General features: G+C 53.3%; 54 protein-coding genes. 24 read left to right on the top strand and 30 right to left on the bottom strand.

Annotation, left to right across the window (positions count from 1 at the left end; genetic code table 11):
* Positions 1–495: 495 nt before the first annotated feature.
* The gene (gene chiP / locus HVZ52_RS16065) at positions 496–1,902 is read left to right on the top strand and encodes a chitoporin (protein ID WP_016152254.1); all 1,407 of its coding nucleotides are present in this window, start codon (positions 496–498) and stop codon (positions 1,900–1,902) included.
* 49 nt (positions 1,903–1,951) lie between these two features.
* The gene (gene chiQ, locus HVZ52_RS16060) at positions 1,952–2,284 is read left to right on the top strand and encodes a ChiQ/YbfN family lipoprotein (RefSeq protein ID WP_016155980.1); all 333 of its coding nucleotides are present in this window, start codon (positions 1,952–1,954) and stop codon (positions 2,282–2,284) included.
* A gap of 51 nt (positions 2,285–2,335) precedes the next feature.
* Here the strand turns inward: chiQ and HVZ52_RS16055 are convergent, their stop codons facing one another.
* From HVZ52_RS16055 to ybfF, 9 genes are all read right to left on the bottom strand, one after another.
* Positions 2,336–3,631 carry an MFS transporter gene (locus HVZ52_RS16055; RefSeq protein ID WP_016152256.1) on the bottom strand — a complete coding sequence of 432 codons (1,296 nt, stop codon included), beginning with the start codon at positions 3,629–3,631 and terminating at the stop codon, positions 2,336–2,338.
* 53 nt (positions 3,632–3,684) lie between these two features.
* A complete protein-coding gene (gene tcuB, locus HVZ52_RS16050; RefSeq protein ID WP_016155982.1) occupies positions 3,685–4,824 on the bottom strand; it encodes a tricarballylate utilization 4Fe-4S protein TcuB in 1,140 nt (379 codons plus the stop codon).
* The gene (gene tcuA, locus HVZ52_RS16045; protein WP_049269237.1) at positions 4,811–6,214 is read right to left on the bottom strand and encodes an FAD-dependent tricarballylate dehydrogenase TcuA; all 1,404 of its coding nucleotides are present in this window, start codon (positions 6,212–6,214) and stop codon (positions 4,811–4,813) included. Before tcuA ends, tcuB begins: the two co-directional genes overlap by 14 nt.
* A gap of 97 nt (positions 6,215–6,311) precedes the next feature.
* A complete protein-coding gene (gene tcuR, locus HVZ52_RS16040) occupies positions 6,312–7,238 on the bottom strand; it encodes a tricarballylate utilization LysR family transcriptional regulator TcuR (protein ID WP_016155984.1) in 927 nt (308 codons plus the stop codon).
* A gap of 129 nt (positions 7,239–7,367) precedes the next feature.
* Positions 7,368–7,814, bottom strand: a complete 447-nt coding sequence (gene fur, locus HVZ52_RS16035) for a ferric iron uptake transcriptional regulator (protein ID WP_003022836.1) — start codon at positions 7,812–7,814, stop codon at positions 7,368–7,370.
* Positions 7,807–7,893, bottom strand: a complete 87-nt coding sequence (locus tag HVZ52_RS16030) for a ryhB-regulated fur leader peptide (RefSeq protein ID WP_049259739.1) — start codon at positions 7,891–7,893, stop codon at positions 7,807–7,809. The genes fur and HVZ52_RS16030 overlap by 8 nt, the downstream gene beginning before the upstream one ends.
* A gap of 210 nt (positions 7,894–8,103) precedes the next feature.
* Entirely contained in the window at positions 8,104–8,634 is a 531-nt protein-coding gene (gene fldA / locus HVZ52_RS16025) for a flavodoxin FldA (RefSeq protein WP_003022839.1), read from the bottom strand.
* Between the two features lie 155 nt (positions 8,635–8,789).
* The gene (ybfE, locus tag HVZ52_RS16020; protein WP_003022842.1) at positions 8,790–9,077 is read right to left on the bottom strand and encodes a LexA regulated protein; all 288 of its coding nucleotides are present in this window, start codon (positions 9,075–9,077) and stop codon (positions 8,790–8,792) included.
* A 128-nt stretch (positions 9,078–9,205) separates the two neighbouring features.
* Positions 9,206–9,979, bottom strand: a complete 774-nt coding sequence (ybfF, locus tag HVZ52_RS16015) for an esterase (protein ID WP_181598454.1) — start codon at positions 9,977–9,979, stop codon at positions 9,206–9,208.
* 194 nt (positions 9,980–10,173) lie between these two features.
* Between ybfF and seqA the strand changes: the two genes are divergently transcribed.
* Together seqA and pgm are read left to right on the top strand one after the other, a co-directional pair.
* Positions 10,174–10,716, top strand: a complete 543-nt coding sequence (gene seqA / locus HVZ52_RS16010; RefSeq protein ID WP_016152261.1) for a replication initiation negative regulator SeqA — start codon at positions 10,174–10,176, stop codon at positions 10,714–10,716.
* A gap of 24 nt (positions 10,717–10,740) precedes the next feature.
* A complete protein-coding gene (gene pgm / locus HVZ52_RS16005) occupies positions 10,741–12,381 on the top strand; it encodes a phosphoglucomutase (alpha-D-glucose-1,6-bisphosphate-dependent) (RefSeq protein WP_016152262.1) in 1,641 nt (546 codons plus the stop codon).
* A 71-nt stretch (positions 12,382–12,452) separates the two neighbouring features.
* Here pgm and potE read toward each other — a convergent pair whose 3' ends face one another.
* From potE to kdpF, 9 genes are all read right to left on the bottom strand, one after another.
* Positions 12,453–13,772, bottom strand: coding sequence for a putrescine-ornithine antiporter (gene potE / locus HVZ52_RS16000; protein ID WP_016155987.1), 1,320 nt, complete (start codon positions 13,770–13,772; stop codon positions 12,453–12,455).
* The gene (gene speF, locus HVZ52_RS15995) at positions 13,769–15,967 is read right to left on the bottom strand and encodes an ornithine decarboxylase SpeF (protein WP_047501716.1); all 2,199 of its coding nucleotides are present in this window, start codon (positions 15,965–15,967) and stop codon (positions 13,769–13,771) included. The genes potE and speF overlap by 4 nt, the downstream gene beginning before the upstream one ends.
* Positions 15,968–16,224: 257 nt before the next feature.
* Positions 16,225–16,329 carry a leader peptide SpeFL gene (gene speFL, locus HVZ52_RS15990; protein ID WP_114149115.1) on the bottom strand — a complete coding sequence of 35 codons (105 nt, stop codon included), beginning with the start codon at positions 16,327–16,329 and terminating at the stop codon, positions 16,225–16,227.
* Positions 16,330–16,607: 278 nt separating this feature from the next.
* Positions 16,608–17,285, bottom strand: a complete 678-nt coding sequence (gene kdpE, locus HVZ52_RS15985; protein ID WP_016152265.1) for a two-component system response regulator KdpE — start codon at positions 17,283–17,285, stop codon at positions 16,608–16,610.
* Positions 17,282–19,966, bottom strand: coding sequence for a two-component system sensor histidine kinase KdpD (kdpD, locus tag HVZ52_RS15980; protein ID WP_047415167.1), 2,685 nt, complete (start codon positions 19,964–19,966; stop codon positions 17,282–17,284). The genes kdpE and kdpD overlap by 4 nt, the downstream gene beginning before the upstream one ends.
* Before the next feature lie 10 nt (positions 19,967–19,976).
* Entirely contained in the window at positions 19,977–20,543 is a 567-nt protein-coding gene (gene kdpC / locus HVZ52_RS15975) for a potassium-transporting ATPase subunit KdpC (protein WP_047359484.1), read from the bottom strand.
* Positions 20,544–20,551: 8 nt separating this feature from the next.
* Positions 20,552–22,600 (bottom strand): potassium-transporting ATPase subunit KdpB, encoded by a 2,049-nt coding sequence (gene kdpB / locus HVZ52_RS15970; protein WP_181598453.1) that lies wholly within the window; start codon positions 22,598–22,600, stop codon positions 20,552–20,554.
* Between the two features lie 20 nt (positions 22,601–22,620).
* On the bottom strand, positions 22,621–24,300 hold the full coding sequence (kdpA, locus tag HVZ52_RS15965) for a potassium-transporting ATPase subunit KdpA (RefSeq protein ID WP_181598452.1): 1,680 nt from the start codon (positions 24,298–24,300) through the stop codon (positions 22,621–22,623).
* Entirely contained in the window at positions 24,300–24,389 is a 90-nt protein-coding gene (gene kdpF / locus HVZ52_RS15960) for a K(+)-transporting ATPase subunit F (RefSeq protein ID WP_001670793.1), read from the bottom strand. The genes kdpA and kdpF overlap by 1 nt, the downstream gene beginning before the upstream one ends.
* A gap of 308 nt (positions 24,390–24,697) precedes the next feature.
* Between kdpF and HVZ52_RS15955 the strand changes: the two genes are divergently transcribed.
* The 3 genes from HVZ52_RS15955 (at position 24,698) to HVZ52_RS15945 (ending at position 27,563) form a co-directional block, all read left to right on the top strand.
* The gene (locus HVZ52_RS15955; protein ID WP_003022870.1) at positions 24,698–24,904 is read left to right on the top strand and encodes a YbfA family protein; all 207 of its coding nucleotides are present in this window, start codon (positions 24,698–24,700) and stop codon (positions 24,902–24,904) included.
* Between the two features lie 124 nt (positions 24,905–25,028).
* Entirely contained in the window at positions 25,029–26,447 is a 1,419-nt protein-coding gene (phrB, locus tag HVZ52_RS15950; protein WP_181598451.1) for a deoxyribodipyrimidine photo-lyase, read from the top strand.
* 159 nt (positions 26,448–26,606) lie between these two features.
* Positions 26,607–27,563 (top strand): Rpn family recombination-promoting nuclease/putative transposase, encoded by a 957-nt coding sequence (locus tag HVZ52_RS15945; protein ID WP_181598450.1) that lies wholly within the window; start codon positions 26,607–26,609, stop codon positions 27,561–27,563.
* 49 nt (positions 27,564–27,612) lie between these two features.
* Here the strand turns inward: HVZ52_RS15945 and dtpD are convergent, their stop codons facing one another.
* Positions 27,613–29,094 (bottom strand): dipeptide permease DtpD, encoded by a 1,482-nt coding sequence (dtpD, locus tag HVZ52_RS15940; protein WP_047497726.1) that lies wholly within the window; start codon positions 29,092–29,094, stop codon positions 27,613–27,615.
* Between the two features lie 289 nt (positions 29,095–29,383).
* Between dtpD and ybgI the strand changes: the two genes are divergently transcribed.
* Genes ybgI through nei form a run of 8 tightly spaced genes read left to right on the top strand, consistent with a single transcriptional unit; the run spans position 29,384 to position 35,679 of the window.
* Positions 29,384–30,127, top strand: coding sequence for a radiation resistance protein YbgI (gene ybgI, locus HVZ52_RS15935; RefSeq protein ID WP_016152273.1), 744 nt, complete (start codon positions 29,384–29,386; stop codon positions 30,125–30,127).
* Positions 30,128–30,142: 15 nt separating this feature from the next.
* The gene (pxpB, locus tag HVZ52_RS15930; RefSeq protein ID WP_181598449.1) at positions 30,143–30,799 is read left to right on the top strand and encodes a 5-oxoprolinase subunit PxpB; all 657 of its coding nucleotides are present in this window, start codon (positions 30,143–30,145) and stop codon (positions 30,797–30,799) included.
* Positions 30,793–31,725, top strand: coding sequence for a 5-oxoprolinase subunit PxpC (gene pxpC / locus HVZ52_RS15925; RefSeq protein WP_016152275.1), 933 nt, complete (start codon positions 30,793–30,795; stop codon positions 31,723–31,725). Before pxpB ends, pxpC begins: the two co-directional genes overlap by 7 nt.
* Positions 31,715–32,449: a 5-oxoprolinase subunit PxpA gene (gene pxpA / locus HVZ52_RS15920; RefSeq protein WP_181598448.1), complete on the top strand. Its 735-nt coding sequence runs from the start codon at positions 31,715–31,717 to the stop codon at positions 32,447–32,449. The genes pxpC and pxpA overlap by 11 nt, the downstream gene beginning before the upstream one ends.
* A 55-nt stretch (positions 32,450–32,504) precedes the next feature.
* Complete coding sequence (locus tag HVZ52_RS15915; protein WP_003831395.1) at positions 32,505–33,227, top strand: DUF969 domain-containing protein; 723 nt, start codon at positions 32,505–32,507, stop codon at positions 33,225–33,227.
* Positions 33,224–34,219: a DUF979 domain-containing protein gene (locus HVZ52_RS15910; protein ID WP_016152277.1), complete on the top strand. Its 996-nt coding sequence runs from the start codon at positions 33,224–33,226 to the stop codon at positions 34,217–34,219. The genes HVZ52_RS15915 and HVZ52_RS15910 overlap by 4 nt, the downstream gene beginning before the upstream one ends.
* Positions 34,220–34,228: 9 nt before the next feature.
* A complete protein-coding gene (pcp, locus tag HVZ52_RS15905; RefSeq protein ID WP_181598447.1) occupies positions 34,229–34,873 on the top strand; it encodes a pyroglutamyl-peptidase I in 645 nt (214 codons plus the stop codon).
* Positions 34,874–34,887: 14 nt separating this feature from the next.
* Positions 34,888–35,679: an endonuclease VIII gene (nei, locus tag HVZ52_RS15900; RefSeq protein WP_181598446.1), complete on the top strand. Its 792-nt coding sequence runs from the start codon at positions 34,888–34,890 to the stop codon at positions 35,677–35,679.
* On the opposite strand, the gene HVZ52_RS15895 is transcribed toward nei, so the two are convergent.
* Both HVZ52_RS15895 and HVZ52_RS15890 read right to left on the bottom strand, forming a co-directional pair.
* Complete coding sequence (locus HVZ52_RS15895) at positions 35,676–36,722, bottom strand: AbrB family transcriptional regulator (RefSeq protein ID WP_047359477.1); 1,047 nt, start codon at positions 36,720–36,722, stop codon at positions 35,676–35,678. The genes nei and HVZ52_RS15895 overlap by 4 nt on opposite strands.
* A 174-nt stretch (positions 36,723–36,896) precedes the next feature.
* Positions 36,897–38,180: a citrate synthase gene (locus tag HVZ52_RS15890; protein WP_016152281.1), complete on the bottom strand. Its 1,284-nt coding sequence runs from the start codon at positions 38,178–38,180 to the stop codon at positions 36,897–36,899.
* A gap of 697 nt (positions 38,181–38,877) precedes the next feature.
* Between HVZ52_RS15890 and sdhC the strand changes: the two genes are divergently transcribed.
* From sdhC to sucD, 8 genes are all read left to right on the top strand, one after another.
* Positions 38,878–39,282, top strand: coding sequence for a succinate dehydrogenase cytochrome b556 subunit (sdhC, locus tag HVZ52_RS15885; protein ID WP_016152282.1), 405 nt, complete (start codon positions 38,878–38,880; stop codon positions 39,280–39,282).
* Positions 39,276–39,623 (top strand): succinate dehydrogenase membrane anchor subunit, encoded by a 348-nt coding sequence (gene sdhD, locus HVZ52_RS15880; protein ID WP_005122550.1) that lies wholly within the window; start codon positions 39,276–39,278, stop codon positions 39,621–39,623. The genes sdhC and sdhD overlap by 7 nt, the downstream gene beginning before the upstream one ends.
* Positions 39,623–41,389, top strand: a complete 1,767-nt coding sequence (sdhA, locus tag HVZ52_RS15875) for a succinate dehydrogenase flavoprotein subunit (RefSeq protein WP_003022919.1) — start codon at positions 39,623–39,625, stop codon at positions 41,387–41,389. The genes sdhD and sdhA overlap by 1 nt, the downstream gene beginning before the upstream one ends.
* A 15-nt stretch (positions 41,390–41,404) precedes the next feature.
* On the top strand, positions 41,405–42,121 hold the full coding sequence (gene sdhB / locus HVZ52_RS15870; protein WP_003022921.1) for a succinate dehydrogenase iron-sulfur subunit SdhB: 717 nt from the start codon (positions 41,405–41,407) through the stop codon (positions 42,119–42,121).
* Positions 42,122–42,356: 235 nt separating this feature from the next.
* The gene (gene sucA, locus HVZ52_RS15865; RefSeq protein ID WP_181598445.1) at positions 42,357–45,158 is read left to right on the top strand and encodes a 2-oxoglutarate dehydrogenase E1 component; all 2,802 of its coding nucleotides are present in this window, start codon (positions 42,357–42,359) and stop codon (positions 45,156–45,158) included.
* A 14-nt stretch (positions 45,159–45,172) separates the two neighbouring features.
* On the top strand, positions 45,173–46,396 hold the full coding sequence (odhB, locus tag HVZ52_RS15860; RefSeq protein WP_016156001.1) for a 2-oxoglutarate dehydrogenase complex dihydrolipoyllysine-residue succinyltransferase: 1,224 nt from the start codon (positions 45,173–45,175) through the stop codon (positions 46,394–46,396).
* A 90-nt stretch (positions 46,397–46,486) separates the two neighbouring features.
* Entirely contained in the window at positions 46,487–47,653 is a 1,167-nt protein-coding gene (sucC, locus tag HVZ52_RS15855) for an ADP-forming succinate--CoA ligase subunit beta (RefSeq protein WP_003022927.1), read from the top strand.
* Complete coding sequence (sucD, locus tag HVZ52_RS15850; protein WP_003022929.1) at positions 47,653–48,522, top strand: succinate--CoA ligase subunit alpha; 870 nt, start codon at positions 47,653–47,655, stop codon at positions 48,520–48,522. Before sucC ends, sucD begins: the two co-directional genes overlap by 1 nt.
* Before the next feature lie 95 nt (positions 48,523–48,617).
* On the opposite strand, the gene HVZ52_RS15845 is transcribed toward sucD, so the two are convergent.
* From HVZ52_RS15845 to otnK, 8 genes are read right to left on the bottom strand one after another with little or no spacing between them, the layout of a single operon-like run.
* The gene (locus HVZ52_RS15845) at positions 48,618–49,271 is read right to left on the bottom strand and encodes an aspartate/glutamate racemase family protein (protein WP_046274716.1); all 654 of its coding nucleotides are present in this window, start codon (positions 49,269–49,271) and stop codon (positions 48,618–48,620) included.
* The gene (locus HVZ52_RS15840) at positions 49,268–49,687 is read right to left on the bottom strand and encodes a heme-binding protein (RefSeq protein WP_016152289.1); all 420 of its coding nucleotides are present in this window, start codon (positions 49,685–49,687) and stop codon (positions 49,268–49,270) included. The genes HVZ52_RS15845 and HVZ52_RS15840 overlap by 4 nt, the downstream gene beginning before the upstream one ends.
* 5 nt (positions 49,688–49,692) lie before the next feature.
* Positions 49,693–51,039 carry a bile acid:sodium symporter family protein gene (locus tag HVZ52_RS15835; protein WP_049281826.1) on the bottom strand — a complete coding sequence of 449 codons (1,347 nt, stop codon included), beginning with the start codon at positions 51,037–51,039 and terminating at the stop codon, positions 49,693–49,695.
* A 21-nt stretch (positions 51,040–51,060) separates the two neighbouring features.
* On the bottom strand, positions 51,061–51,873 hold the full coding sequence (locus HVZ52_RS15830; protein WP_181598444.1) for a 3-keto-5-aminohexanoate cleavage protein: 813 nt from the start codon (positions 51,871–51,873) through the stop codon (positions 51,061–51,063).
* 28 nt (positions 51,874–51,901) lie between these two features.
* Positions 51,902–52,678, bottom strand: coding sequence for a TIM barrel protein (locus HVZ52_RS15825; protein WP_131405733.1), 777 nt, complete (start codon positions 52,676–52,678; stop codon positions 51,902–51,904).
* Positions 52,659–53,465: a DeoR/GlpR family DNA-binding transcription regulator gene (locus HVZ52_RS15820; RefSeq protein WP_046274719.1), complete on the bottom strand. Its 807-nt coding sequence runs from the start codon at positions 53,463–53,465 to the stop codon at positions 52,659–52,661. The genes HVZ52_RS15825 and HVZ52_RS15820 overlap by 20 nt, the downstream gene beginning before the upstream one ends.
* 9 nt (positions 53,466–53,474) lie before the next feature.
* Complete coding sequence (locus HVZ52_RS15815; protein WP_016152294.1) at positions 53,475–54,119, bottom strand: aldolase; 645 nt, start codon at positions 54,117–54,119, stop codon at positions 53,475–53,477.
* Positions 54,116–55,372, bottom strand: a complete 1,257-nt coding sequence (otnK, locus tag HVZ52_RS15810; protein ID WP_131405734.1) for a 3-oxo-tetronate kinase — start codon at positions 55,370–55,372, stop codon at positions 54,116–54,118. Before otnK ends, HVZ52_RS15815 begins: the two co-directional genes overlap by 4 nt.
* Positions 55,373–55,744: 372 nt before the next feature.
* Here otnK and HVZ52_RS15805 point away from each other — a divergent pair, with 372 nt between their 5' ends.
* Positions 55,745–56,638: a PocR ligand-binding domain-containing protein gene (locus HVZ52_RS15805; protein ID WP_181598443.1), complete on the top strand. Its 894-nt coding sequence runs from the start codon at positions 55,745–55,747 to the stop codon at positions 56,636–56,638.
* Here the strand turns inward: HVZ52_RS15805 and cobA are convergent.
* The gene (cobA, locus tag HVZ52_RS15800; protein ID WP_019076302.1) at positions 56,617–57,405 is read right to left on the bottom strand and encodes a uroporphyrinogen-III C-methyltransferase; all 789 of its coding nucleotides are present in this window, start codon (positions 57,403–57,405) and stop codon (positions 56,617–56,619) included. The two genes, HVZ52_RS15805 and cobA, sit on opposite strands and share 22 nt — an antisense overlap.
* Positions 57,406–57,671: the final 266 nt, after the last annotated feature.

Here is a 57,671-nt window from a genome sequence, read left to right as displayed (position 1 = left end):
GTTCAAACGTTCTGTTTGCAGAGCGAATTAATGACGTTCGAGAATTAATTTGTTTTGCGAATGCAAAGACAATTATTAGGGGTGGAATTATATATATAATAATAAAATTGAAGATATCTATGTGTATATAAAGTGTTTTTTCTTGTTTTTGTGACTTTTTTTACTCCCAAAGCAAAATGTAACAGAAAACAAGAAAATATGTGCGGTTGCTCATACTATTACATACTCGTTACAGAAAGAGATTGATAATTCGCGTCGCGAAAAATAGTCTATTCATTGTAGTCACTGAGGTTTTCTCAGCGCTACTTTTTTAATTTTTGTTTTTTCGCTGTCCGCTTTTGTCGGCAGCATTTTATACCCAATGGATTTCGAGTTGTATCAAGGCGGAGACGCAGCGCGTGCGCTGTCCCCGAAGGGGCGAGGCCAAAGGCCGAGTAAAGCCAACACTGATGCAGCTTGAAAAACGAAGGGTTATACGTCAAAGAGGATTAACATATGCGTACGTTTAGTGGCAAACGTAGTACGCTGGCGCTGGCTATCGCCGGTATCACAGCAATGTCGGGTTTCGTTGTCGCTCCCCAGGTACACGCCGAAGGATTTATTGATGACTCAACCTTAACCGGCGGCATCTATTACTGGCAGCGTGAGCGTGACCGTAAAGATGTGACCGATCACGACAAATACAAAACCAACCTTTCTCACTCCACCTGGAACGCTAACCTCGACTTCCAGTCCGGTTATGCGGCTGATATGTTTGGTATTGATATCGCAGCATTTACCGCTATTGAAATGAACGAAAGTAGCGAAAGCGGCCATCCAAACGAAATTGCATTCTCGTCAAAAAATAAAGGCTATGATGAAGATTACTCCGGCGATAAGAGCGGAATTAGCCTTTATAAAGCAGCAGCCAAATTTAAATTCGGCCCAACCTGGGCGCGCGCCGGTTACATTCAACCAACCGGACAGACTCTGTTGGCTCCGCACTGGAGCTTTATGCCAGGTACCTATCAGGGTGCTGAAGCCGGAGCCAACTTCGACTATGGTGATGCTGGTGCACTGAGCTTCTCCTATATGTGGGCCAACGAATATAAAGCACCATGGCACACTGAAGTCGATAAATTCTATCAGGCTGATAAAAAGACCAGCGTAGATTATCTGCACTCAATCGGCGCGAAATATGACTTCAAAAATAACCTGTTGCTGGAAGCCGCATTTGGTCAGTCTGAAGGCTACGTCGATCAGTACTTTGCAAAAGCCAGCTATAAATTCGATTTAGGCGGTAACCCGTTTACCACCAGCTACCAGTTCTACGGCGCGCGCGACAAAGTTGATGATCGCACCGTGAACGATATTTATGACGGTACGGCCTGGTTGCAGGCGCTGACCTTTGGCTACAAAGTGGCGGAAGTGGTTGACCTGCGTCTGGAAGGGACCTGGGTTAAAGCGGACGGGCAGCAGGGGTACTTCCTGCAGCGTATGACCCCGACCTACGCCTCATCAAACGGTCGCCTGGATATCTGGTGGGATAACCGTTCCGACTTCAACGCCAACGGCGAAAAGGCTGTCTTCTTCGGCGCAATGTATGACCTGAAGAACTGGAATTTGCCGGGCTGGGCAGTTGGCGCGTCCTACGTTTACGCATGGGATGCCAAGCCATCAACCTGGCAGATCAATCCGGATGCGTACTACGACAAAAACCGGACTATCGAAGAATCTTCTTACAGCCTGGATGCGGTCTATACCCTGCAAGAGGGGCGTGCGAAGGGCACAATGTTTAAACTGCACTTCACCCAGTACGACAACCATTCAGACATTCCGAGCTGGGGCGGTGGTTACGGCAACATCTTCCAGGATGAGCGCGACGTGAAATTCATCGTTATTGCTCCGTTCACCATCTTCTAATGCCAACAGCGGCAGGCCGGGCGCCTGCCGTATCGTTGAGGAAAGTGCTATGAAAAAACTGATACTCATCGCTGTTATGGCATCCGGGCTGGTGGCTTGCGCGCAATCCCCGGCACCAAAAGAAGACAGTCGTCTGAAAGAAGCCTACAGCGCGTGCATTACTACCGCGCAAGGATCGCCGGAGAAAATCGAAGCCTGCCAAAGCGTGTTGAATGTGCTGAAGAAAGAAAAGCAGCATCAGCAGTTTGCCAATGAAGAAAGCGTACGCGTACTGGATTATCAGCAATGCATCCAGGCTACGCGCACGGGTAATGGTCAGTCCGTTAATGCTGATTGTGACAAGGTCTGGCAGGAAATTCGTAGCAAGAATACTGCGCAGTAAATTGAAAAATGAAACAGACAACGGGCGGAGAGTTTTCCGCCCGTTTGCATTTCAGGGTTTATATTCCACCGGTTGATAACTCCGACTCAGCCGGACAAACAGCATTGCCGTGGCGGCGAGCCCGCAAAGTGCCGCACACATCAGCCACCACCCCGGTGAGCTTTTATCCCCGGTTAGCTGGACCAGCGCTGTGGATATGACTGGCGTAAGGCCGCCAAAAATCGCCGTGGCAAGACTGAATGCCAGTGAAAAACCCACCGTACGCACATAGACAGGCATCACCTCGGTGAGTGCAGCGACCATTGCCCCGTTGTACATACCAAAAAAGAACGAGAACCAAAGCAGGACCAGCGTCATGCGCGTGAAATCTGGCGCGGCGGTGAGCCAGTGCATAACCGGCCAGGTGGTGATCAGTGCAAGGATGGTAATCCCCATCAACACCGGACGACGACCAATTCGGTCAGAAATCGCCCCGCCAATCGGCAGCCAGATAAAATTAGAAATACCGACCAGCATGGTGACGATCAGGCTGTCGCGAGCGCTCAGGTGAAGTACAGCTCTACCATAGGTCGGTGTGTAAACGGTAATAAAGTAAAACGTCGTTGTGGTCATCGCCACCAGCAGCGTACCCGCAGCGATGAGACGCCAGTTTTTGATGATGGTAGTAAAAATTTCCCTGGTGTCGGGACGGTGCGTACGTTGTAAAAAGGCGTCTGTTTCCTGAAGCGAGCGGCGGAGCACGAAGATCAAAGGAATAATCATGCAACCAATAAAGAATGGAATACGCCAGCCCCATTCAGAGATCTCATCGTGTCCCAGGGTGGCGTTCAGGCCGTAACCAATCAGAGCCGCCACCACAATGGCGACCTGTTGACTGGCGGACTGCCAACTGGTGTAGAAGCCTTTATTGCCAGGGGTGGCGATTTCAGAAAGATAAACCGAGACGCCGCCCAGCTCCACCCCTGCAGAAAAGCCCTGTAATAATCGGCCGAGTAATACCAGGACAGGGGCCAGCAGACCAATACTGTGATAACCGGGTACCAGGGCAATCAGCAGGGTACCGCAGCCCATAATCGCCAGCGTCACCATCAGTCCTTTACGGCGACCAATTCTGTCGATGTAAGCACCCAGCACAATTGCGCCAACAGGCCGCATTAAGAAACCTGAACCAAACACGGCGAAAGTTAACATTAGCCCGGCAAATTCACTCTCTGCAGGAAAGAAGGTCTTTGCGATATAGGTGGCGTAAAAACCGAACAGAAAAAAGTCAAACTGTTCGAGGAAATTACCGCTGGTTACCCGCAGTATTGCGCCGAAAGTTCCGGCGCGCGATGGTTGTTGTGTCATTGGGTTTGCTCCACTGTCTTATCATAATATTTATAGAGGTAAGAGATTGCGGGTTAGTCGCCTGCGACCCCCGCCTGTTTGCCGCGCCGTTTCTCAATCGCCCACTTGAGTAAGGCTGCGCAGCGGTAAAATCCGTGGGCAAATTTTCCATAAGGAATGGTCAGAAAGAGCGCCATGACCACGCCGAGGTGAATGGCGAGCAAAATAGCCATCCAGGAGGTGTCTCTTCCCGCCAGCAGCGCTAAACCGGTCAGACTGGTCAGGAGCAGCAGCAAAATAAAACCGCGATCCATCGGTTTTTGCCGAGCGTCGCCATGCAGCGGTGAGCGCTTAAAATTGAGCCATAGCAAGCCAGCCGGGCCGACAACCAGGCCAATGCCGCCCAACGTGCCCAGCATTACCGGAACGCTGAAGAACGGATAGGGCGCTTCTATACCTGCAAAGTAGTGATAGCCCGTTGCCACCACGGTGGCGGCAAAGCAGAGCATAAAACCGTAGAAGGTGAAGTGATGGAAACGGCGGCGCATCAGGGTGAAGGCATCATCTGCTTCGTTACAACCTTTGCCATGCCCACCATCGAGATACTTCAGCGTCAGCGCATTGTGTGAGGCTTCAGCAATTTCGGCGGAACGCGGCACACCCGGAGAGATTTCGCGCCAGAAGCGCAGAACGCCCGCCATCAGCAGACCTATCGCCAGAATAAATACCGAACCAAACATCCATGCGAGCAGGTTATGCGGGAAAATTTGATAAAAATCCCCGGCCAGCGGAGGATGGAATAACGAGCCCTTTAAACTCATGGCGAGGAGTAAAAACAGGATCAGACCGAAAACCAGCGCCAGCGTCACGGTGATGCCTGCGCGACGATAAAGCGCGCCAAAGGCGGCGGGTTGCGCGTAGTGCTGATAGGTTTCGAGCCGCACTTCCGCCATCGCCTTCGGTACGTTGATGGCAAATTCATGAGGTGGGGCATACTGACACGCGTGCAGGCAGGCGCCGCAGTTATGGCACAAGTTCGCCAGATAATTGATATCCGCTTTACCGAATTCCAGGCGCTGAGTCATTGCCGGGAACACGGCGCAAAAACCTTCACAATAGCGGCAGGCGTTACAGACCTGCATCACACGTTCAACTTCTGCTTCCGGCTCGGTGATAATTTGTGCTTCGATGATCAGTTTCTCAAGCTGCTTCATGACGTGCCTCCTTACGTGCTGCCAGCGCGGCTTCTTTTCCGGCAATGCGGCCAAAGGTTGTCCCGATCGACATGCCCACGCCAGCGGTGTAACCCTTGCCCAACACGTTGCCCGCCATCATCTCTCCGGCGACGAACAGGTTGCGGCTTGGCTGCCCGGCAAAGTGCACGGCAGCGCGTTCGTTCACTTTTAACCCAAGATAGGTGAAGGTGATCCCTGGCCGCAGGGCATAGCCGTAGTAAGGTGGCTGGTCCAGCGGTCGCGCCCAGTGTGTTTTCGCGGGGGTTAACTTCTTCGTCGTGCAGTTGTCCAGGACTGTATGGTCGAACTGACCTGGCTGGCAGGCGTTGTTGTACGCCGTCACGGTGTGGGTAAAGCGTTCGGCATCCAACCCCAACTGATGCGCCAACTCCGCCAGCGTATTCGCCTGTGCGCCGGGGAATACCGGTGGCATAAAGTGGCCGATGGCTTTACTGTCGATAATGGAATAGCCAATCTGTCCTGGCTGTTGGGCGACCAGGCGTCCCCAAATGGCGTAGCGTTTGGGCCAGAAATCTTCGCCTTCATCATAAAAACGTTCTGCGTCACGGTTGACTACAATGCCGAGTGAAACGCAGTCCACGCGGGTGCAAATCCCGCCGTCATATAATGGCGCTCTGGCATCAATGGCGACGCAGTGTGACTGGGAGGGGTCGCCGATGATGTCCGCCCCGGCATCCATCATAAATTTAAGCAGTACGCCCTGATTAAAGCGCGTGCCGCGAATCAGGAAGTTATCCGCAGGCCACTCGCCGCGGGCGTTCTCTCCCCAGGCTTCGCGCAGCCATTCTCGGTTTGACTCAAATCCGCCAGCGGCAAGCACGCAGGACTTAGCGGTTATGCGCTCTTCGCCTGCCAGCGCTGCCACAAACTCACCGTTATGCAGTTCAAGCGCCTGCACCGGTGTGTTATAGCGGATTTGCACGCCTAACTTTTCTGCGCTGCGATAATAGGCATTCACGAGGGCTTTCCCGCCCCCCATAAAAAAGGCGTTGGTTCGCGCTACGTGTAAAGCACCGGAGAGAGGAGGTTGAAAATTAACGCCGTGTTGGCGCATCCAGTCGCGGCATTGTGAAGAGGTGCGGATCACCAGACGCGCCAGGGCTTCGTTAGTATTTCCCTCGGTGACGCGCCGCAGATCCTGCCAGAACTCCTCTTCAGGATAGCTTTCCACCAGTACATCCTGCGGCGCGTCATGCATACAGCGCAGATTACGCGTGTGTTGAGAATTTCCTCCGCGCCATTCCCGTGGAGCCGCTTCGAGCAAGAGTACCGAAGCTCCTTGCTCACGGGCGGTTAGGGCAGCACATAACGCGGCATTGCCACCGCCAATCACCAGAACATCAACCATCGTATACTCCATTACCATTTAACTAATTGTTAAATTTGTAATTGAAATGTATACGCACAGCTTGTGCAGGCGCTATGACGAAGTGCTAAAGAGGGCTTTAGTTATTGTAAAGGATGGCGCCTGGCCAGCTTCCTGCTTCCACCAGTTGATGCATCACTTTTGTTAGCACCACGCGGGCGGCGAGGCCCGCGGGGGTTAGCTCATCATCAGAAAGGCTGACCAGAAAGTTGGGGCGACTCAGTATTGGATTATGGACGCCGATCACTCTTAGCGTCTCTTTATCGAGATGGGAAATTGCCGCGCCGGGCTGGAGAGTAGCGCCGATTCCACTGCGAACGGCACGCATTAGCAGCGCCAGACCATCAATTTCTGTGGCGATCTCAATGCGCAGCGCGTGTTCCTGACAAATTGCTTCCAGCCTGCCGCGCAGACCGTGGCCTGGGCTGGGCATTATCAATGGGATACTTGCCAGCTGGGCTGGCGCAATATTGTCATCGGCAATATCGGCCAGTAAGGCATGAGTCCCAATCAAAAACAGGCGCTCTTCGAGAATCGGTCTGGCGCTCCAGCGCACGATCTTTTCTTTCTGAAAAACCACGGCCAGATCAATCTGGCGGGTATTAATCATCCGTTCCAGGTTGCCAGAGAGGCTTTCCACCACATGCAGGCGGACATCACTATAGCTTTCCCGCATGGCGTTAATAAAAGGCATGCCGAGAACGGAAGCGGTACTGGGGGCCATACCGACGCTGACGTGCCCGGAAAGCCGGGACTCTCGCGCGGCGAGGATTGCATCGTCTGCGTGGCGGAGCGCCAGCTGCGCCTGGGAGTAAAAAGCCAGTCCGGCGCTGGTGGGCGTCACGCCACGCGAGGTGCGCTGCAGCAGTCGAATAGCGAGTTCGTTTTCCAGGCGGGACATTTGCTGGCTGAGTGCCGAAACCCCAATATTGAGATCGAGCGCCGCGCTACCCATGCTGCCGGTTTCTACAATGCGAACAAAATAGCGTAGCTGGCGAAGTTCCATTTCGACTCTCCGGGAAGGGATAATTGATTTTTACATTAAAGCAACACAGGAGTGGAGGGAAGGGGAAAAGAGGGGATAGCGCCCATAAAAAAAGCCAACCGAATGGTTGGCTTTTCAGAAAGCATCACATTATTTACCGTCGTGAGCATGCTCATCTTCGCGGCAATCGCCTTCGGCGCAGTGACCGTAAAGATAGAGGCTATGGTTGGTTAAACGAATACCATGTTTAGCCGCAATCTCACGCTGGCGCGCTTCGATGGAATCATCGCTGAACTCGACCACTTTGCCGCAGTCGAGGCAGATGAGGTGATCGTGATGATGCTGTTGAGTCAGTTCGAAGACGGATTTACCACCTTCAAAATTATGGCGGGTCACGATACCGGCATCATCAAACTGGTTCAGCACGCGATACACGGTCGCCAGACCAATTTCTTCACCCATATCGATCAGACGTTTGTATAAGTCTTCCGCACTGACGTGATGGTTATCCGGTTCCTGAAGAACTTCCAGAATTTTTAAACGAGGAAGCGTTACTTTCAGGCCAGCCTTCTTTAATGCGGTATTGTTGTCAGTCATGCGGAATCTGTCCTGTAGCTAAACGATTCACTTCATTAACAGAAGTGACAGAAATTGCACTTGAGATAATGCGATTCATTATAGAACTGCCATGGCTAAATGAAAACTGCAAGTCTCTGGCATATATTGTTAATCAAAACGTGGTATCGCCGACAAACACACTGTGCAATACCCGATTGGCATCTGGCCATTGTACAGGGTCAGACGAAAAAGTTACAAATTTGTAGCAATTATTTTGATTGGTTTTATCTATTGATGTGGCGCAGATGGAAATCTGCGCCACACAAAATCAGGCATTGATGATTTCGTCGAGGTGCAGCTCCTCAGAGATCTGCTTAACCCATTTTTCTACGCGTTCGGCGGTCAATTCAGGCTGGCGATCTTCATCAATGGCCAGACCCACAAAGTGGTCGTCGTCAGCCAGGCCTTTGGACGCTTCAAAGTGATAACCCGCCGTTGGCCAGTGACCAACGATGGTTGCGCCGCGCGGTTCGATGATGTCGCGAATTGTACCCAACGCATCGCAGAAATATTCTGCGTAATCTTCCTGGTCGCCGCAGCCGAACAATGCAACCAGTTTGCCGTTAAAATCAATGTCTTCGAGGGTAGGGAAGAAATCGTCCCAGTCACACTGCGCTTCACCGTAGTACCAGGTTGGAATGCCGAGCAGCAAAATGTCATACCCTTCGAGGTCTTCTTTGCTGCTTTTTGCAATGTCATGTACATCGGCAACGTCTTTACCAAGCTGTTTTTGAATCATTTTTGCGATGTTTTCGGTGTTACCGGTGTCGCTGCCGAAAAAGATGCCAGTGATTGCCATGAGTAAAATAACCTCTTGAAACTTATTGAAATGGTGGTGGCGCATTGCCCACGGATAAGGGCAATCATAGCAGAACAGTCAGGCATGCGGAAACAGCAAACACGCAGGACTGCACTCTGTGCTACACGATTTATGATTTAGAGCAGAAATTCAGACTAAGCCTGACCGCGCAATGCGCTGAGTTGGTTCATCAGCATCTCTTCGATGAGTTCACTGCGACTCATGTTGCGCGCCTCGGCCAGCTCGTTCAGAGCGTCAACAGCATCAGCGTTCAGTTTCAGTTCGACACGCTTAAGCCCGCGAACTTTATCGCGTTTAAGCTGATTACGTTTGTTAATACGTAACTGTTCATCACGCGAGAGCGGATTAGTTTTGGGTCGTCCCGGGCGACGCTCCTGCGCGAACAGATCTAATGTCGTACGGTCCGTTTGTTCTTTGGCCATGATCTTGGTGACTTCGGGGAAACAATCAGCCAGGCGTCTGCCCGGATGGATAGCCCGCCATAATACATCAGCAGGGGAGACACGCCAACGCCCACGCGCGTAATCACGCGCAGACGCTGAGTTTTTAATCAGTTAGCCTGCTCGCTCAGATAACGACGGATGGCGCGCAGTACCGCCTCCGGTTTTTCGGCATGCACCCAATGGCCCGCGCCTGCAATAACGTGCGCCCGAGCCTGCGGGAATTGCGCCAGCAGCTGTTCGCGATACGCTTCGGTTACATAAGGTGAGTTGCCTCCGGGGATAAACAGCGCCGGGTGTTCCCACGCCGGGATGGTCTCCCAGCCGACAATATGAGGATATTGCTCCCACAGCACGGGAACATTAAAGCGCCATTCGCCGTCCACGAAGGATTTGAGCAGAAACTGGATCACGCCTTCCTCTTGCAGATGCTGGCGCATGACGCTCGCCGCCTGGTGACGCGAAGAGGACTGCGCGTCAGTTACTGCGTTAATGGCAGCAAAAATCTCATCGTGACGGCGAACATGATAGTCAACGGGGGCAATGTCGATGGCTACCAACCGTTCGACACGTTCCGGGGCCAACGCGGTTAACGCCATGACGGCTTTGCCCCCCATCGAGTGACCAATAAAGATCGCTTTTTCGATCTGTTGATCGTCCAGCGTATCCAGCAGATCTTGCGCCATGGCCGGATAATTCATCACAGGTGAACGCGGGGAGAGGCCATGATTTCGCATATCAACCTGGATGATATCGTGATCGGCCACCAGATCGCGCGCCAGGATCCCCAGGTTATCCAGACTGCCAAACAGGCCGTGCACCAGGACGATGGGAGAATTATTGTGCAGGTTTTGCGCAGATTGCGCTCGGATATTCAATTTCATGGCAAAGTTCTTTTTTTCACACTCACGGGTTAGGGTATCATGTTGACCATTCTGCCACATGGCTGCAACAACTACGGTTACTCTGAGTTTTGCCAGCCACCAGGCTTGACGCTATCCGCTGTTGGGATTTGCCTTTACACTAAGCGTGTTGACCCCAACAACTTGTATTCAGCTAAACACTGCACTGGATTAAGATGAAAACGATTGAAGTTGATGATGAACTCTATAGCTATATTGCCAGCCACACCAAGCATATCGGCGAGAGCGCATCCGACATTTTACGGCGTATGTTGAAGTTTTCCGCCGCATCACAGCCTGTCACTCCGGTAGTAAAAGAAGTCCGCGCTGTGCAAGCTGTCGTGGAAGCGAAGCCGGTTAACCCCGTAAAAGATAAAGTGCGCGCGATGCGTGAACTGCTGCTGTCCGACGAATATGCGGAGCAGAAGAAAGCAGTAAATCGCTTTATGCTGGTGCTGTCTACACTCTATTCACTGGATCAAAACGCGTTCGCCGAAGCAACGGAATCGTTGCATGGTCGTACGCGCGTTTATTTTGCAGCAGATGAACAGACGCTGCTGAAAAATGGTAATCAAACCAAACCGAAACACGTGCCAGGCACGCCGTACTGGGTGATCACCAATACCAATACCGGCCGTAAATGCAGCATGGTTGAGCACATCATGCAGTCAATGCAATTCCCTGCGGAATTGATTGAAAAGGTTTGCGGAACAATTTAATCCTTGCATTAGAAGGACCAGGCAATGGCAATCCACAACCGTGCAGGTCAACCTGCGCAACAGAGTGATTTGATTAACGTCGCCCAACTGACGGCACAGTACTATGTACTGAAACCAACGGCAGGGAACGCTGAGCACGCCGTCAAGTTCGGTACGTCCGGACATCGCGGCAGTGCAGGTCGTCATAGTTTTAACGAGCCGCATATTCTGGCAATCGCTCAGGCGATTGCTGAAGAACGTGCGAAAAACGGGATCACTGGCCCGTGCTATGTGGGCAAGGATACCCACGCGCTGTCTGAACCGGCTTTTATCTCTGTACTGGAAGTGCTGGCAGCGAACGGCGTGGACGTCATCGTGCAGGAAAATAACGGCTTTACGCCAACCCCTGCCGTGTCGAATGCTATCCTGGTCCACAACAAAAAAGGCGGCCCGCTGGCTGACGGCATTGTGATCACGCCGTCCCACAATCCGCCGGAAGATGGTGGCATTAAATACAACCCGCCAAACGGTGGTCCGGCAGATACTAACGTCACCAAAGTGGTGGAAGACAGGGCTAACGCTCTGCTGGCTGATGGTCTGCAAGGCGTGAAGCGTATGTCGCTGGATGCTGCGCTGGCATCTGGTCATGTAAAAGAGCAGGACCTGGTTCAGCCGTTTGTTGAAGGACTGGCCGACATCGTCGACATGGCGGCGATCCAGAAAGCGGGCCTGACGCTGGGCGTCGATCCGCTTGGCGGTTCCGGTATCGAATACTGGAAGCGTATTGCCAAGCACTACAACCTGAACCTGACTATCGTTAACGATCACGTTGATCAGACTTTCCGCTTTATGCATCTCGACAAAGATGGCGCAATCCGTATGGACTGCTCCTCCGAGTGCGCGATGGCGGGACTGTTGGCGCTGCGTGACAAGTTCGATCTGGCCTTTGCCAACGATCCGGACTACGACCGTCACGGTATCGTCACCCCGGCGGGCCTGATGAATCCGAACCACTACCTGGCAGTGGCGATCAACTACCTGTTCCAGCATCGTCCTCAGTGGGGCAAAGACGTTGCCGTCGGTAAGACGCTGGTCTCTTCGGCGATGATTGACCGCGTAGTGAATGATTTAGGGCGTAAACTGGTCGAAGTTCCGGTTGGCTTTAAGTGGTTCGTTGACGGTCTGTTTGACGGCAGCTTTGGCTTTGGTGGTGAAGAGAGCGCGGGCGCTTCTTTCCTGCGCTTTGACGGTACACCGTGGTCGACCGACAAAGACGGCATCATCATGTGCCTGCTGGCGGCAGAAATTACCGCAGTGACTGGTAAGAATCCGCAAGAGCACTACAACGAACTGGCAGCCCGCTTCGGCGCGCCAAGCTACAACCGCCTGCAGGCAAGCGCGACCTCCGCGCAGAAAGCGGCGCTGTCTAAGCTGTCTCCGGAAATGGTGAGTGCCAGCACGCTGGCGGGCGACCCGATCACGGCACGTCTGACGGCGGCACCGGGTAACGGTGCTTCTATCGGCGGTCTGAAGGTGATGACTGACAACGGCTGGTTTGCTGCGCGTCCGTCAGGTACTGAAGACGCCTATAAAATCTACTGTGAGAGCTTCCTTGGTGAAGAACATCGCAAGCAGATCGAAAAAGAAGCCGTTGAGATTGTCAGCGAAGTGCTGAAAAACGCGTAAGTCTTGTTTGTACTGACGCGTTTTGTAGGCCCGGTAAGCGTTAGCGCTACCGGGCTTTTTTATGCCAGGATTTAACTATGCTTATTTTTCAGTTCAAAACGCGGTGATACCAGGCCATACAGCGTCCAGCCGAGGAAGGTCACGATAGAACCATAAAGCATTGCTTCTTCGCCAGAGGAGTAGAGCGCATAGAAGCTGTACAATGCGCCAACAAACGCCACGAAGTTCGCCGGTTTCGCTTTTGACGACGGAACATTCGCCATTTTTTGAATAATTACCAGCGCGGCCATCGACAGAATATACGGAATGATGTTCGTTACCACCGCCAGGTTGACCAGCACGTTGAACTGACTGTTCAGTGACGGGCTGATAGTCATCAGCGATAAACCACTCTGGATGATCACGATAGCCAGCATCCCCTGTACCGGCGCGTCTACTTTGGTCACGCGAGAGAAGATTTTAGGGAAGTAACCCCCATCAGCCGACGATTTGAATACCTGAGCGATAGTGAACTGCCAGCCCAGCAGTGAACCGCAGCAGGACATCACCATCAGCGCCATGATCACCTTACCGACTTCCGGGGTGAACATTTGTGCGAAGGCTAAACCGAACGGTGCTGTAGAGTTAGCCAGATCCATATTCGGCACAATCCCGGCTATCACGTTGGTGGAGATGATGTAAATCACCGCCGCGCCCAGCGTACCGCCCAATACGGCGATGGGCACGTTGCGTTCCGGGTTGTCTACCACTTCAGCGTTGGCGCAGGCCGATTCCAGACCCAGAAAAGCCCACAAGGTCATCGCAATGGAAGAACCGACAGCCGTGAAGAACGGGACGTGGTGTGGATTCCAGGAGTTAGCGTACAGCGTCGGACTGAACCAGAACCAGCCGATGATACACAGACCGACAACCGGAATAATGACGCCCCAAACGGTGATGCTGCTGATCTGCCCGGTAATGCGCGCCCCGCCAAAGTTAGCCACGGTACAGATCCACAGTACACCAATGGTTGCCAGGCCAATCTGCACCGGCGTCAGTGTGGCGCCAAACAGCTCGGTACCGTAGCCAACGGCGGAGATGGCGATAGCCACGTTGGCGATTAACAGCGAAACGCCATAAGTGTAGTTCGCCATAAAGTTACCGGATTTGCCAAAGGCGTATTCAGCGTAACCCCCCATACCGCCAGATTTACGGCTGAACATACCGCATTTTGCGAAGGCCCAGGCCAGCGCCATTGAACCGACAGCAGTCACCAGCCACGAGATGATCGAGATAGTACCGACTTCCGCAAGCTTGGTGGGCAACATGATGATTCCGGATCCCATCATATTAACCATGGTCAGGATAGTGAGCTGGACGACGCCCATTTTGTTGGATTTGGCTTTGCTCATAACATTTCCCCTTTCAACAGAGCGTGTTGCGCGCTTTGTTGCTTAATCACGTAGCACCACACCTGTTTACGACCGTCGTGTTCTTCGATGTAGACACCCTGGAGTTCAGGCGCAAAACCCGGTAGCAAATTGATTCCTTCTTCCAGTGCGCTGAAGTAACGTAATACTGAACCGCCCCAGATTTCACCCGGAACCACACACAGCACGCCCGGAGGATAAGGCAGCGCGCCTTCTGCCGCGATGCGACCTTCAGCGTCCGGCAGACGCACCAGTTCAACTTCACCACGCAGATATGCATAATTGGCATCCTGGGGATTCATGCTGACGCGCGGGAAATGTGCCTTACGGAACATCTCTTTCTGTAGCTGCTTCACGTTGTGACGCGCATACAAATCGTGCATCTCCTGGCACAGCTGGCGCAGGGTGTAACCGGCGTAACGGGCTTCATGCTGCTTGTAGATCGAGGGCAGAACCTCGGCTAGCGGGGCATCGGCTTCCAGCAGTTTTTCGAAACGTACCAGCAGGGCGACAAGCTGCTGCAACTTCGCCATATCTTCTGCGGGGGTCAGCAGGAACAGGATGGAGTTGAGGTCGCATTTTTCGGGCACCACACCATTTTCGCGCAGGAAGTTAGCCAGAATGGTAGCCGGAACACCGAAGGTATCGTATTCGCCGTTACGTGCATTAATACCCGGAGTGGTGAGCAGCAATTTGCATGGATCCACAAAGTACTGGTGTTCGGCATACCCTTCAAAAGCATGCCAGTGTTCACCTGGGACAAAATGGAAGAAACGCAGGTCGCTGGCGATTTCAGCGGTGGGATAAGCCTGCCACGGTTTACCTTCTACTATCTCCGGCACGAACGGGCGGATATGGTGGCAGTTTTCCAGGATCAACTTACGAGTATCAATTCCGTTGACGACGCAGTCCATCCACATGTTGCGCCCGCTGACGCCTTCATGCATTTTGGCGTTGATGTCCAGTGCGGCAAAGAGCGGATAGAACGGGCTGGTGGAGGCGTGCATCATGAACGCGTTATTCATTCGTTTATGAGGCACGTAGCGAGACTGGCCTTTAATATGGCTGTCTTTTTTGTGGATCTGCGAAGTCTGAGAGAAGCCTGCCTGTTGTTTGTGCACTGACTGGGTGACCAGAATGCCGGGGTCATTTTCGTTAAGATCCAGCAACAGCGGAGAGCAATCGGCCATCATCGGAATAAACTGCTCATAGCCAACCCACGCGGAGTCAAACAGGATGTAGTCGCACAGATGACCGATCTTATCCACCACCTGACGGGCGTTATAGATTGTGCCGTCGTAGGTACCTAACTGAATCACGGCCAGACGGAACGGACGCTCATCTTTCGAACGTTGTGGCGCAACTTCACTCACCTGTTCACGTAGATAGCCTTCTTCAAAGCAGTGCGCGTCGATCCCGCCGATAAAGCCGTACGGGTTACGCGCGGTTTCCAGATATACTGGCGTTGCCCCGGCCTGCAATAACGCGCCGTGGTGGTTTGACTTGTGGTTGTTGCGGTCGAATAACACCAGATCGCCTGGGGTGAGCAATGCGTTAAGCACCACTTTGTTCGATGAGGAGGTCCCGTTCAGTACAAAGTAGGTCTTATCCGCGTTGAAAACTTTAGCTGCGTGCTGTTGTGCGATGCAGGGAGCGCCTTCGTGAATCAGCAGATCACCCATTGCGACATCGGCATTACACAAATCGGAGCGGAAAAGTGTTTCGCCGAAATATTCGACAAACTGATTACCCGCAGGATGGCGACGGAAAAACTCGCCCCCCTGATGACCAGGACAATCAAAGGCGCTGTTACCCTGATTGACATAGTCGACAAGCGCACGGAAGAACGGCGGACGTAACTGCGTTTCATAATGGCTGGCGGCGGTTTCTAACTGCCGGCCATAAAAGGCGGTACGGGCTTCATTACATTCGAATACACCTGAGATCCGCGGCAGATGTTCAGATGGAACACGTTCTTCATTTTCGGTGGCGATAAAAACAGGAATCCCATAGCCGGTGGCGTCAATTTCATCGAGTTTTCCACGTTCAATATCATTGATGGATAACACGATAGCAGCAACATCAATAAAATTACTTTCATCGATATTTACGCAAGAACGCTGCGTAGAAAAACAATCAGGACAGGAACGGCTTACGGCAATTTTTAATTCTGACATTTTCATCTCTTTATTTTTAGGTAATAGCAGGTCCTCAATTCCTCAAATGAGAAATTGATAACTCCGGAAAAAAAAAGCAAAGTCATACCGCTGATAAATAAATCAGTAAGTTGCTTTTTTGAAGATGCAATAAACCCTAACCGGTCCGGTCACAGGTAATACAGGGTTATGCAGGGAGAGCACTGCGGATACAGGCGTTAGCCTGCGATACAGAGAGTCAGGAAGACCTGTATACTTGAGTGCCCTTAGTCGGAAGACTAACGGGCATTAAAGAAATGAAAGTCGAAACTGTTGCGGTGGGCAAACATCATAATATGCGTTGTTCGCCTTATATGTGGCATTGTACGGCTATTATTTTCCATTTTAGTTACCTTTACTGGATAAGTGGAAGGTGCGGGTATTTTATCCAGGAAATGGCTATGAACTGTGAAGAAGATCAATAAAAAACGATCGTTTATAAAATATTTAGTCGCCATTTATGCATAGTGCGGGACAAGATGCTGTTTTGTTGTTTATATGTTATTTATTTGTATTCTATTATTTTTTTACAATATTCTACTGGCTGCATAATAAGTATTATGCAGTGGAGTGAGTAATGAAAAATATATTTATTAATTAATCAGAAAAAATGAATAAGAATTCACGGCATAAACCGATAGCCAATTCCGGTTTCGGTCAGAAAATGACGCGGACGGGCCGGGTCCAGTTCCAGCTTCTGGCGCAGGTGTCCCATATAAATACGTAGATAATGACTGTGTTCGACGGCGTTTGGTCCCCAAACCTGATTTAACAACTGGCGTTGCGTCAGTACCTTCCCGGCATTATTTAACAGAACCGCTAACAGACGAAACTCAATCGGCGTCAAATGAATTTCCTCGTCACCTCGGTGAACGAGGCGTGCGGCAATATCCACTTTGACGTTGGAAAAATGTACCACCGGTTCGGGAGACGCACCGCTGGCGTGGCGACGCAATGCCACGCGCAATCTCGCCTGTAGCTCGCCAATACCAAAGGGTTTACTGAGATAGTCATCGGCACCGGCATCCAGCGCAGCAATTTTATCGCTTTCCTCACTGCGGGCTGAAAGCACAATCACCGGAATCGCGCTCCATTGTCGCAGGTCGCGAATAAAATCAATGCCGTCGCCGTCCGGCAGGCCGAGATCGAGAATGATGAGATCGGGTTTTCGCGTGGCGGCTTCCAACAGACCACGTTGCAGCGTTTCCGCTTCATATACACGCAGGCCATCGGCTTCCAGCGCGGTGCGCAGAAAGCGGCGAATGGCATGTTCATCTTCAACAATCAGTACGTTCGTCACATATCCTCATGAAAATCTTCAAGTTCAGGGGGAATTTCCTGGGGCAGTGTAACACGAAAACAGGCTCCTCCCTGCGCGCGATTGTGGACCGAAATAGTACCGCCGTGCACGTCCACAATAGCCTGACAAATTGCCAACCCCAGCCCAACGCCGGGCACCGATGACTCTTTATTTCCCCGGGAAAATTTGTCAAAAACGCGCTGTTCCATACCCGACGGAATACCCGGCCCGTTATCCCAGACGTCCAGTTGCAGATGTGCGCCATCGACGCTGGCATCAATACCGATTTGCGCCTGTGGCCCCGCGTATTTGACGGCGTTTTCCAACAGGTTTATCAGCACCCGTTCAAAGAGCGGACCATCGACGTGAATCAGTGTTAACGGTTCAGGTAACGACAGATTTATCGGGGCAGAGAGACCGGGCTCCAGCATCTGCAGGGCGCTGCCGACCACCTCTTCCAGCGTTAACCACTCCTTCTTAAGATTAAAGCCGCCAGACTGAATTCGCGCCATATCCAGCAGGTTATTAACCAGTCGGGTAGTATTCAGAACGTGCTGGCGAATCTCACTGGCCTGGCGCGCGTGCGGCGATCCCTCGCTGGCCAGATCCAGCGTTAAGATTTCCGCCTGACCGAACAACACCGTCAACGGCGTGCGCAAATCGTGGGACAGAGCAGCGAGCAGGGCGTTGCGAATGCTTTCGCGCTCGCTGGCAAACCGCGCCTGCTCTTCGCTGGCGGTCAGCGTCAGGCGCTCCAGCGCACTGGCTACCAGTAGAGTGAAGGTTTCCAGCAGGCGTTGCTGTTCGGGGATCATAAGCTGGCGTAAATTTCCCGGTTCGACTACCAGCAGCCCATGCGTTTTATCGGCGCTTTTTAACGGTAAAATCTGATACGGCACGCCCGGTAACGTGTCGGTGCCTGCACCGGCCGGTTGCCCTTTGTCAAAGCTCCATTGGGCAATAGCGTCATCCCACGGCGTCATGCCCTGTTGATGGGTGAGCGGGGCCAGCTTGCCGTTCTCACCGGGCAGTAAAACCTGGCTGCGGGCCTGAAACGTTGAAGCGATAAACTGTTCACTGGTGGCGGCGATATCCGTCTGACTCCGACCGACGGCCAGCGCTTTCGACATCTCATACAAATGACGCGTACGCTGTTCACGATAACGCGCTACCCGCGCCTGATAACGCACCCCGGCGGTCAGATTACCAATAACCAGCCCTACCGTTAGCATTACGGCAAAGGTGAGCAGATACTGAACGTCTGAAACGGCCAGCGTCCCGCGTGGGGCAATAAAGAAGAGATCGAAGCTGGCGACGTTAATAAAGGTTGCCAGCACTGACGGCCAGCGTCCGTAAAAGAGTGCGATAACCACCACACCCAATAAATAGATCATCACCAGGTTGGCGGCGTCAAAGGCCATTAGCCACTGCATGGCGATTAGCGTAATGATGGCGCACAGCGCAACGGCAACCACACAACCCTGAATTTGTACCCGCCATTTATCCTTAAAGGTGCGACTATCAGCCGTTTGCAGCACAGGGCGTGAAGGGGGCTCATCGAGCGCAACAATCATCAGGTCGAGATCCGGTGCGCGATGAGCGAGTTTGTCGGCAAAGGAATCGCTACGCCACCAGCGACGCGTAGTCGGACGCCCGAGCACAATTTTTCCCAGATTATGCTCACGGGCATAGTGGATGACCGCTTTGTCTTCGGCGGGGTCGGAAAGGGTGGCTGTTTCTGCGCCTAACTCCTGAGCCAGCCGCAGAGCGCTTAAAATTGCGCGGCGTTGTTTTTCGGGCAGTCGGTGCAGCGCTGGCGTTTCGACATACACCGCATGCCAGACGCTGCCGAGACGCGCCGCCAGACGTGCGGCGGCGCGTACCAGTTTTTCGCTGCCGGTATTGTGCCCAATGCACAGTAAAATAGCGTCGCGGGTATGCCAGACTTTCTCCTCTCCCGGACGTCCTCGCCAGGCGCGCATCTGATCGTCTACCCGATCAGCCGTGCGGCGCAGGGCAAGTTCACGTAGCGCGATCAGATTACCTTTGCGAAAGAAATGCTCAATTGCTCTTTCTGCCTGACCGGCGATATAGACCTTGCCTTCGTTCAGGCGCTGGCGCAAATCGTCGGGGGGGAGATCGACCAGCACCACATCGTCGGCGGCATCGAAAAAAGGGTCGGGTACGGTTTCACGAACCTGAATGCCGGTAACGCCGCTGACCACATCATTGAGACTTTCCAGATGCTGCACGTTAACGGTAGTAAAGACATCAATCCCGGCTTCCAGCAGCTCTTCAATGTCCTGCCAGCGCTTAGGATGCCGTGAGCCTGGCGCATTACTGTGCGCCAGTTCATCCATCAAAATGAGCGCCGGACGGCGGGCCAGCGCCGCGTCGAGATCGAACTCATTGATATGGCGACCGTGACGCGCCTGTCGCTTTAGCGGCAGGATGCTGAGGCCGTCCAACAGCGCGGCGGTCTCTTTGCGTCCATGGGTTTCCACCACGCCAATCAGCACATCTAACCCTTGCGCCCGCAGTCGCTGGGCCTCTGCCAGCATGGCCCAGGTTTTGCCGACGCCAGCACAGGCACCGAAGAAAATTTTCAGTTTTCCCCGGTGCGGGGCCGTGGTCTGCTCCAGCAGGCGATCGGGGTTGGGGCGTAAGGGTTCGTTATGCATGTCCTTTTTCTCAGTGCTTATCCAGCGCTAAATTAAGTTCCACCAGGTTCACCACCGGCTGACCGATAAAACTGACCAACGGCTTTTGCGTATATTGTGCAACCAACCGCGTAACCTCTTCAACGCTGAGGTTGCGAGCCTGCGCCACGCGGGGAATTTGCCAGGCCACCGCGGCTGGCGTCAGGTTGTTATCCAGCCCGCTGGAAGAAGCCGTTACCAGCTCTACCGGGACGGCAGGACTTGCCTGCGGGTTGGCGGCACGCAGCGCGGCAATCCGGCTTTGCAGCTGTTTATCCAGTTCCGGGTTGCTGGCTGCCAGATTACTGCCGCCTGAAGCCATTGGATTATAGGGCATTTCAGCTGTGGCAGACGGACGCCCCTGAAAATAACCGGCAGCGGTAAAATGTTGCCCGATGAGCTCAGAGCCGCGAACAACCTGACCTTCGCTAAGAAGCGAACCGTTAGCCTGGTGGGGAAACCACCACTGCCCCAGCGCGGTCGTCAGCAACGGGTAAGCCCCGCCGGTGATAAGCATCAGGAAAATCAATGTTGATAATGCAGGACGTAATCCACTCATCTGAAACCTCACACCAGACCCAGCAGGGTCAGCAGTAAATCAATCGCTTTGATACCGATAAACGGCACAACCAAACCGCCCAGACCATAGATCCACAAATTGCGGCGCAACATCGCGGATGCGGACAAAGGTTTGTAGCTCACGCCTTTTAGCGCCAGCGGGATCAGAAAGACGATAACCAGCGCGTTAAAGATAACCGCGCTGAGGATCGCCGAGTCTGGCGAATGCAGTCCCATCACGTTCAGCGCATTGAGCTGTGGATAGGTGGCGGCGAAGGCGGCCGGGATAATAGCGAAATACTTCGCGACGTCGTTGGCAATACTGAAAGTGGTCAGCGAACCGCGCGTCATCAGCATTTGTTTACCAATGTGCACTACTTCAATCAGTTTGGTGGGGTTGGAGTCGAGATCCACCATGTTACCTGCTTCTTTCGCTGCCTGGGTTCCAGAGTTCATGGCGACCGCAACGTCGGCCTGCGCCAGGGCAGGAGCGTCATTGGTTCCGTCGCCGGTCATCGCCACCAGACGACCTTCCGCTTGATACTGACGAATCAGCGCCAGCTTGGCTTCCGGCGTGGCTTCAGCTAAGAAGTCATCCACTCCGGCCTCAGCGGCGATCGCGGCAGCGGTCAGGCGGTTATCGCCGGTGATCATCACCGTTTTAATCCCCATTTTGCGCAGTTGAGCAAAACGTTCTTTGATCCCGCCTTTCACAATATCTTTCAGCGCAATCACGCCCAGTACGTGGGAGCCTTCGGCAACCACCAGCGGCGTTGCGCCAAGGCGAGCGACGCTTTCGACCTTCTGCTCCACATCGGCGGGAAAGTGGCCGCCGTTGGCTTCAACGTGCCGACGAATGGCATCGACCGACCCTTTGCGGATCATTCGGTTGTCGATGTTGATGCCGCTCATCCGGCTTTGGGCGGTAAACGGCACAAAGGTAGCGTGCAACGATTGCACGTCGCGAATACGCAGATTAAAGCGCTGTTTTGCCAGGACCACGATGCTGCGGCCTTCCGGCGTTTCATCGGCCAGCGATGAAAGCTGTGCGGCGTCGGCCAACGTTTTTTCGTCCACGCCGTGGGCGGGCAGAAAATCCGAAGCCTGACGGTTACCCAGCGTAATGGTGCCTGTTTTATCCAGCAGCAGTACGTCTACGTCACCTGCCGCCTCTACTGCACGTCCGCTGGTAGCGATGACATTCGCGCCCAGCATGCGGCTCATCCCGGCGACGCCAATCGCTGAGAGCAGTCCGCCTATCGTTGTAGGGATCAAACACACAAGCAAGGCAACCAGCACCGTGATGCTGACCGCACTACCACCCCAGGCGGAAAACGGCCATAGCGTGGCGGTCGCCAGCAAAAAGATAATGGTCAGGGCAATCAGCAGGATCGTCAGGGCGATTTCATTGGGCGTTTTACGCCGCTGCGCGCCTTCAACCATGGCGATCATCCGGTCGAGGAACGTTTCACCGGGGTTTACGCTGCATTCGATAACCAGCCAGTCGGAGAGGATGCGGGTCCCGCCGGTGACGGAGGCGAAATCGCCACCGGATTCACGAATCACAGGCGCGGATTCACCGGTAATGGCACTTTCATCTACTGATGCGCCACCTTCAATGACCTCGCCATCACACGGGATAATATCGCCAGCTTCCACCAGCACGATATCCCCTTTCCGTAAATCATCGGCAGGAACGTGATCCATTGCCGCGCCGTATTTGGGTTCGCGAAGTTTACGGGCAAAGGCGGTTTTTTTGACTCCCTTTAGGCTATTAGCCTGAGCTTTACTGCGACCTTCCGCCAGCGCCTCAGCGAAGTTGGCGAACAGAACGGTAATCCACAGCCACAGACTTATCGCGCCGGTAAACCACGGGCTGCCCTGCATATGACCTGTTGCCATCGCCACCGTTAACAGGGTTGTTAACAAACTGCCCAGCCAGACGATAAACATCACCGGGTTACGCCACTGGGTATGTGGGCTTAATTTTTTCACGGCGTCCATCAGCGCCTGTGCGACCAGAGAGGGTTCGAACAGCGCCAGTTGCTTGCGACTCATAGTAATGTGCTCCGCATCACTCAGTGTAATGACAGGTATTCTGCGACCGGACCAAGCGCCAGGGCAGGAACAAAGGTGAGAGCGCCAACCAGTAACACCGTACCGATTAACAACCCGACAAACAGCGCGCCGTGGGTAGGTAGCGTGCCTGGGCTTGCTGGCTGGATCTTTTTACTGACCAGCGACCCGGCAATAGCCATCACGGGGATGATCACGCCGAAGCGACCGAAGAACATGCACAGGGCCAGCAGGCAGTTCCAGAACGGGCTATTGGCGCTTAATCCGGCAAAGGCGCTACCGTTGTTGTTCGAGGCAGACGACACGGCATACAGGACTTCACTAAAGCCGTGAGGACCTGGATTAAGCATGGCGCTGCGCCCGGCATCGCTCATCATGGCGATCGCTGTCCCGAGCAGGACCAGCGTAGGGGTGACCAGAATCGCCAGCGCGGTCATTTTCATTTCGCGCACGTCGATTTTCTTACCCAGATACTCCGGCGTACGGCCAATCATTAACCCGGCGATAAATACCGCCAGCAGCACGAACAGCAGCATGCCGTACAGACCTGAACCCACACCGCCGAAGACCACTTCACCAATCTGCATCAGCCACATAGGTACCATGCCGCCCAGTGCGGTAAAGGAGTCATGCATCGCATCGACAGCCCCGCAGGATGCTGCTGTGGTGACGACGGAAAAGAGACTCGTGACCAGCACGCCAAAGCGGCTCTCCTTGCCTTCCATGTTGATATTGCTGTCGGCACCGAATGCCATCAGGTGCGGGTTGCCCTGAACTTCGGCCCACATCACGACGGCAACGCAGACCGCAAAAATCAATGACATGGCCCACAGTAAGGTCCGCCCCTGACGACGATCGCCCACTACATCACCAAAGGCAAAACACAGCGCGGTGGGAATTAAGAAAATAGCCAGCATCTGTACCAGATTGGTCAGTGCGGTTGGGTTTTCAAACGGATGCGATGAGTTAGCGTTAAAGAATCCCCCTCCGTTAGTGCCGAGCATCTTAATCGCTTCCTGTGAGGCGACTGGCCCCATTGGCAGCAGCTGTTTCACCCCTTCAAGGGTGGTGATGGGCTGATAAGGCAATATGTTTTGCAACGTACCTTGCTGAATGAAGAACAGGGCAATGAGCAACGCAATAGGGACGAGGATCCACAGCGTAATGCGAACCAGATCGACCCAGGCGTTGCCCAACGTGTTCATACTTTGGCGTGTGAAAGCGCGGGTCAGGGCAAAAATCACCGCAATTCCGGTCGCCGCAGACAGGAAATTCTGCACGGTCAACCCGGCCATCTGGCTGAAATAGCTTAAGGTGGTTTCGCCAGCATAGGATTGCCAGTTGGTATTAGTGACAAAACTCACCGCCGTATTGAGCGCCAGATCCCACGAAAGCCCTGGTAGTTGCTGGGGATTTAGCGGCAGCAGGTTTTGCGCCATCAGCATCGAAAACAGGACCAGCAGGCCCAGCGCATTGAGAGCGAGGATAGCCAGCAGATACTGCCGCCAGTTCATCTCCTGCTGCGAGATGCCAAGACCGCGCCAGAGTAAATGCTCCGCGCCAACCAGACCCGGCAGGGGCGTATTGTTGATCAGTCGAGCCAGCCCAAATCCCAACGGTCTGGCGATGACAAATAGCACCAGCAAGAAACTGGCAATGAGTAAAAATCCATGGGCTGCCATCAGAACGCCTCCGCATTGATCAGGGCATAGACCAGGTAACCTAATAATAAAAAGACCAGCACAATGCCGGTTATCACGCCTGCACTCACAGTGCACCTCCAGTGGCATAAATGTGATAACCAGAGCGTAGGTTTTTGCTTGCAAAGATTTCGCAAAAATCAGCGGGTGGGGTGTAAAAAAAGTATAAAAATGGCAAAAACCATTATTTAACTAATGGTTAGTATTAATTTAACCTCTATGTAACTTAATTACGGTTTTATGCTAAACGGAGCATCAATAGATAAAAATAAGTGGTCGGATGAGTAGCAAAATTACACACAAGGCGGTATTATTTTCATCAGTTAACCAAATTTATTTTTCCGGTGCTATTCACCGAACAGATATATGGGAGAGGATTATGGACTTTTATAAAGAATATCCAGCACACATTGTTTTCTTGCGCCGTACCTTTGCCGTAGTGGCGGGCGTGCTGGCGCTACCGGTCATGCTGTTCTGGAAAGACCGCGCTCGTTTTTACAGCTACCTGCACCGCGTCTGGTCTAAAACCAGTGATAAACCGGTGTGGATGGAGCAGGCTGAAAAAGCCACCTGCGATTTCTACTAAGTTATCGTTCTTGCTCAAGAAAACCGCTCACAGTAATGTGGCGGTTTTTTTTATGCGCCGACGTCTACACTTGTCGGTGTAATAGATAACGAGTGGCAATGATTAATTTATATCCGGGAGTATTATGACCACCCATCTGGTCTGGTTTCGACGTGATTTACGTCTGCATGACAACCTCGCGCTGGCGGCGGCTTGTCGGGATCGTACTGCGCAGGTCATCGCGCTATATATCTCTACTCCTGAGCAGTGGAAAGCGCACGAAATGGCCCCACGTCAGGCGGCATTTGTGAGTGCGCAGTTGAATGCGTTGCAAGCGGCGCTGGCGGAAAAAGGCATCCCGCTTCTGTTTGATGAAGTTGCAGATTTTGCGACCAGCGTGGAAACCGTCAAAAACGTCTGCGCACAGCATAGCGTCAGCCGATTGTTTTATAACTATCAATACGAAATAAACGAACGTCAGCGTGATGTTGCCGTTGAGAAGGCATTACCCCATGTGGTGTGTGAAGGGTTTGACGACAGCGTGATCCTGCCTCCAGGGGCGGTCATGACCGGCAATCACGAAATGTATAAAGTCTTTACACCGTTTAAAAATGCCTGGCTAAAGCGGATTAAAGAGGGGGTTCCAGAATGCGTTAGTGCGCCGAAGGTGAGAGAAAGCGGCGCTCTTGACGCTCCGTTAACATCAATAACGCTGAGCTATCCGCAGCAAGATTTTGATGCGCAGCGGTTTGTGGCAGAAGAAAAACTGGCTATCGCGCAATTACGCCAGTTTTGCCAGCAGGCCGCGCGCGAATATGAGCAACGGCGTGATTTCCCCGCGGTTGATGGTACCAGTCGATTATCCGCGAGCCTGGCGACAGGGGGATTGTCGCCGCGCCAGTGCCTGAATCGACTGCTCGCGGAGCAGCCGCAGGCGCTTGAAGGAGGGGAAGGCAGCGTCTGGCTGAACGAACTTATCTGGCGTGAATTTTATCGTCATCTGATGACTTACCATCCGGCGCTGTGTCGGCATCAACCGTTTATCCGTTGGACCGATCGCGTGCAATGGCAGAATAATCCGGCACATTTGCAAGCCTGGCAAACAGGGAACACGGGATACCCGATTGTTGATGCGGCGATGCGTCAGCTCAACGCCACGGGCTGGATGCATAATCGATTACGCATGATTACGGCCAGCTTTTTAGTGAAAGATCTGCTGATCGACTGGCGTAAAGGCGAGCAATATTTTATGTCGCAACTGATCGATGGCGATCTGGCGGCCAATAACGGCGGCTGGCAGTGGGCGGCCTCAACCGGGACCGACGCCGCACCGTATTTCCGTATCTTTAACCCCACGACTCAGGGCGAAAAATTTGATCGCGACGGCGAGTTTATCCGCCAGTGGCTGCCGGAACTGCGCGATGTGCCGGGTAAAGCCATTCATGACCCGTGGACATGGGCTGAAAAAGCGCAGGTTACGCTTAACTATCCTCGTCCGATTGTCGATCATAAACAAGCAAGACTGGCGACGCTGGCGGCCTATGAGGCGGCGCGTAAAGAGTAGGCATGGTGGATTTCAGCGTAATGCTTTCCAGCAGAATGAACATGTTGCAGTCGGGAGCTTTTAGCGCTGAAGCGTGCTCTCAGTACCGTGAATACCCTGCTGCATAAGTTTTCCCTCAGCAGTAAATTTCCGTCATCTTCATTCAGATGACGGAAATTAATGACAACGCCAGCGCCAACGCCAACGCCAACGACATCCACACCGCACGATGCGGTGTTTAAAACGTTTTTACATCATCCCGAAACTGCGCGGGATTTTCTCGACATTCACCTGCCAACTGAACTGCGGACACTTTGCGATTTGAATTCGCTGAAGCTGGAGTCAGAAAGCTTTATTGAAGCGGATTTACGTTCGCGCTACTCCGACGTGCTCTGGTCTTTGCACACACGCGACGGCGACGGTTATGTCTATGTGGTTTTAGAGCATCAAAGTTCAGCCGAGCCGCATATGGCTTTTCGTCTGTTGCGTTATGCGATGGCGGCGATGCAGCGCCATCTGGACGCAGGGCATAAGGAACTGCCGCTGGTGATACCGATGCTGTTTTATCATGGCTGCCGAAGCCCCTATCCGTACTCGTTGTGCTGGCTGGATGCCTTTGCCGATTCCGTGGCGGCAAGACAACTTTATTCCAGCGCATTTCCGTTGGTGGACATAACGGTAGTACCCGATGATGAGATCATGGCTCACAGGCGAATGGCGCTGCTGGAATTAATGCAAAAACATATCCGTCGGCGGGATTTGATGGGGCTGGTAGAGCAACTGACCACGCTGCTACTTACTGGATGCGCTAATGACACGCAATTACAAGCGATGTTTAATTACATTCTACAATCTGGCGATGAATCTCGCTTTAATGAGTTTATGCAAGAGATGGCACAACGGATCCCCCAACACAAGGAGAGGCTGATGACTATTGCAGAGCGGTTACGGTTAGATGGATTACAGGAAGGTCTACAACAAGGACTACAACAAGGACTACAACAAGGCAAAGAAGAAGGAAAACAAGAAGCGGCATTGCGTATAGCGCAAACCATGTTGGAGCAGGGAATAGAACGCGAAATGGTAAAACTGGTGACCGGTGTTTCAGAAGCGGATTTGGCTGTAAACCATGCATAATCTCCAGAAAAACAGGCCCGAATCTTATTACATCATCGGGCCTGTAAACTCAGGACTCTACCGCCAGCGGACGATTTCTGAACTTCAACGACTGGTACAGCCAAATCAGCAGCACCAGCACCACACAGGCCAGCGCGCCCCAGGTTATTTCGCTAAAGACATCAATATATGCATTGATGGAATAGTTGATAGCGCCCGCTGAATCAAACGAGCCTTGTGAGGTCTGATCGGCGATAACGCCGGCCAGGTAGTTGGCGATGGCCCCGGAAAGCAGCATGTAAATACCCGTTAATACGCCGGTCACTCCAGGGATCTCGATACGTGTAATCTGAGACATAGCCACCGGATCGATAAACAGCTCGGCAAAGCCCATGACCGCCAGCCCCAATACCATCAGCGGCATGGAAGAGTGACCGTAAGTCGCGGACCAGCGGGCGCTCAAGGTCAGAATACAGAATCCGGCGCTCATTAAACCGAGGCCAAGGGCAAATTTACCCCAGATACGGACGGTACGATTACCGCTAACGCTTTCTTTGACCACCCAGGCCAGCACGATACCGCACAGCATAACGGCAAAGGCGTTAACCGACTGGAACATCGCAGTAGGGACGGAATATCCCAGAATATCGCGGTTAACGAAGCGGTCGATATACAGGCTAATCGAACTGCCGCCCTGTTGAGCAAAGGCCCAGAACAACAGACTGAAGAAGGTCAGCGTAACGATAAGCCCCAGTTCTTTACGCTGTTTCTGGGTCTGCGCCTGGCGGTAAATCTTCGCCAGAACCGCCAGACCAATAACAGTAGCAACGATCAGTGCGTAAACGGACCACTCTTTCCAGAACAGAACGGTAATCAGCAGCGGTGCTGCAACCAGCAGAACTAACAACCAGGCCCAGTTTGGCAGCATATATTTTTTCGCACACAGAACGGCCTTGTTGACGCCGGTGGTATGGGCGAAATGGCGATTACCGCATACGAAAATCACCAGCCCCGCCAGCATGCCAATCGCCGCCAGCGCAAAGCCCATTGCCCAGCTGTACTCTTCCTGCACGTAGCCGCAGGCAATGGGCGCGATGATTGAACCAATATTACCGGCAGCGTAGAGCAGAGAGAATCCACCGTCACGGCGAGGGTCTTCAGGCTGATACAACTCGCCTAACAGGCAACTGATGTTGGATTTAAACAGACCGTAGCCACAGACAATAATCGCCAGCGACAAATAAAGGAACGCCGGGGCCATTTCGCTGGCGCCCAATACCAGATGCCCCACTGCCATTAAAAATGCGCCGATCATCACCGCCATTCGATTGCCGAGCACTTTATCGGCCAGGTATCCCCCAAGTATGGGCGTGACGTAGACCAGCGAGCAGTAGGCGCTGAACAGTTCATATGCGTGATTATCGTCGTACTTAAGCTGGTTAGTGAGATACAGGATCAGCAATGCACGCATGCCGTAAAAACTGAAGTATTCCCAAATTTGTAGCGCAACGACGTAATAAATCGCCCGTGGTTGAGATGCTTGTTTATTCATTCTTTTCTCGAAGTAAATGCCTCGCGACAGGCTGAACGTGCTGCGCGAGTGTGTTTCCTTAAAGTTTTAACTTTGATACAGATCTGATTATTTTTGCAATATGCTGTCTGATTGCATAAATATACATGAATTAGATCGCGTGGGGGTAAGCAAATTGCGTTCAAATCGGGTGTGATTGTTTCTTGATGTGTCAGTGAAATGTCTATCGACGAACGCAAGCGGGGACGCTATTTTAACCTAAGCTGTGTTGCTGATTGGGCAGGCAGAATTTATGACTACGAGGACGATGATGAAAAACACCGAACTGGAACAACTGATCAACGACAAACTGAACAGCGCCGCCATTAGCGACTATGCGCCGAATGGTTTGCAGGTTGAGGGCAAAGAGACGGTGCATAAAATCGTGACCGGCGTGACCGCAAGTCAGGCGTTACTGGACGAGGCAGTACGTCTGCAGGCGGATGCGGTCATCGTTCATCACGGTTATTTCTGGAAAGGCGAATCTCCGGTTATTCGCGGTATGAAGCGCCATCGTCTGAAAACGCTGTTGGAAAATGATATCAACCTGTATGGCTGGCACCTGCCGCTGGATGCTCACCCGGAACTGGGTAATAACGCGCAACTGGCAGCGCTGTTGGGGATCACCGTCATGGGTGAAATCGAGCCGCTGGTGCCATGGGGAGAACTCTCCATGCCGGTTCCGGGGCTGGAGCTGGCATCGTGGATTGAAGCGCGTTTAGGCCGTAAACCGTTATGGTGCGGTGATACCGGGCCGGAAAAAGTTCAGCGCGTCGCCTGGTGTACAGGGGGCGGTCAGAGTTTCATTGATAGCGCAGCCCGGTTTGGTGTCGATGCCTTTATCACCGGTGAAGTCTCAGAGCAAACCATTCACTCAGCCCGCGAGCAGGGGTTGCATTTTTATGCTGCTGGTCACCATGCGACCGAACGTGGCGGCATTCGCGCATTGAGCGAATGGCTGAATGAAAATACCGATCTGGACGTAACCTTTATCGATATTCCTAATCCAGCGTAATAAAGAGGGACGAAAGTGCAGCGAGCGCGTTGTTATCTGTTAGGTGAAAGTGCGGTGGTTCTTGAGCTGGAACCTCCCATTACGCTGGCGACTCAGAAACGCATCTGGCGTCTGGCCCAGCGTCTGGTTGATGCCCCGAATGTGCTGGAAGCTATTCCGGGAATGAACAATATCACGGTTACCCTGCGCGACCCGAAAACGCTGGCGCTGGATGCGATTGAACGCCTGCAGCGCTGGTGGGAAGAGAGTGAGGCGTTGGAGCCGGACTCGCGCTTTATTGAAATTCCCGTGACCTATGGCGGTGAGTTCGGCCCCGATCTGGCAGAGGTCGCCCGGCACAGTGGATTAAGCGACAAGCAGGTCGTCGAACTTCATGCGTCGGTTGATTATGTGGTGTGGTTTATCGGTTTTCAGCCGGGATTTCCCTATCTCGGGAGCTTACCTGAACCGCTCCATACTCCGAGGCGTGCGGAACCGCGTCTGCTTGTTCCGGCAGGTTCTGTCGGTATTGGCGGATCCCAAACGGGGGTCTATCCGCTTTCCACGCCAGGTGGATGGCAATTGATTGGCCGTACCTCCGTTGCGTTATTTGATCCAAAACGGCATGAGCCGATTCTGTTACGGGCTGGCGATACCGTGCGTTTTGTCCCGCAGAAGGAGGGGATATGTTAAACATCATTCGCGCTGGCATGTACACCTCAGTACAGGACGGGGGACGCCATAGTTTTCGTCAATCCGGAATCAGTCACTGTGGCGCGCTGGATAAACCGGCGCTGAACGTTGCTAATCTGCTGGTGGGTAATGATGCGAATGCCGCTGCGCTGGAAATCACACTGGGGCAGTTGGTGGTGGAATTTGAAACCGATGGCTGGTTTGCCCTGACCGGTGCGGGATGTGAAGCGCACCTGGATCGTACTCCCGTATGGAGCGGATGGCGGCTGCCGGTGAAAGCCGGGCAGCGTCTGACGCTAAAACGTCCACATCACGGCATGCGCAGCTATCTGGCGGTAGCGGGCGGTTTTGATGTGCCCGAAGTAATGGGCTCGCGCAGTACCGATCTCAAAGTCGGAATTGGCGGGCTGGAAGGGCGTCTGCTGCGCGATGGCGATCGGCTGCCAATTGGCGCATCGACCCGGCAATTCAGCGGGCCGCAGGGCGTAAAACAGCTGATGTGGGGCAACCACATTCGTGCGCTCCCCGGGCCTGAATACCAGGAGTTTGACGAAGTATCGCAGGCTTCTTTCTGGCGCTCCCCGTGGCAACTGAGTCCGCAAAGCAACCGTATGGGGTATCGCTTGCAGGGGCAGTCGCTGACGCGCACGACCGATCGCGAGCTATTGTCGCATGGTTTGCTCCCTGGCGTAGTGCAGGTTCCGCATAATGGTCAGCCCATCGTGCTGATGAACGATGCTCAGACGACGGGCGGCTATCCGCGTATCGCCTGTATCATCGAAGCGGATATGTATCATCTGGCGCAGATCCCGCTCGGCCAGCCGATCCATTTTGTGCAGTGTTCGCTGGAGGAAGCGCTTAAGGCGCGCCACGATCGGCAGCGTTATCTGGAACAGTTAACATGGCGACTTAACAATGAAAATTGATCTCAACGCAGACCTCGGTGAGGGATGCCCTAACGATGCAGCGCTGCTGCAACTGGTGTCATCAGCCAACATCGCCTGTGGGTTTCACGCCGGTGATGCGCAGACGATGCTTTTAAGCGTGCGCGAAGCGCTAAAAAATGGCGTAGCGATAGGCGCGCATCCGAGTTTTCCGGATCGGGAAAATTTTGGCCGTAGCGCCATGACCCTGCCTGTGGAAACGGTGTATGCGCAGACGCTGTATCAAATTGGTGCGCTGGCTGCCATCACGCGTGCGCAGGGCGGCGTAATGCGTCATGTTAAACCGCACGGTATGCTTTATAACCAGGCGGCGAAAGATCCTCAGTTGGCGGATGCTATTGCTCAAGCGGTGTATGCCTGCGATCCGTTGCTGGTTCTGGTAGGGCTGGCAGGAAGCGAACTGATTCGTGCGGGTGAACGCTATGGTCTGGTAACACGTCAGGAGGTTTTTGCCGATCGGGGTTATCAGGCGGATGGCAGTCTGGTGCCGCGCAGCCAGCCGGGCGCATTGATTGAGGATGAAGAGCAGGCGCTGGCGCAAACGCTAGAAATGGTGCAATCCGGCAGAGTAAAAAGCCAGAGTGGAACGTGGGCGAGCGTGACAGCCCAGACGGTATGCATTCACGGGGATGGTGAGCACGCACTCGCTTTTGCCCGTCGCTTGCGAGCCGCATTCAATGCATGCAATATTCAAATTAGCGCATAAATTTATTCATACAAAACAATAATATATTACACAACAACATATACAGGACTGAATTATGGGAGAGGTAATTTCTCTCTGGCCATTGACGGGGATCGCCGTCATCGTGGTCGGATTTCTTTTACGTTTTAACCCGGTATTGGTGGTCATTATTGCCGGGATCGTCACGGGGCTGGCGGCGCATATGCCGATCGCCACTATCCTTGAGAAGCTGGGTGAAGGTTTTCTTAACACCCGCAACCTGCCATTTATCCTGCTGATCCCGCTGGCGGTTATTGGCCTGCTGGAACGCCACGGACTCAAAGAGCGTGCTCAGGCGTGGATTGCAAAAATCCGCAGCGCCACCAGTGGTCGTCTGCTTATTGTCTATCTGTTCATTCGCGAAGCGACCGCTGCGTTAGGGCTGACCAGTCTGGGGGGGCATCCGCAGATGGTGCGTCCGCTGCTGGCGCCGATGGCGGAAGGAGCCGCAGAGAAAAATCACGGCGAGATACCTGGGGCGGTACGCTATCGTCTGCGCGCCATGTCAGCTGCGACCGATAACGTCGGACTGTTCTTCGGTGAAGATATCTTTGTTGCCTTCGGCGCCATCATTTTTATGCACAACTTTATGCTGGAGTCTGGTGGGATCCAGACCGAACCGCTGCATATTGCCTTGTGGGGGATCCCTACGGCAATTTGTGCATTCCTGATCCACGGTACGCGTCTGTGGCGTCTGGATAGCTATTTGCAACGTGAGGTGGCGAAAGCGAATGCCGCAGCGAAAGGGGAAGCGAAATGAATTTTCAACAAAGCTATCTCTACTGGCTGGCGGGAGCGGTATTACTGATTGTGGCGCTGATGTCCTGGCAGGACAAAGCGAACCCGCGTCGCTTCACCACCGGCCTGTTTTGGGGCATATACGGCGTACTGTTTCTGCTTGGCGACTGGACATATTCGCTGTTTGGCGACAAACGCACGGTGCATATTGCCGTTGGCGTTGCGGTGGTCGTGCTGGCCCTGATCGCCGGTTTTGGCGGCGTGAAGCTGGGAAGCTACCATCAACGAACGCAGCAACAGCGCGAAGAAAGCGCCAGTCGTCTGGGTAACCGCCTGTTTTTCCCTGCGCTGGCAATTCCGGTGGTAACGGTTATTGGCGTGCTGATGTTCAACCATATTCCGGGCTTACAGGATGCGCTGTTTGGGCCGGGTAATCACGCCACGCTGGTGACGCTCTTTTCCATGACCGCAGGCTCGTTGATTGGTCTGGCGATGGCGATAAAAATGACCCATGAGCGGGTTCATCAACCGATTCAGGAGGCGCGCCGTCTGCTGGACTCCATCGGCTGGGCGTTCATCCTGCCGCAGATTTTGGCCACGCTCGGGCTGTTGTTTACGGCAGCGGGCGTAGGCAGCGGTATTTCCTGGCTGACGCAAGAATACCTGGCGGTGGATAGCCGCTTTATCGCAGTGGCGGTGTACACCCTCGGCATGGCATTGCTGACGATGGTCATGGGCAATGCGTTTGCCGCTTTCCCGATCGTGACCGCCGGAATTGGTATTCCGATCCTCGTGCTGCAGCACGGCGGCAATCCGGCAGTAATGGCGGCAATTGGTATGTTCTCTGGCTATTGCGGGACGTTAATGACGCCGATGGCGGCAAACTTTAACATTGTTCCTGCAGCGCTGCTGGAGCTGCCGGATAAAAACGCGGTGATTAAAGCGCAGGTGCCAACCGGCATACTGCTGTTGCTGGTCAACGTGTTCCTGATGTATTTCCTGATGTTCTTGTAAGGTGACAGGATGAAAACAGTACTCATCACGGGATTTGAACCCTTTGGCGGCGAGTCAGTTAACCCTTCCTGGGAAGTGGTCTCGGGCCTCGACAATGCTATCATCGGCGGATGCCGCGTCGTTGCCCGCCAACTGCCGTGCGTCTTTGGCGAATCTCTTGCCGTACTCAATGGTGCGATTGACGCGCTGTCGCCATCCCTGGTGCTGGCTGTGGGGCAGGCGGGTGGGCGCACGGATGTCACCGTGGAGCGCGTGGCGATCAACGTTGACGATGCGCGTATTGCGGATAATCAGGGTCAACAGCCGGTAGATGTGCCGATTGTGGCCGATGGTCCGGCGGCGTGGTTTAGTTCGTTGCCGATCAAAGCGATGGTTGTTGCCATGCGCAACGCGGGAATTCCGGCTTCGGTTTCCCAGACCGCGGGCACTTTCGTTTGTAACCACGTGATGTATGGCCTGCTGCATAAACTACGTGACGTTCCGGCGGTGAAGGGAGGATTTATTCATATCCCTTATTTGCCGCAACAGGCTACACAGCACCCCGGGGCGCCAAGTATGGCAGCGGACACGGTGCGCCGGGCGCTGGAAGTTGCGATTGCCACCGCGTTGCAGGTGGAGAGTGATATCGCAGTGACGGGCGGTGCAACACATTAAAAAAGGACAGTATTATGCCTGAAGGCCCGGAGATCCGCCGCGCGGCGGATAACCTGGAGGCGGCAGTCAAAGGCAAACCCCTGACCGATGTCTGGTTTGCCTTTGAGCAGCTAAAACCGTATCAATGTCAGCTGATTGGGCAGAGTGTTACCCAGCTTGAAACGCGGGGTAAAGCATTGCTGACCCATTTTTCTAATGGATTGACGCTGTACAGCCACAATCAGCTCTATGGCGTGTGGCGAGTGGTGGATACCGGCAAAATACCGCAGACTTCGCGGGTACTGCGTGTCAGGTTGCAAACACATGACAAAACTATTCTGCTCTATAGCGCCTCTGATATCGACATGCTGACGCCGGAACAGCTCGCTACCCATCCGTTCCTGCAACGGGTTGGGCCGGACGTTCTGGATTTACGTTTAACGCCCGATGACGTGAAAGCGCGTCTGTTATCCCCGCGTTTTCGCAATCGCCAGTTTTCTGGCCTGCTGTTGGACCAGACGTTTCTGGCGGGATTAGGTAACTACCTGCGGGTAGAGATTCTCTGGCAGGTAGGGCTGACCGGGCAGCATAAAGCGTCGACGCTCGGAGATGAACAGTTGGATGCGCTGGCGCATGCGCTGCTTGATATTCCTCGTTTGTCCTATAACACCCGCGGGCTGGTGGATGAGAATAAACATCACGGCGCGCTGTTTCGCTTTAAGGTCTTTCACCGGGATGGTGAAGCCTGTGAGCGCTGTGGCGGAATCATCGAAAAAACGACGCTCTCTTCACGACCCTTTTACTGGTGTCCAGGATGTCAGCACTAAGCGGGATGCTTTGGCGCGTGTAGCGAAATAAACCGCGCCACCGCCGGGCCTGTCAATAAAATACTGAATAGCCGCAGGGTTTGCATCGCCATGATCAGCGCCATATCGGCGTGACTCCCCGCGGCAATCACCGCAACAGAATCCACGCCGCCTGGACTGGTCGCCAGATAGGCGGTAAGAAAATCTATCTGCATGTAATGCGCCAGTCCCCAGGCCATAGCGGCGCAGATCGCCATCAGTGAAAAAATGGACAAGAGGATTTGCGGTAAGGGGCGCAACGCCATTAAAAAGATCTGCTTGTCAAAGCCCAGGCCGATTTGCCAGCCGATGGCCATATAGGCAATCGCCAGCAACCATTCCGGCAGTTCGATCACCATCACGCCACCAGCATTCAGCAATGCGCCTGCCAACATCGGTAGCAACATGACGCCAGAGGGGATACGCAATACACGCCCGGCCGTACCGGCAACGGCGGCCAGCGCCAGGGTACTGAACAGATTGCTGCTCAGCGGCGGAAACCAGACGATTTGCTCACTGACCGTTTGGGCCTGGTCGCCCATCATCACTCGGGTGACCAGTGCCGCCGCACCAACCACCAACAGTACGCGCAGATACTGCATAAACGCCACCAGCCGGATGTCGGCACCATATTCCTGCGCCATCGCCACCATTGCCGCCGCACCGCCAGGTGACGAGCCCCATGCACCGGTGTTTCCCGGTAGGTTACTGTAGCGAACCAGCAGCCAGCCGATTACCGCGCTGCTGATAAGGGTCGCCAGCAGGATGATAATCACCATCGGCCAGTGGGCCGTAAGGGTCGTTAAGATTGAGCCAGTCAGGTTTTGGGCAATCATGCAGCCGAGAATCGCCTGCGCGCCAAGAAATGTGCAGCGGGGAGGGTGCAGTGAGATGCCGCGCATACTGAATATGATGCCGACGATCATCGAACCGAGCAGCAGCGGTCCTGGAAGGTGTATAAACAAAAAGAACAGGGAAAGAAGGAGCGATAGCAGAAACAACAGGCTCCACTGCAAAACAGGCATCCCATGCTCCTGAGTGAAATGACGGAAATCTCAGTAAATCATAGAGAAAGCATGATGAGAATAAAATAATATGCATCAAAAAAAACAGGTCGGATTCTGGCTTCAATGCCTTGTCCGACCCGGGAGAATTAATGGCTGTAAGCCGGACAGGCGCTGGCGCCATCCGGCAGACAATTAACGCTTAATATCAGACTTAAAATCGCGCTTATCGTAGCCGGTGTACAGCTGACGCGGACGAGCGATTTTCATGCCGTCGGTGTGCATTTCGTTCCAGTGTGCAATCCAGCCCACGGTACGCGCCATGGCGAAAATAACGGTGAACATGGAAGACGGAATACCCATCGCCTTCAGGATGATGCCGGAGTAGAAATCTACGTTAGGGTAGAGTTTCTTCTCGATGAAGTACGGGTCGTTGAGCGCAATGTGTTCAAGTTCCATCGCCACTTCCAGCAGATCATCTTTGGTGCCCAGTTCTTTCAGTACTTCATGGCAGGTTTCACGCATGACGGTGGCGCGCGGGTCATAGTTTTTATAAACACGGTGACCAAAGCCCATCAGGCGGAAGGAATCATTCTTGTCTTTCGCGCGGCGCACAAATTCCGGAATGTGTTTAACAGAGCTGATTTCTTCCAGCATTTTCAGCGCAGCTTCGTTTGCGCCGCCGTGTGCTGGTCCCCACAGGGAAGCAATACCGGCCGCGATACAGGCAAACGGGTTAGCGCCAGAAGAACCCGCGGTACGAACGGTGGAGGTTGAGGCGTTCTGTTCGTGGTCAGCGTGCAGGATTAAGATACGATCCATTGCGCGTTCCAGAATCGGATTCACTTCGTATTTTTCGCACGGCGTGGAGAACATCATGTTCAGGAAGTTACCGGCGTAGGAGAGGTCATTACGCGGGTACACGAACGGCTGTCCGATGGAATATTTGTAGCACATCGCTGCCATGGTCGGCATCTTGGACAGCAGACGGAAGGCGGCGATTTCACGGTGACGCGGATTATTCACATCCAGCGAGTCGTGGTAGAACGCAGCCAGCGCCCCGGTAACACCACACATAACGGCCATCGGGTGAGAGTCGCGGCGGAAACCGTGGAACAGGCGGGTGATCTGCTCGTGGATCATGGTATGGCGAGTGACTGTGGTTTTGAACTCGTCGTACTCCTCCTGCGTCGGTTTTTCGCCGTACAGCAGGATATAACACACTTCCAGATAGTTTGACTCGGTCGCCAACTGATCAATCGGGAAGCCGCGATGCAGCAAAATACCTTCGTCACCGTCGATGAAAGTAATTTTGGATTCGCAGGATGCGGTAGAGGTGAAACCTGGGTCAAAAGTAAACATCCCTTTTGAGCCAAGACTACGAATATCAATAACATCTTGACCGAGCGTACCTTTCAGCACATCCAGTTCAATAGCAGAGTCACCATTTAGAGTGATTTTTGCTTTAGTATCAGCCATTTACGGTCTCCTTAGCGCCTTATTGCTTAAGACTGCTGGAACTCACATTTGCCTTCGTACATCAATGAACCGTTACCAGTTTGTTATTTGGCTCGCCGCTCTGCGAAAGAGGGGATAACCTGGGTACAGAGCTATGGGCGCTTGCAGGTAAAACGGTCTTTTCATGGCGAATAAACTGCAAATCAAGAACTTAGCAATCCGAATTATTAAACCTGTCTATCACTAATAACTGTCCTGACTGTATTGGTCAATACTTCCACACTGTTACATAACTAAATGTCCGGTGAAAGAGTGACCCCATAACTTTTACGCATTATATGCTTTTTCTGGTGTCGTTTGTAACAACTTTGTTTAATGATTGTCAAATTAGATGGTTAAAAATTAAAATAATGTTGTTATCGTGACCTATGTCACTGTTCGGGATAAAACCCGACAAACTATATGTAGGTTAATTGTAATGATTTTGTGAACGTCCTATACTGCCGCCAGGTCTCCGGAATACCCTGCAATCCCGAGCCAACCAGCGTTGTAACGTGTCGTTTTAGCATCTGGAAGCAGTGTTTTATATGACGCGTAGTTATAGTAAGGACGCTGTCTGACCCGCACGCAGACCGGAGGAAGGAAATCCCGTCGTCTTTCAGGCTACAGGTGTCTTCATCTTCTGTACCCGAAGTCCAAAGGGAATAATAAGAACAGCATGTGGGCGTTATTCATGATAAGAAATGTGAAAAAACAAAGACCTGTCAATCTGGATCTACAAACGATCCGGTTCCCAATCACGGCGATAGCGTCCATTCTCCATCGCGTATCCGGAGTGATCACCTTCGTGGCGGTCGGGATTCTGTTGTGGTTATTGGGTACCAGCCTTTCCTCCCCTGAAGGTTTCCTCGCGGCGTCATCCATTATGAATAACTTCTTTGTGGAGTTAATTCTGTGGGGGATCCTGATTGCGCTGGCATATCACGCCGTAATGGGCATTCGCCATCTGTTGATGGATTTTGGCTATATCGAAGAAACCCTCGAAGCAGGGACACGTTCCGCCAAAATTTGTTTCGTTATCATTGTCGTGCTTTCACTTCTCGCAGGAGTCCTCGTATGGTAAGCAACGCCTCCGCATTAGGACGTAACGGCGTACATGACTTCATTCTGGTCCGTGCTACCGCTATCGTTCTGACGTTATACATCATCTATATGGTCGGCTTCTTCGCCACCAGCGGCGAACTGACGTTTGAAGTCTGGACCGGTTTCTTCTCATCGGCATTCACCAAAGTCTTCACCCTGCTGGCTCTTTTCTCCATCTTGATTCATGCCTGGATCGGCATGTGGCAGGTGTTGACCGACTACGTTAAACCGCTGGCCGTGCGCCTGATTCTGCAACTGGCTATCGTCGTTGCGCTGGTGGTTTACGTCATTTATGGATTTGTTGTGGTGTGGGGTGTGTAATGAAACTGCCAGTCAGAGAATTTGATGCTGTTGTGATTGGTGCCGGCGGCGCAGGTATGCGCGCGGCGCTGCAAATTTCCCAGAGCGGTCAGACCTGTGCGCTGCTCTCCAAAGTGTTCCCAACCCGTTCCCATACCGTATCTGCGCAAGGTGGCATCACCGTTGCGCTCGGTAATACCCATGAAGATAACTGGGAATGGCACATGTACGACACCGTGAAAGGGTCGGACTACATTGGTGACCAGGACGCTATTGAATATATGTGTAAAACCGGTCCGGAAGCGATTCTGGAGCTGGACCACATGGGGCTGCCGTTCTCTCGCCTCGATAATGGCACAATTTATCAACGTCCGTTTGGCGGCCAGTCGAAGAATTTCGGCGGCGAGCAGGCGGCACGTACCGCGGCAGCGGCAGACCGTACCGGCCATGCGCTGTTGCACACGCTGTATCAGCAGAACCTGAAAAACCACACCACCATCTTCTCCGAGTGGTACGCGCTGGATCTGGTCAAAAATGCCGATGGCGCGATTGTTGGTTGTACCGCGCTGTGTATTGAAACCGGTGAAGTGGTTTACTTCAAAGCCCGCGCAACCGTGCTGGCGACCGGCGGTGCTGGCCGTATTTATCAGTCCACCACCAACGCCCACATCAACACCGGTGACGGCGTCGGTATGGCTATTCGCGCTGGCGTGCCGGTGCAGGATATGGAGATGTGGCAGTTCCACCCAACCGGTATCGCTGGCGCGGGTGTTCTGGTAACAGAAGGCTGTCGTGGTGAAGGTGGCTACCTGCTGAACAAACACGGTGAGCGCTTCATGGAGCGTTATGCCCCGAATGCGAAAGACCTGGCGGGTCGTGACGTGGTGGCGCGTTCCATCATGATCGAAATCCGCGAAGGTCGCGGCTGCGACGGTCCGTGGGGGCCGCACGCCAAACTGAAACTCGACCACCTGGGTAAAGAAGTGCTGGAGTCCCGTCTGCCGGGTATTCTCGAACTGTCCCGTACCTTTGCTCACGTTGACCCGGTGAAAGAGCCGATCCCGGTTATCCCAACCTGCCACTATATGATGGGCGGTATTCCGACCAAAGTCACCGGCCAGGCGCTGACCGTGAATGAGCAGGGCGAAGATGTGGTGATCCCAGGGCTGTTTGCCGTCGGTGAAATCGCCTGCGTATCGGTTCACGGTGCTAACCGTTTGGGCGGCAACTCACTGCTTGACCTGGTGGTATTTGGTCGTGCTGTGGGTCTGCATCTGCAGGAATCTATTGCAGAGCAGGGTGACCTGCTGGATGCAACCGAAGATGAAATCGACGCTTCTCTGGCGCGTCTGAATCGCTGGAACGGTAACCGTAACGGTGAAGACCCGGTGGCAATTCGTAAAGCGCTGCAAGAATGTATGCAGCATAACTTCTCGGTATTCCGCGAAGGCGATGCGATGGCGAAGGGCCTGGAAGAGCTGAAAGCGATTCGCGAACGCTTGAAAAATGCCCGTCTGGACGATACCTCCAGCGAGTTCAACACCCAGCGCGTTGAGTGTCTGGAGTTGGATAACCTGATGGAGACCGCGTACGCCACTGCAGTATCTGCAAACTTCCGTACCGAAAGCCGTGGCGCGCATAGCCGCTTCGACTTCCCGGAACGTGATGACGAAAACTGGCTGTGCCATTCCCTGTACCTGCCAGAGTCGGAATCCATGACGCGACGTCAAGTCAATATGGAACCGAAGCTGCGCCCGGCATTCCCGCCGAAGATTCGTACTTATTAATGCGGAGACAGGACAATGAAACTCGAGTTTTCAGTTTATCGCTATAACCCGGATGTTGACGACGCTCCGCGCATGCAGGATTACACCCTGGAGGCGGAAGAAGGGCGCGACATGATGCTGCTGGATGCGTTGATGCAGCTGAAAGAAAAAGATCCGTCGTTGTCGTTTCGTCGCTCATGCCGTGAAGGGGTCTGCGGCTCCGACGGTCTGAACATGAACGGCAAAAATGGATTGGCCTGTATCACACCTATTTCTGCGCTGAATCAGCCGGGCAAGAAAATTGTCATTCGCCCGCTGCCAGGTTTACCGGTTGTGCGCGATTTGGTGGTAGACATGGGGCAATTCTACGCACAGTATGAGAAGATTAAGCCTTACTTGTTGAATAATGGGAAAAATCCTCCGGCTCGTGAGCATTTACAAATGCCAGAGCAGCGTGAGAAGCTCGATGGGCTGTATGAATGTATTTTGTGTGCATGCTGCTCAACGTCCTGCCCATCATTCTGGTGGAACCCGGACAAGTTTATTGGCCCGGCAGGCCTGTTGGCCGCGTATCGCTTCTTAATTGATAGCCGCGATACCGAGACCGACAGCCGTCTGGAAGGTTTAAGTGACGCTTTCAGCGTATTCCGCTGTCATAGCATCATGAACTGCGTCAGCGTATGTCCTAAAGGGCTGAACCCGACGCGCGCCATCGGTCATATTAAGTCGATGCTGCTCAAACGTAGTGCATAAGTAGTTGTAGTTGCCGGGGAAGAGATTCCCCGGCCGTGCAGGGAAACCTCTAAAAACTGCCACATTGATAGCAATAATCGCAGCCTGAACGACGACGATTATTAGACAGTTTTTAAAGGTTCCTTAGCGGACGCAGATGACACGACAGTCCGCAACAAGTGAACCCCGGCACGCACATCGGTGTGCGTGGTAGTATCCACGGCGAAATAAGCATACAAATGCTTAAGGGATCACGATGCAGAACAGCGCTTTGAAAGCCTGGTTGGACTCTTCTTACCTCTCTGGTTCTAACCAGAGCTGGATAGAACAGCTCTATGAAGACTTCTTAACCGACCCTGACTCGGTAGATGCTAACTGGCGTTCGACGTTCCAGCAGTTACCTGGTACCGGAGTCAAACCGGATCAACTCCACTCAAAAACACGTGATTATTTCCGTCGACAGGCGTTGATTACCCCACGTTACTCTTCTTCTATTTCCGACCCTGATGCCAATGTGAAGCAGGTTAAAGTCCTGCAGCTCATTAACGCCTATCGTTTCCGCGGTCATCAGCATGCGAATCTCGATCCGCTGGGACTGTGGCAGCAAGAAAATGTGGCCGATCTGGATCCCTCCTTCCACGATCTGACCGATGCGGATTTCCAGGAAAGCTTTAACGTGGGTTCTTTTGCCGGTGGCAAAGACACGATGAAGCTGAGCGACCTGGTTGTCGCGCTGAAACAAACCTACTGCGGCCCGATTGGCGCCGAGTATATGCACATCACCAGCACCGAAGAAAAACGCTGGCTTCAGCAGCGTATCGAGTCTGGTCGTACTGCGTTCAGTAGTGAAGAGAAGAAACGCTTCCTCAGCGAACTGACTGCAGCGGAAGGTCTGGAACGCTACCTGGGTGCAAAATTCCCGGGCGCGAAACGCTTCTCGCTGGAAGGCGGTGATGCGTTAATCCCAATGCTCAAAGAGATGATCCGCCACGCCGGTAACAGCGGTACCCGTGAAGTGGTACTGGGTATGGCGCACCGTGGTCGTCTGAACGTCCTGGTTAACGTGCTGGGTAAAAAGCCGCAGGATCTATTCGACGAATTTGCGGGCAAACATAAAGAACACCTCGGAACCGGTGACGTGAAGTACCACATGGGCTTCTCATCAGATATCGAAACCGAAGGCGGTCTGGTGCATCTGGCGCTGGCGTTTAACCCGTCGCACCTGGAAATCGTTAGCCCGGTGGTTATCGGTTCCGTACGTGCACGCTTGGATCGTCTGGACGAGCCGAGCAGCAATAAAGTGCTGCCAATCACTATTCATGGTGATGCGGCAGTAACCGGGCAAGGCGTGGTTCAGGAAACCCTGAACATGTCGAAAGCGCGTGGTTACGAAGTGGGCGGTACCGTTCGCATCGTTATCAACAACCAGGTGGGCTTCACCACCTCTAACCCGCTAGATGCACGTTCTACACCGTACTGCACCGACATCGGTAAGATGGTTCAGGCGCCGATTTTCCACGTGAACGCGGATGACCCGGAAGCGGTCGCTTTCGTAACGCGTCTGGCACTGGATTTCCGTAATACCTTTAAACGCGATGTCTTCATCGATCTGGTGTGCTACCGCCGTCACGGCCACAACGAAGCCGACGAGCCAAGCGCAACCCAGCCGCTGATGTATCAGAAAATCAAAAAGCATCCGACTCCGCGCAAAATCTACGCTGACAAGCTGGAAGCGGACAACGTCGCTACGCTGGAAGATGCGACCGAAATGGTCAATCTGTATCGTGACGCGCTGGACGCAGGCGAATGCGTGGTGAAAGAGTGGCGTCCAATGAATATGCACTCCTTCACCTGGTCGCCGTACCTCAACCACGAATGGGATGAAAACTACCCGAATAAAGTTGAGATGAAGCGTCTGCAGGAGCTGGCAAAACGCATCAGCACCGTGCCTGAAGCGGTGGAAATGCAGTCGCGTGTTGCCAAAATTTACGGCGACCGTCAGGCCATGGCCGCAGGCGAGAAGCTGTTCGACTGGGGTGGCGCAGAGAATCTGGCTTACGCCACGCTGGTTGATGAAGGCATTCCGGTACGTCTGTCGGGTGAAGACTCTGGCCGCGGAACCTTCTTCCACCGCCATGCGGTGATTCATAACCAGGCGAATGGTTCAACGTACACTCCGCTGCAGCATGTGCATAACGGGCAGGGCACGTTCCGCGTATGGGACTCCGTGCTGTCTGAAGAAGCGGTGCTGGCATTCGAGTACGGTTATGCCACGGCAGAACCGCGCACCCTGACTATCTGGGAAGCGCAGTTCGGTGACTTCGCCAACGGTGCGCAGGTGGTTATCGACCAGTTCATCTCTTCCGGCGAGCAGAAATGGGGCCGTATGTGCGGTCTGGTTATGCTGCTGCCACACGGCTATGAAGGTCAGGGTCCGGAGCACTCCTCCGCGCGTCTGGAACGTTATCTGCAACTTTGCGCTGAGCAAAACATGCAGGTTTGCGTCCCGTCTACCCCGGCACAGGTTTACCACATGCTGCGTCGTCAGGCGCTGCGCGGAATGCGTCGTCCGCTGGTAGTGATGTCACCGAAGTCGCTGCTGCGTCATCCGCTGGCGGTGTCCACGCTGGACGAACTGGCAAATGGCACCTTCCTGCCAGCCATTGGCGAAGTAGATGAACTTGATCCTAAAGGCGTGAAGCGTGTCGTGATGTGTTCTGGTAAGGTTTATTACGACCTGCTGGAGCAACGCCGCAAGAACGACCAAAAAGATGTCGCCATTGTGCGTATCGAACAGCTCTATCCGTTCCCGCATAAAGCGGTGCAGGAAGCGCTGAAACCGTTTGCTCATGTACATGATTTTGTCTGGTGCCAGGAAGAGCCGCTCAACCAGGGCGCATGGTACTGCAGCCAGCATCATTTCCGTGAAGTAATTCCATTTGGGGCAGCTCTGCGTTATGCAGGTCGCCCGGCCTCTGCCTCTCCGGCAGTAGGATATATGTCCGTTCACCAGAAGCAGCAACAAGATCTGGTTAATGACGCGCTGAACGTCGATTAAATAAAGGATAAATAATGAGTAGCGTAGATATTCTTGTTCCCGACCTGCCTGAATCCGTAGCGGATGCAACGGTTGCAACCTGGCACAAAAAACCGGGCGATGCAGTACGTCGTGATGAAGTACTGGTAGAAATCGAAACTGACAAAGTGGTACTGGAAGTACCGGCATCAGCGGACGGTATTCTTGATGCGGTTCTGGAAGATGAAGGGACAACCGTCACTTCTCGCCAGATCCTCGGTCGCCTGCGTGAAGGCAACAGCTCTGGCAAAGAGACCAGCGCCAAGTCTGAAGAGAAAGATTCTACTCCGGCACAACGCCAGCAGGCGTCTCTTGCTGAACAGAACAACGATGCCCTGAGCCCGGCGATCCGCCGCCTGCTGGGTGAGCATAACCTCGAAGCCAGCGCCATCAATGGCACCGGCGTCGGTGGTCGTATCACGCGTGAAGATGTTGAAAAGCATCTGGCCAAAGCGCCGGCTGCGAAAGCAGAAGCCAAAGCGCCGGCCGCCGCGCCTGCACCACAGGCTCAACTGGGCGCTCGTGGCGAAAAACGTGTTCCGATGACCCGTCTGCGTAAACGCGTAGCTGAGCGTCTGCTGGAAGCGAAAAACTCCACCGCCATGCTGACCACGTTCAACGAAGTCAACATGAAGCCAATCATGGATCTGCGTAAGCAGTACGGTGACGCGTTCGAGAAACGTCACGGTATCCGTCTGGGCTTTATGTCTTTCTACGTGAAAGCGGTTGTTGAAGCGCTGAAACGCTATCCGGAAGTGAACGCGTCCATCGACGGTGATGACGTGGTTTACCACAACTACTTTGATGTCAGCATGGCGGTCTCCACGCCGCGTGGCCTGGTCACGCCGGTCCTGCGTGATGTGGATCTGCTGGGTATGGCTGACATCGAGAAAAATATTAAAGAACTGGCAGTTAAAGGTCGCGACGGCAAGCTGACGGTCGACGATCTGACGGGCGGTAACTTCACCATCACTAACGGTGGCGTGTTCGGTTCCCTGATGTCTACCCCGATCATCAACCCACCGCAGAGCGCCATCCTGGGTATGCATGCCATCAAAGATCGTCCGATGGCCGTAGACGGCAAGGTTGAAATCCTGCCGATGATGTATCTGGCGCTGTCTTATGACCACCGTTTGATCGATGGTCGTGAGTCAGTAGGCTTCCTGGTAACCATTAAAGAGTTGCTGGAAGATCCGACGCGTCTGCTGCTGGACGTGTAGTAAATAAGAGTATCACCTGCCCCGTAGGTCTGGAGGCTTATCAGGCCTACGGGTAAAAGATAACGATTACCTGAAGGATGGACAGAACACATGAACTTACATGAATATCAGGCAAAACAACTTTTTGCCCGCTATGGCTTACCGGCACCGGTGGGATATGCCTGTACTACTCCGCGTGAAGCTGAAGAAGCTGCATCTAAAATCGGCGCAGGCCCGTGGGTAGTGAAATGTCAGGTTCACGCTGGTGGCCGTGGTAAAGCGGGCGGTGTGAAGGTTGTGAACAGCAAAGAAGACATTCGCGCTTTTGCTGAACACTGGCTGGGTAAACGTCTGGTCACTTACCAGACAGACGCCCATGGTCAACCGGTAAATCAGATTCTGGTTGAAGCAGCGACCGACATTGGTAAAGAACTTTACCTCGGCGCAGTTGTTGACCGTAGTTCCCGTCGCGTGGTCTTCATGGCCTCTACCGAAGGCGGCGTGGAAATTGAAAAAGTGGCGGAAGAAACGCCGCACCTGATCCATAAAGTAGCGCTCGATCCGCTGGCCGGTCCGATGCCTTATCAGGGTCGTGAACTGGCGTTCAAACTGGGTCTGGAGGGAAAACAGGTTCAGCAGTTCACCAAGATTTTCATGGGCCTGGCGACTATCTTCCTTGAGCGCGATCTGGCGCTGATCGAAATCAACCCGCTGGTGGTGACCAAGCAGGGTGATCTGATCTGCCTCGACGGCAAACTGGGCGCTGACGGTAACGCGCTGTTCCGCCAGGCTGACCTGCGTGAAATGCGCGATCAGTCTCAGGAAGATCCGCGTGAAGCACAGGCCGCACAGTGGGAACTGAACTACGTCGCTCTGGACGGCAACATCGGTTGTATGGTTAACGGCGCGGGCCTGGCAATGGGCACCATGGACATCGTTAAACTGCACGGCGGCGAACCGGCTAACTTCCTTGACGTTGGCGGCGGTGCGACCAAAGAGCGTGTAACCGAAGCGTTCAAAATTATCCTCTCTGACGACAATGTTAAAGCCGTACTGGTTAACATCTTCGGCGGTATCGTACGCTGCGACCTGATCGCGGACGGTATCATCGGCGCGGTAGCAGAAGTGGGCGTTAACGTTCCGGTCGTGGTACGTCTTGAAGGTAACAACGCTGAACTCGGCGCGAAAAAATTGGCTGATAGCGGCCTGAATATTATTGCAGCGAAAAGTCTGACGGATGCAGCTCAGCAGGTTGTTGCCGCAGTGGAGGGGAAATAATGTCAGTTTTAATTAATAAAGATACCAAGGTTATCTGCCAGGGCTTCACCGGTAGCCAGGGGACATTCCACTCTGAACAAGCGATTGCTTACGGTACGCAAATGGTCGGCGGCGTTACGCCGGGCAAAGGCGGCACCACGCATCTGGGTCTGCCGGTGTTCAACACCGTACGTGAAGCAGTAGAAGCGACCGGCGCAACCGCCACCGTTATCTACGTTCCGGCTCCGTTCTGCAAAGACTCCATCCTGGAAGCTATCGATGCAGGCATCAAGCTTATCATCACCATCACCGAAGGTATCCCAACGCTGGATATGCTGACTGTGAAAGTGAAGCTGGATGAAGCTGGCGTACGCATGATTGGCCCGAACTGCCCAGGTGTTATCACCCCTGGCGAATGTAAAATCGGCATCATGCCGGGCCATATTCACAAGCCTGGTAAAGTCGGTATCGTTTCTCGTTCCGGTACGCTGACCTATGAAGCGGTTAAGCAGACCACCGACTATGGTTTTGGTCAGTCTACCTGTGTGGGTATCGGCGGCGACCCGATCCCAGGCTCTAACTTCATTGATATCCTGAAGCTGTTCCAGGAAGATCCGCAGACCGAAGCGATCGTCATGATCGGTGAGATCGGCGGTAGCGCGGAAGAAGAAGCGGCGGCGTACATTAAAGATCATGTGACCAAGCCGGTTGTGGGTTACATCGCGGGTGTGACTGCGCCGAAAGGTAAACGTATGGGTCATGCTGGTGCGATCATCGCAGGTGGTAAAGGTACGGCGGATGAGAAATTCGCTGCGCTGGAAGCCGCTGGCGTGAAAACCGTTCGTAGCCTGGCCGATATCGGCGAAGCGCTGAAAACAGTGATTAAGTAAGAAAAAAAACAGCCCTGACTCTCTGCATAGTCAAGGGCTGGTCCCGTTTCGACATGGTTGGCCATCTGATGATGGCCTTTTTTTTGGCCTGTAATTCAGCTTTCAGCCAGTGTTTTCAACCAGCGAATTCCGCTTTCCGGCGAGGTCATTACCGGCACCGGCGGGGAAGGGAGCTGCTGTAAAACGCGCGCCATCGAGGCCTGCGCCAGCATCACAACATCTGCCTGGGTAAAGGCGCTCTGTAACCCTTCACTGACGATACGGTCATGAGTATCCATGTCTCCCGCCAGCAGCGCGTGGAATGCCTCCTCCATTAATATAGGCGTGATGGTTCGCGATTTACCGCTCTGCTGCACTTTGCGCTGTACGTAATCCAGCGTTGGCTTCAGCGTGGTTGCCACGGTCGCCAGTACGGCGATCCGCTCACCTTTTTCAATCGCCTCTTCCACCATTGCGCAGTCAATGCGCGCGAGCTGCAGTGGGGTCATAAACTGGCATTGCTCCACCGCAGTACCAATTGAGGAGCAGGCGGTAATAAAGATATCGCAGTCCGCCTTTTCGGCAATATGCACATAGTCGGCGATGCGGGCGGCAATATTGGGCGTCACGCCCTGGGCCTTCATTACCTGCTTGATCATGGATTCTTCCACCAGGTGCATGACTTCAACATCCGGCATGATGTCGGCAATCAGCTGTTGCATCATCGTAAGCGTGGCGGCACTGGTATGCAGCATGGCGACCTTTTTCATTGGGCAATCTCCTTAAGTAACGTTTCCGCGACGGCCAGCGCCGCATCATGATCTTCCTGCGCGGATAAACCGCCTACCGCGACGGCCCCAAGGCATTTTCCTTGGTGCAGAATCGGGATCCCGCCCGGCAGCGCCGTAAACAGCGGGTCGGCAAAATAACCGATATCCAGTTGCTCTTTCTGCAGTCGCTGTAAAAATGCCTGCGTGGTACAGCCCAGGCGGCTACTGGTGCGTGCTTTGCGCTGGGTTAACTCGATGGTTAACAGTTTGGCGTTATCCATCCGCGCAAAGCTGAGTAGTTCGCCATTGGCATCGCATACGGCCACGCTTAACGGGCGTTTTGCGTAACATGTTTCGGCAAGGTCGAGCGCAGAGGCCACGGCGCGCAGGGCATGCCCCAGAGTGAGAGTTGTCATCGTGATTATCCTTTTGACAGATTTTCGCAAGCGGGTTGAACGGGATCTTTGGCTGCGGCGGCCTGCGCCTGTCTGGCGTCTTTCTTGCGCCAGTAGTTCGCGAGCAGCGAGCCGCTGACGTTGCCAAGCGGAGTCATCACCGCCGAGGCCAGGCCAACCGTTGCCAGTTTGCCCATCGCTGCGGCAAGCCCGGACGCCATGCCGCCGTTTTGCAGGCCGACTTCAAAGGCTACGGTGCGGGCAGACTGTACGTCCATGCGGAAGATCCAGCGGCTCATCAGATAGCCAATCAGGAAGCCGCCGAGGTTATGCATCAACATGGCGAAGCAGAGCAGGAAGCCGACCTGCACCAGGTTCTCGCGCCCGGCTGCGGCTGCGGTGGTCGTAAAGAAAATGATCCCCATCATTGAGATGGTCGGCATGATTTTCTTCACGCCCGCCACGCGGCCATACAGCCAGTTGTAGAACAATGCCCAGACGAGACCGCCTGCCACGAAGTTGAGCACCACCGCGTACATTTGCGCGTCGGCGCTGGCGTGACCAAACAGCGCGTCCCAGCCGCCAGCAATCATATACAGCAGCCAAAGAGCGCCGATCCCGGCCAGCATCTGGACGACACGGCGTCCGCGCACGCCCGCATAGGTTTTCAGATAGTCATGCAGAATTGCCGCGCCGATGGGGATCAATACGATTTTCACCACATCCATTACCATCGCGGTGAGCTGGATATCGATCATCGACCCCGCCAGCAGATTAACCCACAGCGGCGTCATCACCGTCGCCGCCAGCGTTGAGACTGCGGCGATCGAGACCGCCAGCGCCAGGTTGGCGTTCGCGATATAGACCATGACGGTAGAGGAGAGTCCGCTTGGGCAGGCGCCAATCAGCAGAATCCCGACCGCCACCTCAGGCGGAAAGTTAAAGATAAGCGTAATGCTCAGGCCGAGCAGAGGCATGATGACGAAGTGGCAGAAGGTGCCAATAAACACCGCCCACGGCATTTTGGCGACGTCAATAAAATCCTGGATCGTTAGCTTAGTGCCCATGCTAAACATGGTGGCCTGAATGACGAGAAACACGATCCATTTATGGGTGATATTGAAACCGCCCCAGACGATCAGATCCGTAGACCAGGTCATGGCGGCGACAAACCCGGCGATGATCCATAGCGTAAACTGATAGCTGCGTAGACCCGGCCAGTAGCCTGCACCGGCGGCGAATCCGGCGGTGAACATCACCAGCCCGGGCTGCCAGAGCGCCGCGGACTGGATTAGCGCACCGATAATCGCCAGCGCCGCGCCCGCAACGCTGATACCGAGTCCGGTTTTGTGAATAACAGTGGTCATAGTCATGTTGAAATGTCCTTGCTGTTGTTATTGCTGCCGGGATGGAATAGATAACATGTGCCGCGCAATTTCTGGCGTGGCGACTTTTTTATCCATGCTGCGAATGAGCGTGGCGAGTTTGGCAACCTGCTGGTAATTATGCTGTGATTTTTCTTCAGCGCTTAAATAATAGCTATCCTCAAAGCCGATGCGTACTTCACTGGCCCCCATGCCGACGGCGGCGGCAATAATATCGAAGTTCTTTCTGCCAAAATGAGTAATACCCCATAAGGCATCGCGCGGGATCATGCTACGCAGAGCAATTAAAGCGTCAATGGTTGCTGGCGTACTGCCGCGATGGCCGAGGACGATATTAAAGAGCATGGGTTTTTGGAATTTTATTTTATCTTCAAGGTTCAGGATGTTATTAATCATGCCAATTTCAAAAACTTCAAACTCGGGAATGATATTGCGCTCGACTATTTGCCGGGAGCAATATTCCACGTCCGGACCGGGATTAAAGTACACCGCATCTCCGAGGTTGACGGAACCGACGTTCAGCGAAGCCATCTCTACGCCGGGGCAGGAGAGTGGCGCGCAGCGTTCGGCGATGGACATTGAAGAGACGCCGCCGGTAGACGCCTGAATAATCAGGTCTGAATGGCGCATGACGCTATCAATGGTCGCCTGAAAATCGGTGGTATCCGGCGTCAGGCGACCCTGTTTATCGCGAACGTGTAAATGCACGATGGACGCGCCATGCTCAACGCTGGCGAGTATTTCCTGCGCCAGTTCTGCGGGTATAACTCTGGGGCAATCCGCGGCAACGGGTGCCAGCGAAATAATAACAGTATCCGACATATTTTCCTCCGGTACAGAGATATTTAAATTATAGGTAAGGCGTTATCCAGTTTAATGAGTCGGGCCCTGATGTTGACGGTTGATATTCACAGCCAATCCAGCCCTGGTAATTCATTTTTCTAATAAAATCGAATAGCCATGCTTCATTTAATTCACCTGTTCCCGGTTCGTGGCGATAGGGGACAGAAGCAATTTGAAAATGTTTAATTAAGGTGAAGTAGCGTTCAATATTTTTTGCCACATTGCCATGAATTTTCTGACAGTGGTAAATATCAAACTGTAAACCGATATTTTTCTTGCCAACCTCTTGAATAATAGATTCGGCCAACGGAAAACTGTCAATAAAATAACCGGGCATATCCTGCGAATTTAACGGTTCAATCAGCACATCGATTTCCGCTTCAGCCATCATATCGCAGGCGATACGCAGCCGGTTGGTCAGGAGAGTGCGCTGAGCGTGAAGCGTCAGATCGTCGCAGCGCGAACCGGCCATAACGTGAACCCGACGACAGCCCAGCGCCGTGGCGTAATCACGCGCCACGTTGAGGCTATGGTGAAATTCCGGGTCTCGACCGGGCTGCGCGGCCAGTCCCCGCTCACCTTGTGCCCAGTTACCCGCCGGTGCGTTCATCAGCACCACCGGCAGGGATGTTTCCCGCTGTGCAGCGTGCAAATGCGCCAGCGGGTGCTGCCAGAGAAATAGCCCTTCAACGCCGCGAAAACCAGCCGCCTGCGCCGCCGCAAATCGCGCCGCTATTGGTAAATCTGTAAACAACCAGTCGAGGTTAGCCGCTAACTTCAGCATGGCGCGCACCCTCCCGGTTATCAACCAGATGCAGCTTAACGCCCTGGCTGGCAAGAGTTTGCTGGGCGTTTTCCGGTAACCGGTTATCAGAAATAATGTCGGTTAACTGTTCCAGCCCACAGATATGGAACATGCCGTATTTGCCAAACTTACTGCTGTCGCAGACCAGCACCCGACGCCGGGAAACGGTGAGTACCGCTTCTTTAACCGAGGCTTTCCCTTCGCTCGGCGTCGACATGCCGCGTTCGGTATCCCACGATGAGGAGCTCAGAAACGCCACGTCAATATTAATGGTGCGCAGAAAACTGGCGGCGCTTTTTCCAAGGCATGAGCGGTTACGCTGATCCACCAGACCACCGGTGTGATAGAGCGTTATGTGCGGCATATCCATCAGATAGTGGCTGATGGAAAAATCGTTGGTTACTACCGTCAGATTGAAACAATGGCTGGCGGCGACCGCTTTCGCCACTTCAAACAACGACGTTCCGGCATCCAGATACAGCGTTTGTCCGGGCTCAATGAGCATGGCGGCGAGCTGGCCCATTTTACGTTTCACGTCATGATTCAACTCGGCTTTTTCCCGCCATGGCAGCTCGGATTTCAGCAGGTTATTGAGCTTCACTCCGCCGTTAATGGCGATAACTTTGCCTTCTTCTTCCAGCAACTGGATGTCGCGACGCACGGTCATATGCGACACGCTCATCAAATCTGCCAGTTCATTAAATGAGGCGGCATTTTTTTCGTGCACGTAGCGGTAGATAAAATCACGTCGTTGCTCGGGGATCATTATGTCACCTCACGCTTGCCGGGAATGTTCAAGTTCGGCCACCGCTTCTTCTGAGAGCGGAACATAGCCAAGCGGTTTTAACGTCAGCCAGATGCGGGCGCTGTCTTCCAGTTCTTCAGCGTTAAACACCGCCTCACGCAGCGAGCGACCGCTTACTACCGGCCCGTGATTGGCCAGCAGCGCGGCCGTATGGTCTGCCGCGATTTCACTCAGTGCGCTGGCAATGCCTTCATGGCCAGGCTTGAAATAGGGCAGCAGCGGTAACTGCCCGACGCGCATCACATAGTACGGCGTTAACGGCGGCAGGCAGTTTTTCGGCGTGGTGCACGGCAGGCAGGAGAGCGCGGTCAGCCATGGAGAATGCAGGTGCACGACCGCGCCGCAGGATGGCCGATGTCGATACCACGCCAGATGCATGGGCACCTCTTTTGAGGGTTTGTCGCCGCTAAGATGAACGCCGTTGGCATCCAGCCGACTTAGCGTGGCAGGATCAAGCTCACCCAGACAAGAGTTGGTCGGGGTCACCAGATAGCCGCCATCCGGCATTTTGACGCTAAGATTGCCGGAACCGCCGCTGCTGTAACCGCGCATAAACAGGGAACGGCCATAGTGGACGAGTAGTTCGCGCAGTTGGTGTTCACTCACCGAATTCATAATGCGTACTCCTGGGCAGTAAAAAAGAAATCGTCGTCACCAAAGTTGCCTGACTTCAGCGCCAGCGCCAGACCGGAGGAAAATACCCACGGTACGCCTGGCGCAATGGCTTTGCCGACGGACAGACGCTTCACCTGCAAGGCTTCCACAACGGTGCCGGAGGTTTCTCCGCCCGCGACGATAAAGGTGTTTACACCCGCAGTTCGTAGCTTTGAACTCAGCCGGGCAAAAGCGTGTTCGATTGCCTGGCTGGCGACCTGTTCGCCGTGCTCCTGTTGAATACGTTTGAGTACGTCTGGCGGCTGGGTGGCGTATATCAGTGGCGCTAATGGGTCGCTGATATGCGTCATCGCCCAGGCGCTCAGTTCATCGGTGTAGCGTTCGGCATCAGACAGGCAGCGGGACACATCAAGCAAACGAGACGCTGCCGCGGCCTTGTAGCGATTAACCTGACGATTGCTCATTGCCGAACAGCTACCGGAGAACACCACCGTTTTGGCAGGCAGTGGAAAAGAGTCCGGCGGCATGGATTGCTGGCCTCCGCTGCAGGCGGCCAGCGCGCCGCCGAGCCCGGAGCCCCCGGCTAACAGAGGGCTGGCATGGAGAGCTTGCGCCAGCGTGTTGAGATCTGCTTCATCCAGCGTATCGACGATAACGTGACGCGTACCTTCAGCCTGAAGTTGGGCCAGGGCGTAAGTGACCGCTTCCACACCTTGACGCAGGGTCGTGAGGTTGATGCAACCAACCGCGCCTGGCGTTTGCGCGCTCAGCAGGCGCGGCAGGCTGGCATCGTTCATTGGATTGAGCGGATGCTTTTCCATCCCGGATTCGTTAAGCAGTACACCGTGTACAAAAAGATGACCATGCACCACCGTGCGTCCGTTTTGCGGCAGAGCGGGGCAGTGGACGATCAGCGGAACCTGCAGGTCGTTCATCAATGCATCGCTGACCGGGCCAATATTGCCTGTTGGCGTGGAGTCAAACGTCGAACAATATTTAAAATAAATCTGGCGGACACCTGCATTTTGTTTCAGCCAGCGGGCACAGGACAGGGATTGGGCGACGGCCTGTTCTGCGGGTAATGAGCGGCTTTTCAGCGAGATGACGATAGCGTCAACCTCTTCATTCCAGCATTGCGCGGTATCGGGCATACCGGGCAGAAGCGCGACGCGCCACCCCTGCTGCGCCATAAAGCTTGCAATGTCCGTTGCGCCGGTAAAATCGTCGGCGATAACGCCTGTGGTGACGGCCATGGATCAACTCCGTTCAGATTGTTTGCTAATTGAACATATTATTCAGGAGGGCCTTTCACATTCACATGATGATTATCACAAATAAGCACATCATCGATTCAGATTAAAAACGGGTAATTTATTGAAAATAATGAAGTTAGGTGTTGGGTGTTGCGAAAAGAGTCTCACAAGAGAGTGTGAAGATTCGTTAATCTTTGAGAAAGCGAAGTCGGTGGTGTGCTGCAGAGTATTATCGTGGTCGCTATAATTTTCTTGCCAATTGATCATAATCATCTGCACAAATGAGATTATTTTTTGCGGTGAGCATCATTCTTTCCTGAGGCTAATTTTTGCATATTAGCGGCCTTAATATTATTAATGCCGGAGGATAACGTGCCGCTGAAAATCCAGGATGACTATTTACACCGTTTTTTCTCTATCGCAGAAATCTTCTCCCGAGCCACTGGGTTAGCCACAGTCGTCGTTGATATTAACGGTATAGCGTTGTCTAAATGTCATAATTTTAATTCGTTTTGCACATCAATGCGTGCGGATGAGCGCTATCGAGCAGGTTGCCAAAAGTGCGACAAGTACTGTGCTTTTGAGGCATTAAAACAGCTTAAACCCAGAATACTCACCTGTCATGCAGGGCTAAGTCTGTTCTCGATGCCATTAATTCATGAGGGACATCTTTACGGTTTTATTATCTGTGGGCAGGTGCGGGTAAAATATCAGGAATATAAAACTATCGCTATTGATAACAAAAACTCATGGATTAATAACCCCGAAATTAAAGCTGAGTGGGGCCAGTCTGCGATGGTGGATAATAATGTACTGGTGGCGTCGGCAAATTTGTTAAGTTTTATTGTTGATAATTTTGAGAAAGAACAATTGATCTCTGAGAAGATTGTAGTTCCGGCAACCCGTTACGCTCATCATTATTTCACTGAGCCTTCACGTCACGAGAAAAAACTTATGGCGGCGCTGCGTTATATTGACGAGAATTTGTATGGTGAATTGTCTTTGGAATCTGTCGCGGCTCATGTGTGCTTAAGCGCGAACTATTTCAGCCGGTTTTTCAAGAAACGCCAGGGTGTTAATTTTAAAACCTGGGTGAGTCAGAAAAAAATGCAAAAAGCAGGGGAGTTATTACACGATCCGCTTCATTCCATAGACAGTATTGCCAGGAAACTGCAATACGCGCAAACCAGTTACTTTTGCCGCGTTTTCCGGGCGGCGCATCAAACGTCGCCCCAGTCTTTTCGTCACGCCAGACTTTCGCAGTAAAGATTGTCTGGCAGCGTGATGGCTTCAGGTATAAAAGAGAGCCGATCGCTCAGGGTCACCACATCTCCGATTACAATCAGCGCCGGTGGAACAATATTAGCTTCCTGCGCCTTGCTCAATAATGAACCGAGCGTGCAGGTCAGGCGGCGTTGATTTTCCCGGGTCGCAGACATAATTAGCGCGGCGGGCGTGTCTGCTGATTTTCCGCCCATCAACAGCTCTTCACAGATAAACGCCAGATTGGCGATACCCATGACGATGACCAACGTGCCGTTAAGTTTCGCCAGTTGACGCCAGTCCTGCTGCTGATTGCCTTCCCGCGTGTGGCCTGTCACCACGTGAAAACCGGAGGCAAAATCGCGATGCGTCACCGGGATACCGGCATAGGTCAGGCCGCCAATCGTAGAACTAATACCCGGTACAACTTCAAAAGGGATGCCCATTTCAACCAGATCCTCCACTTCTTCAGCCCCACGGCCAAAGACATACGGATCGCCACCTTTGAGGCGCACAATGTTGTGGTGTGTTTGGGCATACTGGACCAGCAGTGCGTTGATTTCATCCTGGGGAACGCAATGGAAGCCTGGATTTTTGCCGACATTGATAAGCAGGCAGTCAGGTAATGCCCATTCCAAAATTTTAGGATTGACCAGCCGATCGTAAATAATGACGTCGGCCTGTTTAATGCACATCATTGCTTTGAGGGTCAGTAATGAAATATCACCAGGACCTGCTCCAACGAGCCAGACCTTTCCGAAAGTTTTCACAATGTGTCCTTTATCACGTCTGTCAAAAAATGGCACAAACGACATCAATAAATGATTAAAAGCAGTCGTTTGCCCGTAAGTTATAACGTGAAATTATCCAGGATTAGCGCGTGGATAATATTGATTAATCTCGCAAAGTTTTTTCTGCAATAAACAAGAAGACTTGAAAAATTATTAAGAACTTATTGGCACTATTTACTTAGGTTTAACCTTATTTAAATTGTGTTTATTGTTGTGCTTGAGTATTATTGGTTAATATTTATCCG

The organism is Citrobacter sp. RHB36-C18 (genome assembly GCF_013814485.1).
Classification (GTDB): domain Bacteria; phylum Pseudomonadota; class Gammaproteobacteria; order Enterobacterales; family Enterobacteriaceae; genus Citrobacter; species Citrobacter braakii.
This window is presented reverse-complemented; position numbering and strand designations above follow the sequence as displayed.

Coding starts and splice junctions, on each gene's coding strand:
- otnK (WP_131405734.1), bottom strand. CDS start 55,372: ATGGCCGTCACCACAGGCGTTATCGCCGACGATTTTACCGGCGCAACG.
- tcuA (WP_049269237.1), bottom strand. CDS start 6,214: ATGGTTGATGTTCTGGTGATTGGCGGTGGCAATGCCGCGTTATGTGCT.
- pgm (WP_016152262.1), top strand. CDS start 10,741: ATGGCAATCCACAACCGTGCAGGTCAACCTGCGCAACAGAGTGATTTG.
- tcuR (WP_016155984.1), bottom strand. CDS start 7,238: ATGGAACTTCGCCAGCTACGCTATTTTGTTCGCATTGTAGAAACCGGC.
- sdhB (WP_003022921.1), top strand. CDS start 41,405: ATGAAACTCGAGTTTTCAGTTTATCGCTATAACCCGGATGTTGACGAC.
- seqA (WP_016152261.1), top strand. CDS start 10,174: ATGAAAACGATTGAAGTTGATGATGAACTCTATAGCTATATTGCCAGC.
- kdpA (WP_181598452.1), bottom strand. CDS start 24,300: ATGGCAGCCCATGGATTTTTACTCATTGCCAGTTTCTTGCTGGTGCTA.
- sdhD (WP_005122550.1), top strand. CDS start 39,276: ATGGTAAGCAACGCCTCCGCATTAGGACGTAACGGCGTACATGACTTC.
- HVZ52_RS16030 (WP_049259739.1), bottom strand. CDS start 7,893: ATGAATCGCATTATCTCAAGTGCAATTTCTGTCACTTCTGTTAATGAA.
- sucD (WP_003022929.1), top strand. CDS start 47,653: ATGTCAGTTTTAATTAATAAAGATACCAAGGTTATCTGCCAGGGCTTC.
- HVZ52_RS15845 (WP_046274716.1), bottom strand. CDS start 49,271: ATGAAAAAGGTCGCCATGCTGCATACCAGTGCCGCCACGCTTACGATG.
- pxpA (WP_181598448.1), top strand. CDS start 31,715: ATGAAAATTGATCTCAACGCAGACCTCGGTGAGGGATGCCCTAACGAT.
- odhB (WP_016156001.1), top strand. CDS start 45,173: ATGAGTAGCGTAGATATTCTTGTTCCCGACCTGCCTGAATCCGTAGCG.
- kdpD (WP_047415167.1), bottom strand. CDS start 19,966: ATGCATAACGAACCCTTACGCCCCAACCCCGATCGCCTGCTGGAGCAG.
- HVZ52_RS16055 (WP_016152256.1), bottom strand. CDS start 3,631: ATGACACAACAACCATCGCGCGCCGGAACTTTCGGCGCAATACTGCGG.
- speF (WP_047501716.1), bottom strand. CDS start 15,967: ATGTCAGAATTAAAAATTGCCGTAAGCCGTTCCTGTCCTGATTGTTTT.
- ybfF (WP_181598454.1), bottom strand. CDS start 9,979: ATGAAATTGAATATCCGAGCGCAATCTGCGCAAAACCTGCACAATAAT.
- HVZ52_RS15825 (WP_131405733.1), bottom strand. CDS start 52,678: ATGCTGAAGTTAGCGGCTAACCTCGACTGGTTGTTTACAGATTTACCA.
- HVZ52_RS15815 (WP_016152294.1), bottom strand. CDS start 54,119: ATGAATTCGGTGAGTGAACACCAACTGCGCGAACTACTCGTCCACTAT.
- sdhC (WP_016152282.1), top strand. CDS start 38,878: ATGTGGGCGTTATTCATGATAAGAAATGTGAAAAAACAAAGACCTGTC.
- ybgI (WP_016152273.1), top strand. CDS start 29,384: ATGAAAAACACCGAACTGGAACAACTGATCAACGACAAACTGAACAGC.
- dtpD (WP_047497726.1), bottom strand. CDS start 29,094: ATGAATAAACAAGCATCTCAACCACGGGCGATTTATTACGTCGTTGCG.
- speFL (WP_114149115.1), bottom strand. CDS start 16,329: ATGGAAAATAATAGCCGTACAATGCCACATATAAGGCGAACAACGCAT.
- sucA (WP_181598445.1), top strand. CDS start 42,357: ATGCAGAACAGCGCTTTGAAAGCCTGGTTGGACTCTTCTTACCTCTCT.
- potE (WP_016155987.1), bottom strand. CDS start 13,772: ATGAGCAAAGCCAAATCCAACAAAATGGGCGTCGTCCAGCTCACTATC.
- fldA (WP_003022839.1), bottom strand. CDS start 8,634: ATGGCAATCACTGGCATCTTTTTCGGCAGCGACACCGGTAACACCGAA.
- sucC (WP_003022927.1), top strand. CDS start 46,487: ATGAACTTACATGAATATCAGGCAAAACAACTTTTTGCCCGCTATGGC.
- HVZ52_RS15840 (WP_016152289.1), bottom strand. CDS start 49,687: ATGACAACTCTCACTCTGGGGCATGCCCTGCGCGCCGTGGCCTCTGCG.
- phrB (WP_181598451.1), top strand. CDS start 25,029: ATGACCACCCATCTGGTCTGGTTTCGACGTGATTTACGTCTGCATGAC.
- ybfE (WP_003022842.1), bottom strand. CDS start 9,077: ATGGCCAAAGAACAAACGGACCGTACGACATTAGATCTGTTCGCGCAG.
- chiP (WP_016152254.1), top strand. CDS start 496: ATGCGTACGTTTAGTGGCAAACGTAGTACGCTGGCGCTGGCTATCGCC.
- pxpC (WP_016152275.1), top strand. CDS start 30,793: ATGTTAAACATCATTCGCGCTGGCATGTACACCTCAGTACAGGACGGG.
- HVZ52_RS15820 (WP_046274719.1), bottom strand. CDS start 53,465: ATGATCCCCGAGCAACGACGTGATTTTATCTACCGCTACGTGCACGAA.
- HVZ52_RS15830 (WP_181598444.1), bottom strand. CDS start 51,873: ATGTCGGATACTGTTATTATTTCGCTGGCACCCGTTGCCGCGGATTGC.
- pcp (WP_181598447.1), top strand. CDS start 34,229: ATGAAAACAGTACTCATCACGGGATTTGAACCCTTTGGCGGCGAGTCA.
- fur (WP_003022836.1), bottom strand. CDS start 7,814: ATGACTGACAACAATACCGCATTAAAGAAGGCTGGCCTGAAAGTAACG.
- nei (WP_181598446.1), top strand. CDS start 34,888: ATGCCTGAAGGCCCGGAGATCCGCCGCGCGGCGGATAACCTGGAGGCG.
- HVZ52_RS15910 (WP_016152277.1), top strand. CDS start 33,224: ATGAATTTTCAACAAAGCTATCTCTACTGGCTGGCGGGAGCGGTATTA.
- chiQ (WP_016155980.1), top strand. CDS start 1,952: ATGAAAAAACTGATACTCATCGCTGTTATGGCATCCGGGCTGGTGGCT.
- sdhA (WP_003022919.1), top strand. CDS start 39,623: ATGAAACTGCCAGTCAGAGAATTTGATGCTGTTGTGATTGGTGCCGGC.
- HVZ52_RS15945 (WP_181598450.1), top strand. CDS start 26,607: ATGACAACGCCAGCGCCAACGCCAACGCCAACGACATCCACACCGCAC.
- HVZ52_RS15835 (WP_049281826.1), bottom strand. CDS start 51,039: ATGACTATGACCACTGTTATTCACAAAACCGGACTCGGTATCAGCGTT.
- tcuB (WP_016155982.1), bottom strand. CDS start 4,824: ATGAAGCAGCTTGAGAAACTGATCATCGAAGCACAAATTATCACCGAG.
- HVZ52_RS15915 (WP_003831395.1), top strand. CDS start 32,505: ATGGGAGAGGTAATTTCTCTCTGGCCATTGACGGGGATCGCCGTCATC.
- HVZ52_RS15890 (WP_016152281.1), bottom strand. CDS start 38,180: ATGGCTGATACTAAAGCAAAAATCACTCTAAATGGTGACTCTGCTATT.
- HVZ52_RS15955 (WP_003022870.1), top strand. CDS start 24,698: ATGGACTTTTATAAAGAATATCCAGCACACATTGTTTTCTTGCGCCGT.
- HVZ52_RS15895 (WP_047359477.1), bottom strand. CDS start 36,722: ATGCCTGTTTTGCAGTGGAGCCTGTTGTTTCTGCTATCGCTCCTTCTT.
- kdpB (WP_181598453.1), bottom strand. CDS start 22,600: ATGAGTCGCAAGCAACTGGCGCTGTTCGAACCCTCTCTGGTCGCACAG.
- kdpC (WP_047359484.1), bottom strand. CDS start 20,543: ATGAGTGGATTACGTCCTGCATTATCAACATTGATTTTCCTGATGCTT.